The organism is Rhodococcus sp. 5A-K4, from assembly GCF_046097995.1.
GTDB classification, from domain to species: Bacteria; Actinomycetota; Actinomycetes; order Mycobacteriales; family Mycobacteriaceae; genus Rhodococcus_F; species Rhodococcus_F erythropolis.
Map to the genome: position 1 here is coordinate 1 of NZ_JBJURM010000016.1, position 57,120 is coordinate 57,120.

General features: G+C 63.1%; 56 protein-coding genes and 1 tRNA gene. 20 read left to right on the forward strand and 37 right to left on the reverse strand.

The window, feature by feature from the left end:
- Nucleotides 1-554 precede the first annotated feature (554 nt).
- The 8 genes from ACKAMS_RS20300 to ACKAMS_RS20335 form a co-directional block, all read right to left on the reverse strand.
- Nucleotides 555-752 (reverse strand): hypothetical protein, encoded by a 198-nt coding sequence (locus ACKAMS_RS20300; protein WP_003946112.1) that lies wholly within the window; start codon nt 750-752, stop codon nt 555-557.
- Nucleotides 753-904: 152 nt separating this feature from the next.
- Nucleotides 905-1,327: a DUF2752 domain-containing protein gene (locus ACKAMS_RS20305; protein ID WP_060939212.1), complete on the reverse strand. Its 423-nt coding sequence runs from the start codon at nt 1,325-1,327 to the stop codon at nt 905-907.
- A 30-nt stretch (nt 1,328-1,357) separates the two neighbouring features.
- Entirely contained in the window at nt 1,358-1,918 is a 561-nt protein-coding gene (locus ACKAMS_RS20310; protein ID WP_069147163.1) for an RDD family protein, read from the reverse strand.
- Nucleotides 1,919-2,039: 121 nt separating this feature from the next.
- Nucleotides 2,040-2,112: transfer RNA gene (locus ACKAMS_RS20315), tRNA-Thr, on the reverse strand.
- Between the two features lie 30 nt (nt 2,113-2,142).
- Nucleotides 2,143-3,372 (reverse strand): DNA polymerase III subunit delta', encoded by a 1,230-nt coding sequence (locus tag ACKAMS_RS20320; protein WP_019746652.1) that lies wholly within the window; start codon nt 3,370-3,372, stop codon nt 2,143-2,145.
- A 33-nt stretch (nt 3,373-3,405) separates the two neighbouring features.
- On the reverse strand, nt 3,406-6,342 hold the full coding sequence (gene topA, locus ACKAMS_RS20325; protein WP_019746651.1) for a type I DNA topoisomerase: 2,937 nt from the start codon (nt 6,340-6,342) through the stop codon (nt 3,406-3,408).
- Between the two features lie 192 nt (nt 6,343-6,534).
- Nucleotides 6,535-7,119, reverse strand: coding sequence for a hypothetical protein (locus tag ACKAMS_RS20330; RefSeq protein WP_003946106.1), 585 nt, complete (start codon nt 7,117-7,119; stop codon nt 6,535-6,537).
- 183 nt (nt 7,120-7,302) lie between these two features.
- Nucleotides 7,303-7,506 carry a cold-shock protein gene (locus ACKAMS_RS20335; protein ID WP_003946117.1) on the reverse strand — a complete coding sequence of 68 codons (204 nt, stop codon included), beginning with the start codon at nt 7,504-7,506 and terminating at the stop codon, nt 7,303-7,305.
- A gap of 456 nt (nt 7,507-7,962) precedes the next feature.
- Between ACKAMS_RS20335 and ACKAMS_RS20340 the strand changes: the two genes are divergently transcribed.
- Nucleotides 7,963-10,251: a DEAD/DEAH box helicase gene (locus ACKAMS_RS20340; protein ID WP_408989474.1), complete on the forward strand. Its 2,289-nt coding sequence runs from the start codon at nt 7,963-7,965 to the stop codon at nt 10,249-10,251.
- A gap of 7 nt (nt 10,252-10,258) precedes the next feature.
- Here the strand turns inward: ACKAMS_RS20340 and ACKAMS_RS20345 are convergent, their stop codons facing one another.
- The 7 genes from ACKAMS_RS20345 to ssd all read right to left on the reverse strand — a co-directional run bounded on the left by ACKAMS_RS20345 (nt 10,259) and on the right by ssd (nt 14,872).
- The gene (locus ACKAMS_RS20345; RefSeq protein ID WP_020968275.1) at nt 10,259-10,609 is read right to left on the reverse strand and encodes an Rv3654c family TadE-like protein; all 351 of its coding nucleotides are present in this window, start codon (nt 10,607-10,609) and stop codon (nt 10,259-10,261) included.
- Nucleotides 10,606-10,965: a TadE family type IV pilus minor pilin gene (locus ACKAMS_RS20350; RefSeq protein ID WP_020968274.1), complete on the reverse strand. Its 360-nt coding sequence runs from the start codon at nt 10,963-10,965 to the stop codon at nt 10,606-10,608. The genes ACKAMS_RS20345 and ACKAMS_RS20350 overlap by 4 nt, the downstream gene beginning before the upstream one ends.
- Entirely contained in the window at nt 10,965-11,168 is a 204-nt protein-coding gene (locus ACKAMS_RS20355) for a DUF4244 domain-containing protein (RefSeq protein WP_020905984.1), read from the reverse strand. The genes ACKAMS_RS20350 and ACKAMS_RS20355 overlap by 1 nt, the downstream gene beginning before the upstream one ends.
- Nucleotides 11,169-11,233: 65 nt before the next feature.
- Nucleotides 11,234-11,818 (reverse strand): type II secretion system F family protein, encoded by a 585-nt coding sequence (locus ACKAMS_RS20360; RefSeq protein WP_020905983.1) that lies wholly within the window; start codon nt 11,816-11,818, stop codon nt 11,234-11,236.
- Nucleotides 11,815-12,603, reverse strand: coding sequence for a type II secretion system F family protein (locus ACKAMS_RS20365; protein WP_020968273.1), 789 nt, complete (start codon nt 12,601-12,603; stop codon nt 11,815-11,817). Before ACKAMS_RS20365 ends, ACKAMS_RS20360 begins: the two co-directional genes overlap by 4 nt.
- Nucleotides 12,600-13,781 (reverse strand): TadA family conjugal transfer-associated ATPase, encoded by a 1,182-nt coding sequence (locus ACKAMS_RS20370; RefSeq protein WP_092765749.1) that lies wholly within the window; start codon nt 13,779-13,781, stop codon nt 12,600-12,602. Before ACKAMS_RS20370 ends, ACKAMS_RS20365 begins: the two co-directional genes overlap by 4 nt.
- The gene (ssd, locus tag ACKAMS_RS20375; RefSeq protein WP_019746642.1) at nt 13,778-14,872 is read right to left on the reverse strand and encodes a septum site-determining protein Ssd; all 1,095 of its coding nucleotides are present in this window, start codon (nt 14,870-14,872) and stop codon (nt 13,778-13,780) included. Before ssd ends, ACKAMS_RS20370 begins: the two co-directional genes overlap by 4 nt.
- Before the next feature lie 312 nt (nt 14,873-15,184).
- Here ssd and ACKAMS_RS20380 point away from each other — a divergent pair, with 312 nt between their 5' ends.
- Nucleotides 15,185-16,003: an HAD-IB family hydrolase gene (locus tag ACKAMS_RS20380; RefSeq protein ID WP_019746641.1), complete on the forward strand. Its 819-nt coding sequence runs from the start codon at nt 15,185-15,187 to the stop codon at nt 16,001-16,003.
- A 390-nt stretch (nt 16,004-16,393) separates the two neighbouring features.
- On the opposite strand, the gene ACKAMS_RS20385 is transcribed toward ACKAMS_RS20380, so the two are convergent.
- The 5 genes from ACKAMS_RS20385 to ACKAMS_RS20405 form a co-directional block, all read right to left on the reverse strand.
- The gene (locus ACKAMS_RS20385) at nt 16,394-17,143 is read right to left on the reverse strand and encodes a hypothetical protein (protein WP_020905979.1); all 750 of its coding nucleotides are present in this window, start codon (nt 17,141-17,143) and stop codon (nt 16,394-16,396) included.
- A 56-nt stretch (nt 17,144-17,199) separates the two neighbouring features.
- Nucleotides 17,200-18,924: an ABC transporter ATP-binding protein gene (locus tag ACKAMS_RS20390; protein ID WP_095973517.1), complete on the reverse strand. Its 1,725-nt coding sequence runs from the start codon at nt 18,922-18,924 to the stop codon at nt 17,200-17,202.
- Nucleotides 18,925-18,929: 5 nt separating this feature from the next.
- A complete protein-coding gene (locus tag ACKAMS_RS20395) occupies nt 18,930-19,886 on the reverse strand; it encodes an ABC transporter permease (protein WP_019746638.1) in 957 nt (318 codons plus the stop codon).
- A complete protein-coding gene (locus ACKAMS_RS20400; protein ID WP_019746637.1) occupies nt 19,879-20,805 on the reverse strand; it encodes an ABC transporter permease in 927 nt (308 codons plus the stop codon). The genes ACKAMS_RS20395 and ACKAMS_RS20400 overlap by 8 nt, the downstream gene beginning before the upstream one ends.
- A 125-nt stretch (nt 20,806-20,930) precedes the next feature.
- On the reverse strand, nt 20,931-22,547 hold the full coding sequence (locus ACKAMS_RS20405) for an ABC transporter substrate-binding protein (protein WP_020968269.1): 1,617 nt from the start codon (nt 22,545-22,547) through the stop codon (nt 20,931-20,933).
- 364 nt (nt 22,548-22,911) lie between these two features.
- On the opposite strand from ACKAMS_RS20405, the gene acs reads away from it, so the two are divergent.
- Entirely contained in the window at nt 22,912-24,843 is a 1,932-nt protein-coding gene (gene acs, locus ACKAMS_RS20410; protein WP_029254340.1) for an acetate--CoA ligase, read from the forward strand.
- A gap of 37 nt (nt 24,844-24,880) precedes the next feature.
- Here acs and ACKAMS_RS20415 read toward each other — a convergent pair whose 3' ends face one another.
- A complete protein-coding gene (locus ACKAMS_RS20415; RefSeq protein ID WP_046379750.1) occupies nt 24,881-25,306 on the reverse strand; it encodes a MarR family transcriptional regulator in 426 nt (141 codons plus the stop codon).
- Between the two features lie 107 nt (nt 25,307-25,413).
- Between ACKAMS_RS20415 and ACKAMS_RS20420 the strand changes: the two genes are divergently transcribed.
- From ACKAMS_RS20420 to ACKAMS_RS20440, 5 genes are all read left to right on the forward strand, one after another.
- On the forward strand, nt 25,414-26,493 hold the full coding sequence (locus ACKAMS_RS20420) for a substrate-binding domain-containing protein (RefSeq protein ID WP_030535677.1): 1,080 nt from the start codon (nt 25,414-25,416) through the stop codon (nt 26,491-26,493).
- A gap of 110 nt (nt 26,494-26,603) precedes the next feature.
- The gene (locus tag ACKAMS_RS20425) at nt 26,604-27,224 is read left to right on the forward strand and encodes an AmiS/UreI family transporter (protein ID WP_019746631.1); all 621 of its coding nucleotides are present in this window, start codon (nt 26,604-26,606) and stop codon (nt 27,222-27,224) included.
- A 26-nt stretch (nt 27,225-27,250) separates the two neighbouring features.
- Nucleotides 27,251-28,288, forward strand: a complete 1,038-nt coding sequence (locus ACKAMS_RS20430; RefSeq protein ID WP_019746630.1) for an aliphatic amidase — start codon at nt 27,251-27,253, stop codon at nt 28,286-28,288.
- A 10-nt stretch (nt 28,289-28,298) separates the two neighbouring features.
- The gene (locus ACKAMS_RS20435; RefSeq protein WP_408989445.1) at nt 28,299-29,354 is read left to right on the forward strand and encodes an AAA family ATPase; all 1,056 of its coding nucleotides are present in this window, start codon (nt 28,299-28,301) and stop codon (nt 29,352-29,354) included.
- A 135-nt stretch (nt 29,355-29,489) separates the two neighbouring features.
- Nucleotides 29,490-31,175, forward strand: coding sequence for a purine-cytosine permease family protein (locus ACKAMS_RS20440; protein WP_408989446.1), 1,686 nt, complete (start codon nt 29,490-29,492; stop codon nt 31,173-31,175).
- 55 nt (nt 31,176-31,230) lie between these two features.
- Here the strand turns inward: ACKAMS_RS20440 and ACKAMS_RS20445 are convergent, their stop codons facing one another.
- Entirely contained in the window at nt 31,231-32,622 is a 1,392-nt protein-coding gene (locus ACKAMS_RS20445) for an MFS transporter (protein WP_019746627.1), read from the reverse strand.
- 173 nt (nt 32,623-32,795) lie between these two features.
- Between ACKAMS_RS20445 and nhaA the strand changes: the two genes are divergently transcribed.
- Genes nhaA through ACKAMS_RS20460 form a run of 3 tightly spaced genes read left to right on the forward strand, consistent with a single transcriptional unit; the run spans nt 32,796 to nt 35,587 of the window.
- Complete coding sequence (gene nhaA / locus ACKAMS_RS20450; protein WP_019746626.1) at nt 32,796-34,130, forward strand: Na+/H+ antiporter NhaA; 1,335 nt, start codon at nt 32,796-32,798, stop codon at nt 34,128-34,130.
- Nucleotides 34,127-34,636, forward strand: a complete 510-nt coding sequence (locus ACKAMS_RS20455) for a phage holin family protein (protein ID WP_019746625.1) — start codon at nt 34,127-34,129, stop codon at nt 34,634-34,636. Before nhaA ends, ACKAMS_RS20455 begins: the two co-directional genes overlap by 4 nt.
- A gap of 15 nt (nt 34,637-34,651) precedes the next feature.
- Nucleotides 34,652-35,587, forward strand: coding sequence for an alpha/beta fold hydrolase (locus ACKAMS_RS20460; RefSeq protein ID WP_019746624.1), 936 nt, complete (start codon nt 34,652-34,654; stop codon nt 35,585-35,587).
- A 3-nt stretch (nt 35,588-35,590) separates the two neighbouring features.
- On the opposite strand, the gene ACKAMS_RS20465 is transcribed toward ACKAMS_RS20460, so the two are convergent.
- From ACKAMS_RS20465 to nth, 4 genes are read right to left on the reverse strand one after another with little or no spacing between them, the layout of a single operon-like run.
- A complete protein-coding gene (locus tag ACKAMS_RS20465) occupies nt 35,591-36,781 on the reverse strand; it encodes a MarP family serine protease (protein ID WP_019746623.1) in 1,191 nt (396 codons plus the stop codon).
- Nucleotides 36,778-37,497: a CoA pyrophosphatase gene (locus ACKAMS_RS20470; RefSeq protein ID WP_019746622.1), complete on the reverse strand. Its 720-nt coding sequence runs from the start codon at nt 37,495-37,497 to the stop codon at nt 36,778-36,780. The genes ACKAMS_RS20465 and ACKAMS_RS20470 overlap by 4 nt, the downstream gene beginning before the upstream one ends.
- Nucleotides 37,494-38,147: a TlpA disulfide reductase family protein gene (locus ACKAMS_RS20475; protein ID WP_020968261.1), complete on the reverse strand. Its 654-nt coding sequence runs from the start codon at nt 38,145-38,147 to the stop codon at nt 37,494-37,496. Before ACKAMS_RS20475 ends, ACKAMS_RS20470 begins: the two co-directional genes overlap by 4 nt.
- Before the next feature lie 6 nt (nt 38,148-38,153).
- A complete protein-coding gene (gene nth, locus ACKAMS_RS20480; protein WP_003943471.1) occupies nt 38,154-38,939 on the reverse strand; it encodes an endonuclease III in 786 nt (261 codons plus the stop codon).
- Between the two features lie 80 nt (nt 38,940-39,019).
- Here nth and ACKAMS_RS20485 point away from each other — a divergent pair, with 80 nt between their 5' ends.
- The 6 genes from ACKAMS_RS20485 to ACKAMS_RS20510 all read left to right on the forward strand — a co-directional run bounded on the left by ACKAMS_RS20485 (nt 39,020) and on the right by ACKAMS_RS20510 (nt 43,754).
- Nucleotides 39,020-39,292: a hypothetical protein gene (locus ACKAMS_RS20485; RefSeq protein WP_019746620.1), complete on the forward strand. Its 273-nt coding sequence runs from the start codon at nt 39,020-39,022 to the stop codon at nt 39,290-39,292.
- Nucleotides 39,293-39,547: 255 nt separating this feature from the next.
- A complete protein-coding gene (locus tag ACKAMS_RS20490; RefSeq protein ID WP_003943506.1) occupies nt 39,548-40,222 on the forward strand; it encodes a Crp/Fnr family transcriptional regulator in 675 nt (224 codons plus the stop codon).
- Nucleotides 40,223-40,352: 130 nt separating this feature from the next.
- The gene (locus ACKAMS_RS20495; RefSeq protein WP_019746619.1) at nt 40,353-40,823 is read left to right on the forward strand and encodes a nuclear transport factor 2 family protein; all 471 of its coding nucleotides are present in this window, start codon (nt 40,353-40,355) and stop codon (nt 40,821-40,823) included.
- Nucleotides 40,824-40,838: 15 nt separating this feature from the next.
- Nucleotides 40,839-41,399, forward strand: coding sequence for a TetR/AcrR family transcriptional regulator (locus ACKAMS_RS20500; RefSeq protein WP_021342679.1), 561 nt, complete (start codon nt 40,839-40,841; stop codon nt 41,397-41,399).
- Nucleotides 41,400-41,484: 85 nt separating this feature from the next.
- Nucleotides 41,485-42,777, forward strand: coding sequence for a carboxylesterase family protein (locus ACKAMS_RS20505; protein WP_408989447.1), 1,293 nt, complete (start codon nt 41,485-41,487; stop codon nt 42,775-42,777).
- A gap of 50 nt (nt 42,778-42,827) precedes the next feature.
- The gene (locus ACKAMS_RS20510) at nt 42,828-43,754 is read left to right on the forward strand and encodes a LysR substrate-binding domain-containing protein (protein ID WP_030535682.1); all 927 of its coding nucleotides are present in this window, start codon (nt 42,828-42,830) and stop codon (nt 43,752-43,754) included.
- A gap of 60 nt (nt 43,755-43,814) precedes the next feature.
- On the opposite strand, the gene ACKAMS_RS20515 is transcribed toward ACKAMS_RS20510, so the two are convergent.
- From ACKAMS_RS20515 to ACKAMS_RS20555, 9 genes are all read right to left on the reverse strand, one after another.
- Entirely contained in the window at nt 43,815-45,173 is a 1,359-nt protein-coding gene (locus tag ACKAMS_RS20515) for an MFS transporter (protein WP_019746615.1), read from the reverse strand.
- Between the two features lie 184 nt (nt 45,174-45,357).
- On the reverse strand, nt 45,358-46,353 hold the full coding sequence (locus ACKAMS_RS20520; RefSeq protein ID WP_172932521.1) for an amidohydrolase family protein: 996 nt from the start codon (nt 46,351-46,353) through the stop codon (nt 45,358-45,360).
- 3 nt (nt 46,354-46,356) lie between these two features.
- Complete coding sequence (locus ACKAMS_RS20525) at nt 46,357-46,878, reverse strand: 3-hydroxyanthranilate 3,4-dioxygenase (RefSeq protein WP_003943511.1); 522 nt, start codon at nt 46,876-46,878, stop codon at nt 46,357-46,359.
- A complete protein-coding gene (locus ACKAMS_RS20530) occupies nt 46,875-47,327 on the reverse strand; it encodes a RidA family protein (RefSeq protein WP_019746612.1) in 453 nt (150 codons plus the stop codon). The genes ACKAMS_RS20525 and ACKAMS_RS20530 overlap by 4 nt, the downstream gene beginning before the upstream one ends.
- The gene (locus tag ACKAMS_RS20535) at nt 47,324-48,097 is read right to left on the reverse strand and encodes a 2-keto-4-pentenoate hydratase (protein ID WP_019746611.1); all 774 of its coding nucleotides are present in this window, start codon (nt 48,095-48,097) and stop codon (nt 47,324-47,326) included. The genes ACKAMS_RS20530 and ACKAMS_RS20535 overlap by 4 nt, the downstream gene beginning before the upstream one ends.
- A 42-nt stretch (nt 48,098-48,139) precedes the next feature.
- The gene (locus ACKAMS_RS20540; protein ID WP_020905966.1) at nt 48,140-49,615 is read right to left on the reverse strand and encodes a 2-hydroxymuconic semialdehyde dehydrogenase; all 1,476 of its coding nucleotides are present in this window, start codon (nt 49,613-49,615) and stop codon (nt 48,140-48,142) included.
- 157 nt (nt 49,616-49,772) lie between these two features.
- The gene (locus ACKAMS_RS20545; protein WP_046377838.1) at nt 49,773-50,558 is read right to left on the reverse strand and encodes an MBL fold metallo-hydrolase; all 786 of its coding nucleotides are present in this window, start codon (nt 50,556-50,558) and stop codon (nt 49,773-49,775) included.
- On the reverse strand, nt 50,558-51,028 hold the full coding sequence (locus ACKAMS_RS20550) for a RidA family protein (RefSeq protein WP_003943508.1): 471 nt from the start codon (nt 51,026-51,028) through the stop codon (nt 50,558-50,560). Before ACKAMS_RS20550 ends, ACKAMS_RS20545 begins: the two co-directional genes overlap by 1 nt.
- 5 nt (nt 51,029-51,033) lie before the next feature.
- Complete coding sequence (locus ACKAMS_RS20555) at nt 51,034-51,198, reverse strand: hypothetical protein (RefSeq protein WP_003943454.1); 165 nt, start codon at nt 51,196-51,198, stop codon at nt 51,034-51,036.
- A 53-nt stretch (nt 51,199-51,251) separates the two neighbouring features.
- On the opposite strand from ACKAMS_RS20555, the gene ACKAMS_RS20560 reads away from it, so the two are divergent.
- Both ACKAMS_RS20560 and ACKAMS_RS20565 read left to right on the forward strand, forming a co-directional pair.
- The gene (locus ACKAMS_RS20560; protein ID WP_019746607.1) at nt 51,252-52,265 is read left to right on the forward strand and encodes an ArsA-related P-loop ATPase; all 1,014 of its coding nucleotides are present in this window, start codon (nt 51,252-51,254) and stop codon (nt 52,263-52,265) included.
- Nucleotides 52,265-53,443 (forward strand): ArsA family ATPase, encoded by a 1,179-nt coding sequence (locus ACKAMS_RS20565; protein ID WP_029254327.1) that lies wholly within the window; start codon nt 52,265-52,267, stop codon nt 53,441-53,443. The genes ACKAMS_RS20560 and ACKAMS_RS20565 overlap by 1 nt, the downstream gene beginning before the upstream one ends.
- Nucleotides 53,444-53,462: 19 nt before the next feature.
- On the opposite strand, the gene ACKAMS_RS20570 is transcribed toward ACKAMS_RS20565, so the two are convergent.
- Nucleotides 53,463-53,786, reverse strand: a complete 324-nt coding sequence (locus tag ACKAMS_RS20570) for a WhiB family transcriptional regulator (RefSeq protein ID WP_007732375.1) — start codon at nt 53,784-53,786, stop codon at nt 53,463-53,465.
- Nucleotides 53,787-54,079: 293 nt separating this feature from the next.
- Here ACKAMS_RS20570 and ACKAMS_RS20575 point away from each other — a divergent pair, with 293 nt between their 5' ends.
- Nucleotides 54,080-56,449, forward strand: a complete 2,370-nt coding sequence (locus ACKAMS_RS20575; RefSeq protein WP_003943525.1) for a transglycosylase domain-containing protein — start codon at nt 54,080-54,082, stop codon at nt 56,447-56,449.
- Between the two features lie 94 nt (nt 56,450-56,543).
- Here the strand turns inward: ACKAMS_RS20575 and ACKAMS_RS20580 are convergent, their stop codons facing one another.
- Nucleotides 56,544-57,020, reverse strand: coding sequence for a GatB/YqeY domain-containing protein (locus tag ACKAMS_RS20580; protein WP_003943491.1), 477 nt, complete (start codon nt 57,018-57,020; stop codon nt 56,544-56,546).
- Between the last annotated feature and the right edge of the window lie 100 nt (nt 57,021-57,120).

Below are 57,120 nucleotides of genomic sequence, written 5' to 3' on the forward strand. Positions count from 1 at the left end.
CCGCCAGCGTTCGTCCTGAGCCAGGATCAAACTCTCCGTTGAAGACTCTAGATTTCACAGCCGAAGACTGCTAATCAGTCATAGACAAAAAGAGTCAAATCACTAGCAAAAAACTCAACTAGCAAAAAATGTGTCGGCAACCATTCAGACGGAAGAATGAACAATCACCGACGAAAAATACTCACACCACACACAAACCAACCAAACCCCAAGAGGCGGTTGATCATTCGCGGATGTGAAGTACCAAAAAATATTTGGCACTGACATTCATCGACACACTGTTGAGTTCTCAAAGAACACGCACACACCATCACCACGACCCTATGGCCGCCGCTCCGGGGCAACTTTTCCAGCCTATCCCAACCAGGTCACCGGCGCAAACCGGAACCCCGTGAAGAAAAACTGGATTGTGTTCGCCAGGCACTTCGTACAACCTCGTGTCACTCACCCTCGCAGGTGGGAGTCGGTGTCCGTGTCGCTCTGACCTGGACAAAGTTACGCGAAGATCAACACAACACCAAATCGCCAGGTCAGAGCACTGCGGTCGGTAAACTTCACGGAACCCAGTACCTCTCGGCCAGTTCTTCGACGATCGGATCGCCTTCCTCGGCCTGTTCCAACGCTTCGAGATCGTCGTTGATCGACACCAGCCGGGGATCGTCACCCTCAGCTTCCTGAATCGGGTGCCGACCGTCCTCGGCGAGTTGCCTCAGTAGCTTTTCCTTGACGCGCGCTTTCAACGAATCAGCCATACCGCCAGCATGTGCCGCTCCGGCCCAGTTGTCGAGGCCTACTCGTCGTCCTTCTTGCCGAAGACACGTCGTGCCGTCGGAATCAGGATGATCAGCGCGCCGAGCAGAACGATGAGCGAAAAAACCTGCAGTGCCATGTCGACCTCTTACCGTCACGCCGGCGCGAGCCAGCTCCCCCACGGGGTGTTTCGAACAACCGTAAATGCAACGAGAACTCCGAGCACCACGATCGTCACAGTCGGCCGAAGCACGATCATGCGATCCCGCGTGCCCTTCCAACGGCGCACTGTCCAACCGATCCACGCGATCACCAACACCGCGACAAACGGCACGATCAAGACATTGCTGGACACTGCGGCGCCAACATCCAGATTAGTCAGGTCATTGACCGCACGAAGGCCACCACACGCCGGGCACCACAATCCCGTCAACGCATACATCGGACAAACGCCGTAACTACCCGCACTGTGGGGATCACGGAAGTGGAGTACCGCGGCGGCCGTCACCGCCACTGCAGCAACACCGACGGGTGCGGCCAGCGCGCGTCGTCGCCTTGCGACCACTTCCAACTCCATGACATCCACTGTAAGAGACCTCGGCAGCGACTAGCGCGCGCGAACGACTACCGACCGGACCACCATGTCGTGCCAGCACTGGTGCTTCGAGTCCCAGAGCGGCCAGAGATAGTTGAGGAAGCAGGCGCCACCCAGGATCGCCATCATGATCCAACGAAGCAGCGCCATCACCGGGCCGAGAGGCACACCGTCGGACTCCCGAATCACCGAAATTCCCAGCCACTTCTTGCCGAGCGTCTGTCCGGTGTTCCCTTGCCTGAAGACGAGATTCCACACCTCGATCAAGAAGATCGCCAGTATGCCGACGACCATGACGATCACCCCGACCGGATTACCGCCTTCAGCGCTCACGCTGCCGTCGTCGTATGTGGTCACTTCGGATCCGGAGAACGCGATCACTGCTCCGATGCCCGCGAGGATGACGCCGGGGAGCGGAACGACAAAGCCGTCGAGGATTGACGCAAACACCCGAGAGATCCAGCTTGCGTACGGATAGGCGGGCGTCGGCGGCTGATAACCCTGCGGCGGCATCTGCCCGTACGGCGGCTGATTCTGCGATGGTTGGCCTGGTCCCCAGTTCTGATCCGACATCGAGGTCTCTCCTGTTCAGGCACGTGTTCGCCGAACTCAGGATAAACCGCACATACGCAAGAATTGGGAACTAACGACAAGAGCCCCACATCCGGATTTCCGGGTGTGGGGCTCTTGGCTGAGCTGCCTGAGAGAATCGAACTCTCGACCTTTTCATTACGAGTGAAATGCTCTACCGACTGAGCTAAGGCAGCGTGCCTTTCGGCGGTGGCGAGTCTATCTGGTCAACCCCCGGATCGCGAAAACGGGGGTCGGAAAGCGGCTCCGATGGAGGCAACCATCGCATCGAGCGCCCACTGCAACTTGACGTTGAAGTCGACGGCCTCGCGGCATTCGAGCACCGCTTCGATGCACTTGAGCAACCCCTCCGGGGACGTGCGTGCAGCCAACTCGGCGGCCTGCCGAGCCATGTCGGGATGGGTCGCCGTCGACGTCGACCCCAGCGAATAGGAAAGCGCGTCCCGGTACATGCCGGCCAGGTCGATCAGCGTCCGGTCGAGAAGATCGCGGCGGGCCCGGGTGTCGCGCGATTTCTGACGCGCTTCTAGGTCCTTGATCAGACCAGCCGATCCGCGCAGAGTCCCGGCTGTTCCCTTGCCGGTTCCACCACCACCCAAGGAGACCTTGAGCTCCTCGAGTTCCTGTTCCTTGAGTTCGGCGTAGAACGCCTTGGTGTCAGCCTCGATCGACTTCACCAAGTTCTCTGCGGCCTTGTACGCCGTCGAAGCACCGATCGCGTCTGCGGCTAGCCGAAGCGAACGCTGACGCTCGTCCCGCGCGCTCTCGTCAGTGGCGAGGCGCCGCGCCCGACCGACATGTCCGCCGCTGATCGATGCGGCGATTCTCGCTCGCTCCGGATCCAGCCCGTCGCGGTCGATCAGTACCTGGGCGATCGATTCGACGGACGGCGTCACCAACGGCATGTGCCTACACCGCGAACGGAGGGTGACAGACATGTCTTCCGGATCGGTCGTCGGCGCGCAGAGCAGGATGACCGTGCGGTCCGGTGGCTCCTCGACAACCTTCAGCAGGGCGTTGGCTGCGCCTTCGGTCAAACGATCGGCATCCTCGACCACGATGACCTGCCACCGCCCCGTCGTCGGCCGACGCGAAGCGATGTTGACTATCTCGCGCATGCCTTTGACGCTGATGCTCAGGCCGTCGGGGATGATCCGTCGTACGTCACCGTGGGTTCCACCCATCGTCGTCGTACACGCATGACACTCACCGCACCCTGGTGCACCGTCGGAGGTGCATTGCAGGGCTGCGGCGAAGCAGAGAGCAGCAACCGAACGACCAGAGCCGGGTGGCCCGGTGAAGAGCCACGCGTGGGTCATCTCCGAGCCGCTGGAATCGCCACGAGCCGACAGCGCAGCATCACGCAGGCTCTGCTCGACGTCGTGCTGACCCACCAGCCGACCGAACACACCTCGTTCGGCCACTTCAGTACTCATGCAAAAACCCTAACCGTCGGCACCGACGAAGCCTTACGAGTCCTTCTTCGCCGGAGCCTTCTTGGCGGCAGCCTTCTTGGCCGGGGCCTTTTTTGCGGCTGTTTTCTTGGCAGCGGCCTTCTTTGCCGGAGCCTTCTTGGCTGCTGCCTTCTTCTTGACGGGACCGCGGGCCCGACGATCAGCCAGCAACTCCGACGCACGAGCATCAGAAATGGATTCGACGTCGTCGTCCTTGCGAAGGCTGGCGTTGGTCTCGCCGTCAGTGACGTACGGACCGAAACGGCCGTCCTTGATCACCATCGGCTTCTCGCTGACCGGATCGACGCCCAACTCACGCAACGGAGGCGTTGCCGATGCCTGACGCCCACGACGCTTCGGCTCGGCGTAGATCTTGAGCGCTTCGTCGAGCGTGACGGTGAACATCTGCTCTTCGTTGGCGAGCGAGCGTGAGTCCGTGCCCTTCTTCAGGTACGGACCGTAACGGCCGTTCTGCGCGGTGATCTCTTCCTTGGATTCGGGGTCGACACCCACCACGCGCGGAAGCGACAGCAGACGAAGTGCATCTTCCAAGGTGATCGTCGCCAAATCCATGGACTTGAGCAGCGATCCCGTCCGCGGCTTGGGGCCCGCGACCTTCTTGGCAGCCTTCTTCGCGGGTGCCTTCTTGGCTGCGGCCTTCTTCACCGCAGTCTTGGTACTGCCCGAACTGATTTCTTCCGGCTCGGGAGCGGAGACGGGAACGATGTCCGGTTCCGGCTCGGCCGGCGGTTCGGGCAGGATCTCGGTCACGTAGGGACCGAAGCGGCCTTCCTTCGCGACGATCTCGTGGCCCGTCAGTGGGTCGACGCCCAGCTTGCGGCCCTCTTGAGGCGTCGAGAACAGTTTCTCGGCGTACTCGGGAGTGAGCTCGTCCGGCGGCAGGTCGTCGGGAAGATTTGCCCGCTGCGAGATCAGATCGCCTTCGGGATCGTCCGGGTTCTGAACCATGCGCTCGAGATACGGGCCGAACCGGCCGACGCGCACGTGCACCTCGCGGCCCTCGGCGTCGTCGAAGAGACGGATGGAGTTGACCTCGCGAGCGTCGATCTCCTCGAGGTTGACTCCGACCATCTTCTTCAGCCCGCCCTCGCGGGCGACCGAACCTTCTGCGCCTGTCTCGCCGCCGAAGTAGAAGCTGCTCAGCCAGTTGCCGCGCTGCTCACGGCCACCGGCGATCGCGTCGAGATCGTCTTCCATTCCTGCCGTGAAGTCGAAGTCGACCAGCCGGCCGAAGTGCACCTCGAGCAGTCCGATGACGGCAAACGCCACCCAGGACGGAACCAGCGCGCTGCCACGTTTGTAGACGTATCCGCGATCGAGGATGGTCTTGATGATCGACGAGTAGGTCGAAGGACGGCCGATGCCGAGTTCTTCGAGCGTCTTGATCAGGCTGGCTTCTGTGTAGCGAGCGGGCGGGTTGGTGCTGTGCCCGTCCGGATCGAGCTTGGTGGCCGTGACTTCCTGGCCCTTGACCAGTACCGGAAGCCTGGATTCGGCGTCGTCGGACTGACCGCCGGCTTCTTCGTCGACACTTTCGACGTAAGCCTTGAGGAAGCCGGCGAACACGATGGTGCGACCCGAAGCGGAGAACGTGCAGTCCTCGCCGGTTCCTGCCGTGCCGGAGATGCGGAGCGTCAGCGTCGTACCGCGGGCGTCGGCCATCTGCGAAGCGACGGTCCGCTGCCAGATCAGTTCGTACAGCTTGAACTCGTCGGAATCGAGCTTGGAATGCAGCTGACCCGGGGTCTGGAACACGTCGCCGGCGGGGCGGATCGCCTCGTGAGCTTCCTGCGCGTTCTTGACCTTGCGGGTGTACTGACGCGGCGTCGGATGGACGTACTCCGGACCGTACAACTCGGTGGCCTGCGCACGAGCGGCTGCAATCGCCGACTCCGAGAGCGTCGTCGAGTCGGTACGCATGTAGGTGATGTAGCCGTTTTCGTACAGACGCTGCGCGATACGCATGGCGCGCTCGGACGTGAAACGAAGTTTGCGTCCGGCTTCCTGCTGGAGCGTCGACGTCATGAACGGCGGGTAAGGCTTGCGCGTGTACGGCTTGTCCTCGGCGGAGGAAACCGTGAGGTCGACGCCCTGCAACGCTTCCGCGAGACGACGCGCGTAGGCCTCGTCGAGCACGGTGACCGCGCTGCCCTTGAGCTTTCCGTCAGCTCCGAAATCGCGACCGGAGGCGACACGCGAACCGTCGACGGAGACGAGGCGAGCACCGAAACTACGCGGGCTGGCCTCTGCACCGGCGTCGAGCGTCGCGGAAATGTCCCAGTACGACGCCGACTTGAACGCCATGCGCTCGCGTTCACGCTGGACGATGACGCGAGTGGCCACCGACTGGACGCGGCCGGCCGAGAGCTTCGGCATGACCTTCTTCCAGAGAACCGGGCTGACCTCGTAACCGTAGAGACGGTCGAGGATGCGGCGGGTTTCCTGAGCATCGACGAGGTCGGTGTCGAGTTCGCGGGTGTCTTCGGCGGCAGCACGGATTGCCGGCTCGGTGATCTCGTGGAAGACCATTCGACGAACCGGAATCTTGGGCTTGAGAGTCTCGAGGAGATGCCAGGCGATTGCCTCGCCCTCACGGTCGGGGTCAGTTGCGAGGAAGAGCTCGTCGGCGTCCTTCAACAGAGACTTGAGTTCGGCGACCTTGCCCTTCTTTTCCGGGCTCACGACATAGAGCGGCTCGAAGTCGTGATCGACGTTGACGCCGAGACGGGCCCATGACTCGCCCTTGTACTTGGCCGGAACGTCTGCTGCGCCTCGCGGCAGGTCGCGAATGTGACCGACCGATGCCTCTACGACGTAGTCCTTACCGAGGTAGGGAGCGATTTTGCGCGCCTTGGTCGGTGACTCGACGATCACGAGGCGACGAGGGTTACCGGACGCTCCCTGACCGCTGCCGTTGTCCGCTTTAGCCACCTGCTGCCCGAGCCTTCCTTTGGACGTTCACTGCCGTCGGCAGATCTTCAGAACTAGACGTGTGGAGCAAGTTATACCCCGTGTCTCTCTTTACAGAGTGACATACCCGCAAGACATTCGTGCAGATCAGTACAGTATGGGCTCCGTCGGACACGCGGCATGAGCACCGTCGGACACGAGGCAAGAGCACTGTCAGACGTGCGGCCAGGCGACCGAAGTGTCGACGTGTTTCGGCGCCTCACCGAGGTATTCGACGAGCTTTGTCAGTCTCTTCTTTCCCGACACACGGAGCCCCGGGCCCGGTGTCCGGTTACCCAGTTGAGTCGGCGCGATACCAACCCGCATCAAGGCCTGAGCCAGCGGTGCGTGCGTCTCCTTGGCATGGGGGTCGAGGCCGAACACGAATCGCTCGCCGCCTTCTTCGAGCCTGCCGGCCGCGACGGCCCACACCCGGAGTTGGCGGGAGTTCGGTACCCAACCGACCGGCACCGCCTTCACAGCTCCCTTGGTCCACTGCACGGACAGCGGAAGGAGTGCGGGCGTCGACTGAGTGCGGACCAATGGGCTGCCTTCTTCACTACGCGTCACCTCGGCCCCGAGTCCGCACTGCGCGATCAACTCGGCAACGGCCTGCGCTCTCCAGTCCCGATCCACGACGATCGAGATCCGGGCACGGTCCTCCGAGGTCACGACCTGACCCGGTCCGGCCAGCATTCCGGCGAGGTCCGTCACGGCAGGTGGAATCGACTCGGCAGAGAAAAAGGACAGTTGGCTCACAGAGTGAAACGTAAGCCACGAAGGTACTGACGGCATAGACGACCGGCCGTGGTCGAACAGCTGCGTGCATTACCTCGGACAGAGAAAGACTGGCTCAGCCCGAAAAGATTTGTCCCCCACCGCACGGATGCGATGGGGGACAAATACTGTCCGAACTAATCGCTCAGCGAGTGAGCGGAAAAATCAGACCGCGCGAACGCCGGTAGCCTGGGGACCCTTGGTGCCCTGGCCGACCTCGAACTCCACACGCTGGTTCTCCTCGAGGGTACGGAAGCCGTTGCCCTGAATTTCGGAGTAGTGAACGAAGACGTCTGCGGAACCGTCTTCGGGAGCGATGAAGCCGAAGCCCTTTTCAGCGTTGAACCACTTCACAGTGCCCTGTGCCATGCTTTTCCTTCTCTTTCTAACACCGGATTCGGTGAACAGCCCTTACAGTCCACCGGGCCGGTTCCGACCGCTGTACGTCTTTATTTCCCCCTCAGGAAAGGCAGAGCACCGCGCCCGCAACAACGATCCTGCGAGCGTGCACTTTCTCAAGCCTACGAACACAGAAGCTGCGACCGATTGTCAGTCAACCATGTTCTCCGCGTGCACAACAGTCGAAAAGGGAACTAAAAACGTTAAAAGTTCGCTACGAGAAAAACGGCCCACGATCGTGGCTTCCCGCTTCCGCGCCGACCACCCGGTTCCACCAAGACCGCCGGCCGTTGCGTATCATCAAAACTGCAGGTAGCGACAGTTTCCGATTGCCGCCACACCCCAACGCCGAGCCCGGAGAGTCACGTGAACGCACCTTCCCCGATCCCCGCCCCGGGAGGGAAGCCTGGCGACACCTACGGGCAGATGCTGCTCGATCGCGTCGTCGCCGGGGTCAGTGGAAGCGAAAAACCACTGATGTTCACCGCGCAGTTGCCTGCTCGCGTAGCCGAGTTCACCGAATGGCCGGAGTGGGTGCACCCCAGCGTCGTACGCGCGCTCGCCGAGCACAGCGTGTGGTCCCCGTGGATCCACCAGAGTGAGGCCGCAGACCTCGCTCACGAGGGAAAACACGTGGTCGTGGCCACGGGTACGGCGTCGGGTAAGTCACTGGCATACCAACTCCCGGTGCTGACGGCCATGGCGACCGATCCGCTCGCAACTGCCCTGTACCTCTCCCCCACCAAAGCGCTGGGCTCGGATCAACTGCGAGCAGTGCTGTCCCTCACCGACTTCGACGTCGAACTTCGCAGTACGAACGCCAGTGCGTACGACGGCGACACCTCGCAGGAACTCCGCACCTGGGCACGCGAGAACTCACGCTGGCTCTTCACCAACCCCGACATGATCCACATTTCGCTGCTCCGCACCCATCAGCGATGGGCGCACTTCTTCCGCAACCTGAAATACGTGATCATCGACGAATGCCACTCCTACAGGGGAGTCTTCGGATCCAACGTCGCGCTCGTGATCCGGCGACTGCGCAGGATTGCAGCGCGTTACGGCGCCGAACCTACCTTCATCCTGGCCAGCGCGACCACGGCAGATCCCGGCGCGGCGGCCTCGCGGCTCATCGGCGCACACTGCACCGAGGTCACGGAAGACGGATCGCCGCACGGCCCACGCACCGTCGCACTGTGGGAGCCTCCGCTACTCGAGGCATTGACCGGCGAAAACGGTAGCCCGGTACGACGTCCCGCGGGCGCGGAAGCAGCGCGGATCATGGCCGACCTCATGATCGAGGGCGCCCGTACTCTCACCTTCGTCCGCTCCCGCCGCGGTGCCGAACTGACCGCGATGGCCACCAAACGTCTACTCGCCGAGGTGGACCCGGACCTCGCCGAGCGAGTCGCGTCGTATCGCGCCGGATATCTGGCCGAGGACCGTCGCGAACTGGAAGCTGCGCTCGCCGACGGCACGCTGCTGGGCGCAGCCACCACCAACGCGCTGGAGCTCGGCGTCGACATCGCAGGCCTCGACGCCGTTGTCGTGGCAGGCTTCCCGGGGACCGTTGCCTCGTTCTGGCAGCAGGCCGGTCGCTCCGGGCGACGCGGCGAGGGTTCACTCGTCGTGTTGATCGCCCGCGACGATCCACTCGACACCTACCTCGTTCACCATCCGTCGGCGGTACTCGACAAACCCGTCGAGGCGACGGTGACAGATCCCGGAAATCCGTACGTCCTGGGACCACAACTTCTCTGCGCTGCAATGGAACTCCCACTTTCCGATGTCGAGGTGGACTCTTTCGGGGCTCTCGAGGTTCTGACCAGGCTGTCGGAGGAAGGCAAGATCCGGCGCCGAAAGCACGGATGGTTCGTCACCGCCGATTCGAACCCCCACGGCTCTTTGGACATTCGCGGCGGTATCGGAACTCAGGTGGCCATTGTCGACGGTGAATCCGGCCGGATGCTGGGTACTGTCGACGCGGGCCGCGCTCCGGCCACAGTTCATCCCGGTGCCGTGCACATCCATCAAGGCGAGACCTATGTCGTCGACGAACTGGACCTCGACGTCGGACTCGCATTGGTACACACCGAGAATCCGGACTGGACCACCTCGGCTCGCGAGACCACCGAAATCACGATCACCGAACAACTCGAGCACAAGAACTACGGCGACATCGCCGTCGCTCTCGTCCAGGTCGAGGTGACACATCAAGTCGTCGGGTACCTACGACGGTTGACTTCGGGTGAAGTCCTCGACTCGATCGAACTCGACATGCCCGCACACACTTTGCCCACCAGGGCAGTGATGTACACGGTCACGCCGGAACTACTCGAATCCATCGGGGTGCCGCCCGAACGGTTCCCCGGATCACTGCATGCCGCCGAACATGCCGCGATCGGTCTGCTGCCACTGGTGGCGATCTGCGACCGCGGAGACATCGGCGGCGTATCGACGGCGATGCACGCGGACACCGGACTCCCGACTGTCTTCGTCTACGACGGTCATGCCGGTGGCGCCGGGTTCGCCGACCGGGGGCACAGCGAACTGTCACGGTGGCTCACCGCGACGCGCGACGCCATACTCTCCTGCGAGTGCGCTCACGGATGCCCGTCCTGCGTCTATTCACCCAAGTGCGGCAACGGAAACGACCCACTCGACAAAGACGGCGCGGTCAAGGTTCTGACCGCCGTCATCGATACGATCAGCTGAGACACGATCAGCTGACCGGACCCGCACGAGCGTAGGCCTGCGCATCGCCGATCCCGAAGCCCGACAACAACACCGGTGCACGTATCTCGACAACTACATCCCACCCCTGCACCTCACATTCCGCGAGCACCGTACGCATACGCTCCGCGATCGCCGCGGACTTCGCACACGCAGACGCCTCACCTCCGTCCAAGGCGCCCGCACCGCCGAGAGCCGAAAGATCAGCGGCCGACTGAGCAGTGTGCCGGGCCACCACCGCGGACCCGACATGCAGCATCCCACCAGTCACCATCACGATCGCTGCCAGAACGCAGCACGCCAGAACCGTCGCAACACCTTCGTCGTCACGTAGGTTCACCCCTCTTCCACCCCTGACTCCACAGCTGCCACAGCCTCGGAAGAAATGTCGACCAACGGCAGCAACGTACTCTCGGCGCTGACAACGGCAACGGCAAAGCCGTCAACGATCTCCACCGAGATCGACGCATCTTGGGGTGCGATCCGGCGGGCCGTGGCGACCGCAGACTCACGATCACCACGTGCCACCAACCGCGCGGCCTCACGAGCTGCGTCGACACACCGCACCTGCATCGACACCGCGAGGACGCCACCGATACACAGCACGACCACCGTGACGATCGAAGCCAGAGCAATCGCGGCCTCCACCGTCACGGCGCCGTCGTCGGCTTGCCGAATACCTCTCGTGGACAACATCACACAGCTGTCTTGAGCGCCTTGTCGATGATACCTGTCAGCGCCGAGACAATGGAGTCGCCGGTGACAACCGTGTACAGGACGGCACCGAATGCGGCAGCCGCAATCGTGCCGATCGCATACTCCGCGGTAGACATACCGTCGTCCTCCGTTACCAACAGCGCAAATCTGGCCGACATCGTCCTGAACGTCTTCGAAATCATTTTTCCCCCTTCAATCAAAACCTGTGGCAGCAGTTCTGCCGCAGGAGCTTTCACACGGATCCGGCTCACAACAGGCCATTCCCGAGCACAGTCGTGGCAAGCCCGATCACCACCGGGACGATGCCCAAGGCGATGAACGCCGGCAGGAAACACAGTCCGAGTGGACCGCTGATCAGCACTCCCGCACGTTCGGCCGCGGCAGCAGCCAGATCCTCGGCGTCACCTCGACTGCGCTCGGCGAGTTCGGCCATGGACGAGGACAGCGACGAACCCGAACGGGCGGAACGCCGAGCCATTCTGGCCAGCGCCTCGGTATCGGGATCGAGAGCGGCTTCGCTCCACGCGGCGTCGGGATCAGCACCGAGCGTGAGAAGGTCGGCGACGCGACTGAGCGTGTCAGCCATCGGTTTCGGCGCGGTCGACGCCATCGCTGTGATCGCGGCGGAGACGGGAAGCCCCGCTCGCAGGCAGGCCCCGAGCAGGTCGAGACTTGCGGCAACTGCGAGTGGATCCGGCTTGTCCGGGGCTGCAACCGAATTTTCTGTTGTTGTGTCCGCGAACAGAATTTCTGCCGCCCTGGCCGAAGCGCCGCGGCGAGCGGGAATGATCGCGAGCGCCAACGCGATCATCGCCACGGATGCCCAACTCACGACGTGACCTTCGCAGTTATCCGGTCGGTCCAGAGCAAACCAGCTGAGACACAGGCAGTTCCGATCACGAGCAGCACGCCGCCGAGCCCACCGCCGAACAGCACGCGCAGAGGCGACGCCCCCATCAACTGGCCGAGGCCGATCCCCAGCAGCGGTAGAAAAGCCAGCACCGCAGCCGTCGCCCGAGCGCCCGCCAACCCGGCCTCGGTGCGCTGACGAAAGCGTCTACGCCCCAACATGTCCGTCCGGACCGCGCCGAGTAGTTCAGCCAGAGCCAGACCGTGTTGGTCTGCGACCCGCCAGACGGATCCGATGCGGGAGAACTCACGCTCGATGCACGAATCCGGTACCGCGAAGGCCGCCGCGGCAGAACCACCGAGACGCGCCCTGGCCCCAGCGGACCGGAACACCGCACTTACTTCGCCGCTACATTCCTCGCCTGCAACAGAACTGGCAACTGCAGGATGCGCGCCGACGCTCAGCTCGGCGATCAGCACCTCCAGACCGGAGAGCAGCATCTTCTGTGAGAGGTCCCGGTTTTCGGCCGCCTTCGCGCGGCGCCCACGAAAGATCAAGGTTCCGGCGAGGACGACCGCCGCGCATCCTGCCGACAAGCCTCCGAGAACCCATGCAGCCGACACCGCGAAAAATGCGGCGACCAATTGCCACGGAATCTGCCGGGAGGGCTTGCGGATGCTCGGGGCGTACGTAGCGAGCCGAGCACGTGAATCCCGCACCGGCGCAATCGAGACCGCCAACGCGAGGACCAGGAAGGAAACTGTCACGTCCCGACCTCTCGATTGCGAAGCCGGAACATCCGCTCGAGCCGCTCACGACCCGAACCGCCGTCCGGCCATGCCTGCATGATTTGTACGTATCCGTCCGCACCGCGGTCGATGACGCCGATCTGTTCGAGACGCCTCGATCCGTCGGCCAACCGGTGCACGTGCAGGATCACTTGAACTGCCGCGGCAAGTTGACTGTGCAACGCGTGGCGATCCATACCGCCGAGCGCAGCCAACGCCTCGAGTCTGGCCGGCACCTCTTCGGGCGAATTGGCGTGAACGGTGCCGGCGCCGCCGTCGTGGCCGGTGTTCATCGCCGTGAGCAGATCCGTCACCTCTGCACCGCGGACCTCACCGACGACGATGCGATCGGGACGCATCCGCAGTGCCTGCCGAACCAGATCGCGCACCGTCACCTCTCCGACGCCCTCGACGTTGGGAGCCCTGGCGACGAGGCGGACGACGTGCGGATGCGGCGGCGCTAGTTCGGCCGCGTCCTCGACGCAGACGATTCGCTCGCGCGGGTCGACGGCGCCGAGCATGGCGGACAACAACGTGGTCTTTCCCGCGCCGGTCCCGCCGATCACCAGGAAGGCCAAGCGGCACGAGATGATGCGATCGAGGAGTTCGCGCGCGTCCGGTTCCACGGCGCCGTGAGCACACAGCGCGTCGAGACCCTGTGTTGCGGGCCGCAGCACTCGCAGTGACACGCAGGTTCCGCCCTGGGCCACCGGTGCGAGTACGGCATGAAGTCGTACCCCGAAGTGCCCGTCGCCGACGCCCCGCAGACGGCCGTCGACCCACGGTTGGGCGTCGTCGAGGCGTCGACCTGCCGACAGTGCCAACCGCTGCGCCAGTCGACGCACGGCTGCCTCGTCGGTGAACCGGACCCCGGACCTTTCGAGGCCGACCCCGCGGTCCACCCAGACCTGATCCGGCGCGGTCACCAGTACATCGGCGACACCGGGTTCGTGCAGCAGTGGTTCGAGCGGCCCTGCGCCTGTCAGTTCCGTCTGGAGCACCCTGACGACCTCCAACAGATCCGTGTCCGCCAGAACGCCGGAGGACTCGGCTCGCACGGCGTCGGCAACGGTGGCCGCCGTCGGCTCGGCGACCGACGACGCCGTCAGCCGCTCGCGAACTCGGTCGAGCAGTTCTGTCGTGACCAACGCGCTCATGCCGCAGCCCTGCGCGGGCGTGCGCCGGATTCGACGGCGTCGAGTACCGCTGTTGCCACCGCACTCAGCGGACAACCTCGGGTCAATTCGAGGCCACCGCGCTCGAGCATCGGCGCCAGCGAGCGGTGGCCGCGCATCACGGCCGTCAGCGGCAGGCCGAGCATGTCTGCCACATCGGCGCCGCGTAGGCCTCCCGGCGCCGGCCCACGCACGACGAGCCCGACATTGGAGTTGTGTCGCACCACCCAGGCTCCGACCTTCTCTGCAGCGACGCACGCAGCCACGGTGGCCGGAACCACCACGAGAACCAAATCCGACATCTCCAACGCGGCCTGACCTACCTCGCTGGGATGACGTGGCACGTCGCAGACCACGAGTCCGCCGGAACTGCGACCTGCGTCCAGCACGGCGCGAACGGCGGTCACTGTCGGACCGTCGATCTCGCGGCGACTGCTCGCCAGAACCCTCAAGAACTTTCCCTTTGCCGGCAGGGCATCGCGCAGCGCATCCGGGGCCAACCGCCCGCCCTCGACGGTCAGTGCACCCCAACGCAATCCGGGGGTCGTCTCGATGCCCAACAGCACATCAGCGCCGGAGCCGAGGGCGTCGACGTCCACCAGTAGCGTCGGGACGTGACGTGCCGCCGACGTCAACGCGACAGCCGCAGCTGTTGCCGAGGCTCCGCCGCCACCACAACCACCCACCACGCTCACGACGGTGCCGTCACCACTCACGTCTACGTGGTCGGCCAGAACTGCAACCAGCGCGTTCTCCTCTTCCGGCAAGGACAGAACGCTGTCGGCTCCAATCGCGGTGGCACTCTTCCAGTCGTCGACGGTCGGTGTGCCGTCGCACACGAGGAACACTCGCGTTCGTTTAGGGGAACGAGCCAGAGCATCCCGCGCGGCCGACGCGTCCAACACGACCGCCGAGGCCCGGTTCCACTGTTGCCGGGAAACGGGATGCTCGGCCTCGTCCAGACGGCGGTCCACCGCGGCAGCGACGCGTCGCACGCTCGCGAGGACCTTCGCGTCGTCGACGAGAACCAGAATGGGAGCCCCGGTTTCCCGAGAGTTGATCGTCGTGTTCATGACTGCAGAGCCTGAACGAGCACCGGCACCGAAAACAGTGGGTCGAGAGAGCCTGTGGACAACTGGGAAGTTGTGGAGAAACAGGCCTGAGACAGAGGACGACCCCCGCCAATGGGGGGAGGAGGCGGGGGCCGTCTGAGTTCAGCCCCGGGGGGTCGGGCTGAACTAGTTCGAACGAATCGAACAGCAACGATCTTACACCCGCCATTGGCGAGAAATGCAAGCCTGAGCTGCACTGAACTGCTGTTTTTCGCCGAAAGAGGACGCTTGCCGAGGAGCACACGAACCGCCTGTCGGACTATCCTCATTCCTGTGACCGACAAGCCTGCGAACGGACTGAATACCGGGCGGACAGCCGCTTTCTTCGATTTGGACAAAACGATCATCGCGAAGTCGAGCACCCTGGCGTTCAGCAAGCCATTCTTCGCCCAGGGTCTGATCAATCGACGCTCGGTTCTCAAGAGCAGCTATGCGCAATTCCTGTTTCTTCTGTCCGGCGCCGATCACGATCAGATGGAGCGCATGCGCGAGCACCTGACTGCGATGTGCGCGGGCTGGGACGTGGAACAGGTGAAGGCCATCGTCGCGGAGACTCTGCACGACATCGTCGACCCACTCGTCTTTGCCGAGGCGGCCGATCTGATCGCAGATCACAAGCTGCGTGGACACGACGTCATCGTGGTGTCGGCGTCGGGCGAGGAAATCGTCGCGCCGATCGCCCGCGCCCTCGGCGCCACCCATTCCGTGGCGACGTCGATGAGGGAAGAAGACGGCCACTACACCGGCGAGGTCGACTTCTACTGCTACGGCCCGGGCAAGGTCGAGGCGATGGAAAAACTCGCCGCGGAATACGGCTACGACCTCGCCGCCAGTTACGCCTACTCCGACTCGGTGACCGATTTGCCCATGCTCGAGGCGGTCGGACATCCCACCGCAGTCAACCCCGATCGTGCATTACGCAAGGAAGCGGCCGTAAACGGTTGGCCCATACTGACTTTCTCGAACCCGGTCTCGCTTCGCGCGCGATTGTCGGCCCAGTCCACGACGACGGTCGCCACAACTGCAGCGGTGGGAATCGCAGCTCTGGTGGCCGGCGCCATGACCTTCGGGCTACTGCGTCGGAAACGCTGAAATCCAATGCCCACAAACAAAAATTGGTACTTGCTGTGAGCCCGGACACAGGGTACAAAGGAGTTACGGAAGAACGGAAGGCCAGGAACGGCTCGGAAGAGAAGGACCGTTTCCCCAACCGAAATTCCTAGCACGGGCACTAGGGCACCCACGCGGAGCACAAGCCACTATAAGGGCAGAAGCGTTGTGGGCCTGCGAGATTCGTTCAATTTGAGCGAGGACCCCGCACCGGTTGCGGGGACGACCTCAGAAAGTGCGATCCCTCGCCGAGGCCACCCACACAACCCACCGAGCACGCTTGGTAACGAGTAGTCCGTGCTGACGGGCGGCGAAGTCGATTTATCGGCAGCGCCGCCCGTTCGTTATGTGCCGGCCCCGCCCTGTTGCAGACTATCCAGTCGCCGCGTCGGCGATCGAAGTCGCTTCTCGCGCACCGGCTTCGAGAGCTCCGCAGCACAAGATCACCCAACTGCCGACACCCGCTGGATTTCCCGAAGCGAATCCAGCCGCGCCGTCCGTGTACGCCTGCGGCCGCCGAAGCCAACTGACCTCGGGGACTCCCAGATTGTGCGGATCCAACCCGGACGAGACCGCAACCAGACGCGAAGCCGCACGTGCAACAATGCCGTCAGCGGTGCCGAACGGGCTCAGCGCCAAGAGTTCTCCGTGCACGACGGCCGCCAGAACCGGCGCCGGTGCACTGGTTCCGCCGGTAACGAGTTGCGCGAGAGCGTCCAACCGCTCCCCCACTCCGCGATCCGACCGTGGCCGCCCCAGTTGATCCGCGTCCTCGACGAGGTCTGCCGCGGCCAGCAGGTGCAGCCGGGCCAAAGCCTGCAGCGGGGCGCGCTTCCACGTCGACTCCATGAGGGGAAGACTGTCGCCGTCCAGAGCCTGAGCCACGCGCAGAGCACCCGCGAGAATCGGATCACCGGCCATGCCCTCGGCCGGCAATTCGGTGGTGCCACCGGCCAGCGATGCGGAAGCTCGCGCAGCGCGAACCGCGGCTTCGGCGGCAGTGGTGGGCCAACCGCGACGGTTGGTCTTGTGCCGATGAACCTCACCCAGAGCGTCGCGCGCATGATCGGCGGCGGCGCGTACGCCTGGAAGATCGACGAGGGGCTGCAAGGGGTCCGTCACGATCAACGACGGTACCCTTGCAGCCCCTCTGCGGACTTGCCTACCTACCTGTTGCGTCAGCTTCCCAGCGTGATGGACCCGCCGGGAATCGCGTCGAGCAACTTGCGGGTGTAGTCCTGTTGCGGATTGCCGAACACGTCGTCGATCGGTGCCGATTCGACGATCGAGCCACGCGACATCACCAACACGTTGTCCGCGATCTGGCGAACCACGGCCAGGTCGTGCGTGATGAAGAGGTACGTCAACCCGAACTCTGCCTGCAGGTCGTTGAGCAGGGTCAAGATCTGATCCTGCACGAGCACGTCAAGAGCGGAGACCGCCTCGTCGCAGATCACGACCTCCGGCTGAAGTGCCAACGCTCGCGCAATTGCGACGCGCTGACGCTGTCCGCCGGAGAGCTCGTTCGGGAACCGTCGCATGACCGACTGGGGCAGACCGACCTTGTCGAGAAGTTCGCGGACGCGAGCCTCCCGTTCTGCTTTGGTCCCGACCTTGTGGGTACGCAGCGGCTCTTCGATCGTGCGGTAGATCGAGTACATCGGGTCGAGCGTGCCGTAAGGGTTCTGGAAGATCGGCTGCACTCGGCGACGGAACGCAAAGGTTTCCTTGGCGCCGAGTTTCGCCACGTCCTGACCGTCGAAGACCACGTTGCCTGCGGTGGGCTCGAGCAAGCCGAGGACCATCTGCGCGACCGTCGACTTACCGGAACCCGATTCACCGACGATCGCCGTCGTGGTTCCGCGGCGGACCTTGAAGGACACGTCGTTCACGGCTGTGAAGTCGGTGGTCTTGCGGAAACCCTTGCGCAGCTTGAACACCTTGGTCAGATGATCGACGACAAGAACGTCGTCGGTCGCCTTACCGAAGGACTCTGCCGCACTTTCCTCGGCCTTGACCGCTTCGGCGACCTCTTCCGCCTGTTCGCGAATCTCGGCGCGCGCCACCGACGAGCTGAGCCGCTTCGACGCCAACGACGGCGCAGCAGCGACCAGCTTCTGCGTGTACGGATGCTGCGGGCGCTTCAGAATCTCCAGCGCCGGACCGGATTCGACGATACGACCCTTGCTCATCACGATCAGATGCTCGGCGCGCTCGGCGGCCAAGCCCAGATCGTGAGTGATGAGCAGAACGGCGGTGCCGAGTTCCGTTGTCAGACCGTCTAGGTGATCGAGGATCTGACGCTGGACCGTGACGTCGAGCGCCGACGTCGGCTCGTCCGCGATCAGGAGCTTCGGACGAGCGGACAACCCGATCGCGATGAGTGCGCGCTGACGCATACCGCCCGAGAACTCGTGCGGGTACTGCCCCAACCGGCTCTCGGCCTCCGCGAGTCCTGCCTCCTCGAGCAGTTCCGCAGCCCGAACCTTGGCTGCCTTGCCCTTGGCGATCCCGTTGGCGGCCAGTGCTTCCTCGATCTGGAAGCCCACTTTCCACACGGGATTCAGATTCGACATCGGGTCCTGCGGAACCAAACCGATCTGGCTTCCCCGGATGTGGACGAAGTCCTTCTCCGAGACCTTCGAGATGTCCTTGCCGTCGAAGATGATCTCGCCTGCCGTCACCTTGCCGGTGCCGGGAAGCAGATTGATGATCGAGTGGGCGGTAGTGGACTTACCCGAACCCGATTCGCCGACGATCGCGACAGTCTGACCCGGGTAGACGGTCAGGCTGACGCCTCGAACTGCCGGAACCGGACCGGAATTGGACTGGAAAGACACCTCGAGATCACGAATCTCGAGCAACGGAGTTTCCTCCGAGGTGAGAGTTTCCTTGGTGGTCATCGTGCTCACCGCTTCCGCGACTTGGGATCGAGGGCGTCGCGCAGAGCGTCACCCATCATGATGAATCCGAGAACGGTGATCGCCAAAGCCGTTGCCGGGTAGAACAGAATGGTCGAACCCTGACGCAGCGTCACCTGAGCGTTGCTGATGTCGCCGCCCCACGAAACCTCGGTGGACGGAAGACCGATACCGAGGAAGGACAGCGTCGCCTCGGCAACGATGTACGTACCGAGCGAGATGGTGGCGACCACGATGATGGGCGCCAACGAGTTCGGGATGACGTGGCGGATCAGTGTCTTGAGCTTCGAGACACCCAACGCTTCCGAGGCCATGACGTAATCGTTGTTCTTCGCCGAGATCACCGCGCCTCGAGCGATTCTTGCCATCTGCGGCCAGCCGAAGAGCGCCAGCACGCCGACGACGGTCCAGATGGTGCGATCGGTGAACAGCTGCATCAGGACGATGGCAGCCAGGATCAGCGGGATGCCGAAGAATATGTCGGCGACACGGGAGAGGATCGAATCGGTCCATCCGCCGTAGAAACCGGACAGCGCACCGAAGATCACGCCGATCACCAGCACCGACGCCGTGACACCGACGCCCACGAGTACGGATGCGCGAGCACCGTAGATGGTGCGCGAGTACACGTCACAGCCCTGGCGGTCGAAACCGAACCAGTGCCCTGAGGTCGGCCCCTGCATGCTGTAGGTCAGGTCGCAGAACCGCGGATCGGTGCTCGTGAACAAGCTCGGAAACGCTGCGATGACGATGACCGCGAGGATGATGATCGTCGAGATGATGAACAGGGGGCGCTTGCGTAGGTCGCGCCACGCATCGGTCCACATGCTCGTCGGCGCCTGATCGAGTTTGACGGCGTCCGTCTCCCCCGGTGCCGCAACTTCGGGCGGTGCCACGAAATGACTTTGCCGGACTGCGCGTCCGGTCTTCACGGTCTCAGACATAGCGGATCCTCGGATCGAGCGCGGCGTACAAGAGGTCGACGAGCAGATTCGCGATCAGGTAGATCACGATCAGGATGGTGACGAACGAAACCACCGTCGGCGCTTCACCTCTGGTCACGGCCTGGTAGATCGTGCCACCGACGCCGTTGATGTTGAAGATGCCCTCGGTGACGATGGCGCCGCCCATCAACGTCGCGAGGTCGGCACCCAGGAACGTGACCACGGGGATCAGCGAGTTGCGCAACACGTGCACGCGAACCACTCGTCCACGGGAAAGTCCCTTGGCGGTAGCGGTGCGGACGTAATCGGCAGTCAGATTCTCCGCCACGGACGTTCGGGTCAGTCGCAGTACGTACGCAAACGAGACCGAACCGAGAACCAGGGCAGGGAGCAGGAGATTGGTGAAGCTGGTGTTGCCACCGACCGTCGGCGGGACGATGCCCCATTTGACGCCGATGAAGAACTGAGCCAGGAAGCCGATCACGAAGATCGGGATGGCGATGAGAACGAGGCTGAACAGCAGGACGGTGCTGTCGAAGAATCCGCCCTTACGCAGGCCCGCGATGAGGCCGAAGCCGACACCGAAGACCGTCTCGACGATCAGTGCCATGAAGGCAAGTTTCATCGTGATCGGAAATGCCTGTGCCAGAACTTCACTGACAGGTCGTCCGGAGAACGACGTGCCGAAGTCCAGCGTGAAGATGCCCTTCAGGTACAGCAGGTACTGCTGATAGAAGGGGAGATCGAGGTGGTAGCGCTCCCGAAGCTGTGCTGCCACAGCCGGACTGAGCGCCTTGTCGCCCGCCAACGCGGCAATCGGATCACCGGGAAGCAGGAAGACCATGGCGTAGATCAGAAGAGTGGCCCCGAGAAAAACCGGGATCATTTGAAGCACTCGGCGACCGATGTACCAGAGCATCGGATCACCTCCTTGTCGATGATCGTGTACGTCAGCGGACAGTCCGGTGTGAACACGAGTTCGGGACGGCAGGCAGGGCGCCTGCCGCCCCGAACTCACGTTTCAGATGCGGATCGTTCTACGCGTCAGTTCTTTTCGATGTCTTCGTAGACCGGAACACCGTTCCAGCTGATGGTCACGTTGGAAACGTTCTCCGACCATCCACTGGCAGCGTTGCGGTACCACGTCGGAACTGCGGGCAGGTCCTTGAGCAGGACTTCCTGGGCCTGATCGAGCAGTTCCTGAGCCTTCGCCTGATCGGTCTGGCCGGCCGATTCGCGCAGGAGGCGGTCGAACTCGGGGTTGGAGTAGTCACCGTCGTTGGAGCTGCCGCCGGTCTGGTAGTTCTGCGCCAGGAAGCCGTACTGCTGCGGGTAGTCGCCCTGCCAACCGGAGCGGAAAGAGCTCTGGATGGTGCGGTCGGTGGCTTCGGTGCGGATCTGAGCGAAGGTGGCGTACTGCTTGCCCTTCGCGTCGATACCGAGGGTGTTGCGGATGCTGTTCGCCGTGGCATCGACCCATTCCTGGTGTCCGCCGTCGGAGTTGTAGGCGATCTCGAAGCTGCCGGACCACGGTGCGATGGCGTCAGCCTTGGCCCAAGCAGCCTTGGCCGCCTCGGGATCGAACTTCACGTTACTGTTACCGGTCAGCGAGTCGTTCCAGCCCTTGATTGCGGGGCTGGTGAAGTCGAGTGCAGGCGTCCTGGTCTTGTTGAAGATCTGCTGGGTGATCTGATCGCGGTTGATCGCCATCGAGATCGCCTGACGGCGGAGCATGCCCTCTTCGCCGCTGAAGTGCGGCAGGCGACCCGGGATCGTGAACGTCTCGATGGTTGCCGACGGCTGGTTGACGGTGCGTCCGGGCAGGTCCGACTCGAAGGTCGTGACGGCGCTCGGCGGAACCTGGTCGAGAACGTCGACGTTGTTGGCCAGGAGATCGGTGTACGCCGTGTCGAGGCTGTTGTACATGATGAAGTCGACGCCGGCGTTCTTCGGCTTACGGTTGCCGTTGTAGTCCGGGTTCACGACGGTGTCGATGCGGACGTTGTGCTGCCACGCGCCGGTTCCGTCGAGCTTGTACGGGCCGTTGCCGATCGGGTTCTCACCGAAGGCGGTCATGTCCTTGAACGCGACCTCGGGCAGCGGGTAGTAAGCCGTGAAGCCGAGGCGATCGGGGAACGCCGACTCGGGCTGCTTGAGTTCGATGGTGAAGGTGGAGTCGTCCACAACCTTCAGACCCGACATGGTCTGTGCCGTCGGAACCTCGGCGGCAACTTCGTCGTAGCCCTTGATCGGATCGAAGAACGATGCCTGAAGCTGAGCGTTGGTGGAGAGGGCTCCGTAGTTCCACGCGTCGACGAACGACTTCGCGGTGACGGGGGTGCCGTCCGTGAAGGTCCAACCGTCCTTGAGCTTGACGGTGAAGTTCTGACCGTCGGTGCTCTCGATGGACTCGGCAACCTCGTTCTCCGTACCGCCGTCTGCGGTGTACGAAACGAGACCGGAGAACAGCGAGTCGAGGACGCGGCCGCCCATGTTCTCACTCGTGTTCGTGGGGATCAACGGGTTCTGAGGCTCGCCCGCCCAGGCGTTGACGACGCCACTGGACGATCCGCCCGACGAATCGCCGGACGAACATGCCGTGATCAGCACTGCCGTCATTCCGAGCGCGACCGCGCCGGTCGCTATGCGTGAGATACGCAAAGGAATTCCTTCCACATCTAAGTGACCCCGAGCATGCTCGCGGCCTGCCGACAGCCGTAACTGCCGGCGTCGTGTCGCCTACAACTGAAAGTGAACGTGACTTCGAGTTGCGGTCGAATAATGGTTTGACAATAGACACATCGAACCCGAAGCGCGCACCGCACCCATTGTTGGAAAATTGGGGGTAATTGAATTCGGGCACATTCATTCGTCGGCGGAAGTGACCACCCGTCGCATCGATTCGACCGATCGTCGCAGGACAACGGGTTGCAACGTGATGCAACGGTGCGTTTGAGCGAGCTTGTGACTACCCTCACACGGAGTCAGAAAAGTGTCGATCAATGTGGAAAGAAGGCCGTCAGCCATGACAAGCGCAGCCGAAACAGACGTCCCCCAGGCATATCCGCCGAGCGCAGAGTTCGCTGCGGCCGCCAACGCGGGACCGGAGTTGCAGGCTGCCGCAGATACCGACCGCCTCGCTTTCTGGGCGAATCAGGCTGAGCGCCTTCACTGGCACGAGAAATGGACCGACGTCCTCGACTGGACCGACGCCCCCGTCGCCAAGTGGTTCGTCGGCGGCAAGCTCAACGTCGCCTACAACTGCGTCGACCGCCACGTCCTCGCCGGCAACGGCGACCGCGTCGCCATCCACTTCGAAGGCGAACCCGGCGACTCCCGGGATCTGACCTACAACGACCTCCTCGCCGAAGTCAGCCGCGCCGCAAACACTTTCACCGACCTCGGACTCGTCGCCGGTGACCGCGTCGCGATCTACATGCCGATGATCCCCGAAGCGATCGTCACCATGCTCGCCTGCGCCCGCCTCGGCCTGACCCACTCGGTCGTCTTCGCCGGATTCTCCGCCACCGCCCTGCGCTCACGCATCGACGACGCCCAAGCCAAGCTCGTCGTCACCGTCGACGGCCAGTGGCGACGCGGCGCCGCAGCACCCATCAAAACAGCGGTCGACGAATCCGTCGCCGGCGCCGACTCCGTCCAGAACGTGTTGGTGGTCAACCGGACCGGCATCGACGTCGAGTGGACCGACGGCCGCGACCTGTGGTGGCACGAGACCGTCGCGCAGGCCTCGCCCGAGCACGAAGCGCAGGCCTTCGACGCCGAACATCCCCTGTTCATCCTCTACACCTCCGGCACCACCGGTAAGCCCAAGGGCATCATCCACACCTCCGGCGGCTACCTCACCCAGGCGTCGTACACCCACCACAACGTCTTCGATCACAAAGCGGGACAAGACGTCTACTGGTGCACCGCCGATATCGGCTGGGTCACCGGACACTCCTACATCGTCTACGGGCCCCTCTCCAACGGTGTCACCCAGGTCGTCTACGAAGGCACCCCCAACTCCCCGAACGAGCACCGCCACTTCGACATCATCGAGAAGTACGGCGTCTCCATCTACTACACCGCCCCCACCCTCGTGCGGACGTTCATGAAGTGGGGCCGGGAAATCCCCGACGCCCACGACTTGTCTTCGATCCGTTTGCTCGGATCTGTGGGCGAGCCCATCAACCCCGAAGCGTGGCGCTGGTTCCGCGACGTCATCGGCGGCAACAAGGCCCCCATCGTCGACACCTGGTGGCAGACCGAGACCGGCGCGATCATGATCTCCCCGCTGCCCGGTATCACCGCCACCAAGCCCGGATCCGCGATGGCACCGCTGCCCGGTATCTCCGCGAAGATCGTCGACGACGACGCCAAGCCCCTCGGCCCCGGCGGCAACGGTTACCTCGTCCTCGACGAGCCGTGGCCGGCGATGCTCCGCGGCATCTGGGGCGACATGGACCGCTACCGCGACACCTACTGGTCCCGTTACGCCGAAGAAGGCTGGTACTTCGCCGGTGACGGCGCCAAGTACGACGACGACGGCGCCCTCTGGGTCCTCGGCCGCGTCGACGACGTCATGAACGTCTCCGGTCACCGCATCTCCACCTCCGAGGTGGAATCAGCACTGGTGAACCATCACGGAGTCGCCGAAGCCGCCGTCGTCGGTGCCGCGGACGAGACCACCGGACAGGGCATCGTCGCGTTCGTCATCCTGCGCGAAGGCGTCGAAAACACGGGCGAGGTCCTCATCGCAGAGCTCAAGGCTCAGGTCTCCACCGACATCAGCCCCATCGCAAAGCCCCGTCAGATCACGATCGTGCCGGAACTGCCGAAAACCCGATCCGGCAAGATCATGCGCCGCCTCCTGCGCGACGTCGCCGAAGGCCGCGACCTCGGAGACACCTCAACCCTGGTCGACCCCAAGGTATTCGACGCAATCCGCGGTAAGTAGGGCCTTCGGTCCCTGTGCGCCTTTTTGGTAGTCCCCACTACCAGGAAGGCGCACAGGGGCGGAGCCCCTCTCGCAACTTCACTTCCTCTTTCGACGTCAGCCAGGACTCCTCGGCCACGCGAATGTCTGCGGCAACCCGCTTGTGCAGAGATTTTCCGCGCAAGGAGAGAAACACGCGCACCTTCCGGCGATCGTCCTCACCGACCTCGCGATAGATCAGCGCAAGCGAGACCAACTTGTCCGCAACTCGCGTCAGCGTCGGAGCCGGCGTTCCCGTTCGATCGCGCAACTCAGCCATCGTCAGCCCCTCGGTCGACGCCAGGGCTTCGAGCGTCATCCAGTGATCGAGAGTGAGATTCTCAGCCGCCAGCGTCTTCTCCGCCGCTGCCGCGGCCATTCGAGCCGCTCGGACCAGCGCGGTCGTCAGCGAAGCATCAAGAATTCCGGAGTCACTTTTTCCCACTGATCGCTCCCCCGCTGTTGCGTACTTCACACTTCTCGGGCAATACTTTCAAATGAAATGATAGTAACCCAGGCCAGGCCGCTGACTTCCGATTCCGGCGGCGACGCATGAGCGCTACCGGCGCGCTCGAACGCGCGCGCAGCGCCGTGTGGCGCCTGGGCATGGTGGTTCCCCTCCAAGGACCGGCCGGACTGTTCGGTCCGTCGTGTGAGGCGATCAGCGAATTGGCCGCCCGCGATCTCAACAACTCCGGCGGCGTACTGGGACGCGAAGTCCAGATCGAAGTGATCGACGGCGGCGCTTCGCCGGGCGTCGTCGCAGCCCGCGTGCAACAGCTACTCGACGCAGGCGACATCGACGCCGTCAGCGGTTGGCACATCTCCTCGGTCCGGCACGCACTCGCGCCGGTGGTCGCAGGCCGTATTCCGTACTCGTACACCTCGCTCTACGAGGGCGGCGAGGTCAGACCAGGAATCTACTGTTCGGGCGAAACACCACGACAGCAGATCGCGCCGGCACTGAAGTGGCTGCGCGACAACGTCGGAGCGCGCAAGTGGTTCGTCGTCGGCGACGACTACATCTGGCCTCACAGCTCGCTCGGGGCCGTGAGGCAATTCGCCACCGAACTCGATCTCACCCTGGTCGGCGGTTCGTTTGTCGATCTGGGGCGCGGCAACATGAAGCAGTTGGTCGAGACCGTCTCGAGCTCCGGTTGCGACGGCGTGATCATGCTCCTCGTCGGGCAGGACGCCGTCGACTTCAACCGAGCCTTCGCCCGCCGAGGCCTCGACGAGTCGATGATCCGGTTCAGCCCGTTGATGGAAGAAAACATGCTGCTCGCAAGCGGCCCCCGCGCAACCCGGAACCTGTTTGCGTCGGCAGCGTACTTCCGCTCGATGGTCGACGGTAACTCCATGGACCTGCTCGGGCGCTACATCGCACTGCACGGCGCGCACGCTCCGGCACTGAACAACGCTGCCGAGTCGTGTTACGAAGGGATACATACCCTTTCGGCCCTGGTTCGACGCGCCGACAGCACCCACCCGCACGCCCTGGACGCCGTCGTCGAAGGCGCCGCGTACGACGGACCTCGCGGAACCGTCGAGTTTCGCGATCGCGTTGCACGACAGAAGATTCAGCTGGCCGTCGCCGACGGACTCGACTTCTCGATCATCGCCACCCTCTGAAACCTTCCCCGGAGATCCACCTCTTGACTTCTGTGGCGCGCATCACTTAGTTTCATTTGGAATCATTTCATTTGAAAGTAACCCGTCCCGAAAGTAACCGGAGGTGCCCGATGGGCAGTGTTGGTTTGCTTTACGTGGGAGCCGTCCTCTTCGTCAACGGACTGATGCTGCTCGGCACAGTTCCCGTTCGATCCGCCTCGGTCCTCAACCTCTTCGTCGGCGCACTTCAATGCGTCGTCCCCACCGTTTTGTTGATTCAGGCACAGGGAGATTCGAGCGCCGTCCTGGCGGCCTCAGGCCTCTACCTGTTCGGATTCACCTACCTCTACGTGGGAATCAGCAATCTCGCCGGCTTCGAACCGGAAGGAATCGGGTGGTTCTCACTGTTCGTCGCGTGCGCCGCGCTCGTGTACTCCTTCCTCTCGTTCACGGTGAGCAACGACCCCGTCTTCGGGGTCATCTGGCTCGCATGGGCAGCACTGTGGACGCTGTTCTTCCTGGTGCTCGGCCTCGGCCGCGAGAACCTCAGCCGCTTCACCGGCTGGGCAGCAGTCCTGCTGAGCCAGCCCACCTGCACTGTTCCTGCCTTTCTGATCCTGACCGACAACTTCCACACCACACCCGCGGTAGCCGCCGGTTGGGCCGGAGCGCTTCTGGTTCTCCTCGGCCTGGCCAAGATCCTCGCCGCACCCAAAGCCGCAGTACCCCAGACTCATCCAGTCTTCAACTGATCCACACAACCAAGGAGTGAAAGACAATGCGACACGGTGACATCTCCTCGAGCAACGACACGGTCGGCGTAGCAGTAGTCAACTACAAGATGCCCCGCCTGCACGATCGCGCCGGAGTTCTCGAGAACGCGCGCAAGATCGCCGACATGATGATCGGCATGAAGACCGGACTCCCCGGAATGGATCTGGTGGTATTCCCCGAATACTCCACGCAGGGAATCATGTACAACGAAGAGGAGATGTATGCGACAGCGGCAACCATCCCCGGTGACGAGACCGCAATCTTTTCCGCCGCTTGCCGCGAGGCCGATACCTGGGGAATCTTCTCCATCACCGGTGAACAGCACGAAGACCACCCGAACAAGCCGCCGTACAACACGTTGATTCTCATCGACAACAAGGGCGAAATCGTTCAGAAGTACCGAAAGATCCTGCCCTGGTGCCCCATCGAAGGTTGGTACCCCGGCGACACCACGTACGTATCCGAGGGTCCCAAGGGCCTGAAGATCTCGCTCATCATCTGCGACGACGGCAACTACCCGGAGATCTGGCGTGACTGCGCGATGAAGGGTGCAGAACTCATCGTCCGCTGCCAGGGCTACATGTACCCCGCCAAGGACCAGCAGGTGATGATGTCCAAGGCAATGGCCTGGGCCAACAATTGTTATGTGGCAGTTGCCAATGCGGCCGGATTCGACGGCGTCTACTCCTACTTCGGACACTCCGCGATCATCGGATTCGACGGTCGGACGCTGGGTGAGACCGGCGAGGAGGAATACGGAATCCAGTACGCGCAGCTGTCCGTGTCCGCCATTCGCGACGCACGCGAGAACGATCAGTCCCAGAACCACATCTTCAAGCTCCTTCACCGCGGATACTCCGGCGTGCACGCAGCAGGTGACGGAGACAAGGGCGTCGCGGACTGCCCGTTCGAGTTCTACAAGCTGTGGGTCACCGATGCCCAGAAGGCTCAGGAACGCGTCGAGGCCATCACCCGAGACACAGTGGGCGTAGCGGACTGCCGCGTCGGAAACCTGCCGGTCGAGAAGACAATCGAAGTTTAAGGATCTCGCTGTGCCGTATATCACCGACATGCTCCATGACCGGAACAGTGCAGCACCACCACTGGCCGAGGAACAATCCGAACCCGTACCGGTCGGAGCCTTCGGCGCTCGCAATCTCTCGAAAGCCCTCAGTTCCAAGATCGTCGGACAACAGGCCGCCGTCGACGCAGTGGTTCGGGCGATTTCGATCGCGCATGTCGGTGCCACGGATCCGACGCGTCCGCTCGCCAACATCCTTCTGGTCGGCCCCACCGGCGTCGGCAAGACGGAGTTGGTGCGGCGCGTGGCCGCGGAACTACGGTCCGGGCCCGACGATCTGTGCCGCATCGACATGAATGCTCTTGCTCAAGAGCATTATGCGGCGTCGTTCTCCGGGGCTCCGCCTGGGTACGCCGGCAGCAAGGAGTCCTTCACACTGTTCGACAAGAACACCGTCGAGGGCGATCCGTACACCCCCGGAATCGTCCTGTTCGACGAAGTGGAGAAGGCCGACCCCACCGTTCTACGTGCGCTCCTGCAGGTCCTCGACAACGGCGAACTCCGGTTGGCGAACGGTCAGCAGAAGATCTCGTTCCGCAACAGCTACGTGTTCCTGACCTCGAATCTCGGTTCTGCTGCGGTGGCGGAACGTCGACGGTCCCGGGTGCGGCAGCTCGCCGATCGCGTCCGGATCGATCGACCACACCATGGTCACCACTTGGTGCAGCGCGCTCTCGAGAAGTTCTTCGATCCCGAGTTCTTCAACCGCATCGACGAAACCGTGATCCTCGACGAGTTCGACGAACAGACCGCGGAACAAGTGACCCGGCTCGAGATCGAACTGATCACGACTCGGTTGGCCAGGAGAGGCGTCGACGTCGACGTGGACGACAGCGCCGTCGCTCTGTTGCAACGGCGCGGATTCGATCCGGTGTACGGAGCACGTGGCCTGCGCCGGACCATCCGAAACGTCTTGGCCGACCCGGTGGCCGCCGCCGTTCTCAACCTACGACCAGTCGGGACGCAGCCACTCGCCTTGCAGGCGCGGGCAGTTGGTGATCAGATACAGGTAAAGAAAGTCCCATGAGTGCTCGCTCACGTTGCGGATCGAATCCGCAACGTGGGCGACACATTTCAAACATGTCCGCGTAACGCCACCTCCCTAGGTTGGGTGCCTGCACCACAAAGTGCACATGCACAGGCACCCAGGGGAAGTGACGTCATGACAGCAGTGAACGAGCAGGTGTCCGCCGGCGCACCGGACAGGGCAGATCTCGGTGAGAACGCCGCACTGAAGGAGACTCTGGAGGACTACACCCTCCGATTTGCGCCACGCACCTACCGCAAATGGGGAACCGGCGTCGTCGCGACCTCCGCGCTCGGCGGAATCGCGTATCTCGCAGACTTCTCGATCGGCGCCAACATCGGCATCTCGTACGGCACCGGTAACGCATTGCTGGGCATCGCCGTGTTTGCCGTCGTCATCATGGCCACCGGCTTCCCACTCGCCTACTACGCCGCACGATACAACATCGACCTCGATTTGATCACGCGCGGAAGCGGTTTCGGCTACTACGGCTCGGTGGTCACCAACGTCATCTTCGCGACGTTCACCTTCATCTTCTTCGCGCTCGAAGGTTCCATCATGGCCCAGGGTTTGAAACTGGGGCTCGGGATCCCACTCTCGATCGGATACGCGGTCTCGACCCTGATGGTCATTCCACTGGTCATCTACGGAATGAAGGCTCTGGCAAAGCTCCAAGTGTGGACGACGCCTCTGTGGCTCGTCATGATGGTGCTGCCGTTCCTGTATCTGCTGTTCAAGCACCCAGATTCGGTGAGCGCGTTCTTCGCCTTCGGCGGTGAGGACGGCGCAAACGGCAAGGGCGTCAACTTCGGATCGGTGATGCTGGCCGCGGGTGTCTGCCTGTCGCTGATCGCACAGATCGCCGAGCAGATCGACTACCTACGCTTCATGCCGCCCAAGACGCCGGAGAACACCCGTCGTTGGTGGGCTGCAGTAATTCTCGCGGGGCCCGGCTGGGTCATCTTCGGCGCGTTCAAGCAGATCGTCGGACTGTTCCTCGCCGTGTACATCATCGCGAACGTCGTCGACGGATCTTCGATCGCCAACCAGCCCGTGCACCAGTTTCTCGAGATCTACCAGGACATGATGCCGCACTGGCTGGCCATGACCCTTGCCGTGATCCTCGTGGTCATCAGCCAGATCAAGATCAACGTCACCAACGCGTACTCCGGCTCACTGGCGTGGACCAACTCGTACACCCGCGTCACCAAGACCTACCCGGGACGCATGATCTTCGTTCTGGTCAACCTGGCGATCGCACTGATCTTGATGGAAGCCAACATGTTCGACTTCCTCAACACGATCCTGGGCTTCTACGCCAACTGCGGTATCGCCTGGGTCGTGGTCGTCGCCTCGGACATCGCGATCAACAAGTACTGGTTGAAGCTCTCCCCGAAGGTCCCCGAGTTCCGACGCGGAATGCTCTACGACGTCAACCCCGTCGGCTTCGTGTCGATGCTGCTGGCCGCGGGTATTTCGATCCTGGTGTTCTTCGGTGCTTTCGGTTCGGCGATCAAGCCGTTCTCCCCGATCGTCGCGATCGTCATCGCACTGGTGATGCCGCCGGTCCTCGCCGTCGCCACCAAGGGCAAGTACTACCTGCGGCGCACCGACGACGGCATCGACCTGCCGATGTTCGACGAGTACGGGAACCCCTCCGGCGAAACGCTTCTGTGCTGCGTCAGCGGCATCGAGTTCGAGCGACCCGACATGCTCGCGTCGAATGTTCCCGGCCCCAACGGCGAGAAGCAGTACATCAGTTCCTTGGCCTTGAGCACCGACAAGACCGGTGAGCACGTCCTGCCTGCTCAGCTTCCCTGACAACTGCTGTGCGCCTTTATTAACCGCCGGGGGTTAATAAAGGCGCACAGCAGGGTTATGCCCCTACATCGTCTAGCGACTCACCCTTTGTCTCGCGCATGACCAGCAGCGCAACAAAAGTCAGCGTCGCAGCTACGAGGAGATAGATGCCGACCCAGCCGACGCCGTAGTTCTTCGCGAGGTAGACGGCGATGAACGGCGCCACCGCAGCGCCCAGAATGCTGGCGGTGTTGTACGCGATTCCCGAGCCCGTGTAGCGGACGTTGGTCGGGAAGAGTTCCGGGAGAACGGCACTCATCGGTCCGAAGGTCAGGCCCATGAGCAGCATGCCCACGATGAGGAACGCCAACATGCGGCCGTCGTTCATTCCGTCCGGTTCGAGGAACACGCCGAAGGTCAAGCCGAACACCATGATCAGGCCGGTGATGATCAGCAGTGTGATACGACGCCCGTAACGGTCGGCGAGCCAACCCGAGACCGGCACGGCAGCAGCGAAGAACACGACTGCGATGAGCTGCAGGACAAGGAAATCGGTGTACTTGAAGCCTGCGCCGGTTCCGCCGTCGGCCGCCGTCTTGCCGGTTCCGTGGCTGAGTACCCAGGTGGTCATGATGTAGAAGAGCGTGTACGTCGCGAGCATCACGAACGTACCGATGATCAGCTGACGCCAGCTGGTCTTGAATACCTCGGCGACCGGGGTCTTGACCTTCTCGCCGCGCTCGACTGCACGCGCGAACACCGGGGTCTCTTCGAGCTTGAGCCTGACATACAGGCCGATCATCACCATGATTGCGCTGAGCAGGAACGGAATTCGCCATCCCCAGCTCAGGAAGGCACCTTCGAGGTCCGGGCTGGAATTGTCGTGGTTCATGAACAGCGTGATGATCAGGAACAGTCCGTTGGCCATGAAGAAGCCGATGGGTGCACCGAGCTGCGGCCACATGGCTGCCCAGGCCCGCTTGCCTTCCTTGGCCGTCTCGGTCGCGAGCAGAGCCGCGCCCGACCATTCGCCGCCGAGTCCGAGGCCCTGACAGAAACGCATGAGCGCCAACAACGCCGGGGCCAGCAGACCGATCTGGTGATAAGTGGGCAGCAGTCCGATGAGGAAGGTCGCGATACCCATCGTCAGCAGCGAGCCGACCAGAGTTGCCTTGCGTCCGACGCGGTCACCGAAATGCCCGAAGAGAATCGAGCCGAGGGGACGGGCGACAAACGCGAGTCCGAACGTCGCCAACGACGCGAGAAGCGCGGTGGTGTCGTTGCCCTTCGGGAAGAACAGGTGCGGGAACACCGATACTGCCGCTGTTGCATAGATGTAGAAGTCGTAGAACTCGATGGACGTACCCACCATGCTGGCAACCACGATTCGGCTGCGCGGCACTCCGGCGACGGTATCTGCGTCGCTGCCCTCCGGCTTGGGTGGGTTCTCACTGACTGACGTGCTCAAAACATGCTCCTGCGCCGTTATACGAAAATTGTCCAATTGGTGGGATGGTGTCCCAATCAGTAGGAATTGAACACCCGCGGGGTTTTCCGGCGCAAATTCGGTTCGCTAATTCGGCTCAGCGAGCAATCCGCGATAAAATCCCGTAAAGGTGAGCCGGGAAGTCTGGTCGGCACGTGCATTCGATGCTTTACAACGTCGATCACGTTCATGTCTGTTGCATCCGAACTCGGGTGCACGAACAAAGGTCGTCCCCACGCGTGATCTCCACTTTGCGTTCCGAACTGTCCCGCTATCTGCGCACCGAAACGGTGGGCGGATCGATACTGCTCATCGCCGCTGCCGTCGCTCTGATCTGGGTGAACTCACCTTTCGGTGAAAGCTACATCGCACTGCGCGACTTCCAGATCGGCCCGTCTGCACTCCATCTGGACCTCAGCCTTGGCACCTGGGCGCAAGACGGACTGCTTGCCGTCTTCTTCTTCGTCGCCGGCCTCGAACTCAAACGCGAACTGGTGGTCGGCGAGCTCGCGGACCGCAAAGCCGCGATGCTCCCGATCATCGCGGCGTGCGGCGGCGTCCTGGTCCCCGCGATCATCGCGGCGTCCATCGGCTTCGGCACTCCAGGTATGGACAAGGGCTGGGCCATTCCCGTCGCGACGGACATCGCTTTTGCCCTCGGCGTGCTCGCTCTCACCGGATCGAAGATCCCCGCAAGCGCCCGAGTCTTCCTGCTCAGCCTGGCCGTCGTCGACGATCTGCTCGCCATCATCCTCATCGCCGTACTGTTCACCGGCTCCCTCGCGATGTTGTGGCTGCTGACCGCGGCCGCAGCCCTCGCTGTCTACGCCTACGCCCAGCACAAGCGCATCACGACGCCGTTCCTCTACGTCCCGCTGGCACTACTGACCTGGTACGCGATGCACGAAGCGGGGATACACGCCACACTCGCGGGCGTCGCGCTCGGCCTACTCACCCGTGTCAGGCGCGATCCGGACGAGGAATACGCGCCGGGCAGCCGCCTCGAGCACCGCATTCAGCCGTACTCCGCAGGCTTCTGCGTCCCCGTCTTCGCACTGTTCGCCTCCGGTGTTCCGATCAACGCCGCGGTACTCGGCGACATTTTCACCGACCCCGTCGGGCAATCGGTTGTCGTCGGCCTTCTGGTCGGAAAGACCGTCGGAATCTTCGGAATTTCCCTGCTCGCGATCAAATTGGGCATAGCCACCAAGCCCAAGACACTGGAATTGAGAGACATGTTTGCCCTCTCAGTTCTCGGTGGCATCGGGTTCACCGTTAGCCTGCTTGTAGCAGACCTCGCATTGGACGGGGTCGGCGATGGCAGCGAGGCCGAGATAGCGAAGGCCGCAGTTCTCGTGACATCGTTGGTGGCATCGCTGATCGGATCAGCGCTGCTGTGGCGACGTGGACGAGTTCATGCGGCTCGAGACGACGCTTCCACCGCCATTGCCACGGACGCGAGAGAACTACCTGGAGAGGTCGACAAGTGAGCTTGACCAACGGAGAGAGCCAGCGCTTCACCGGAGATGGAGTACCGAACACGGTCTCGTCCATCCCTCTCACCGATGTGGACGCCCGCACGCCGGGTGAGGCCACCATCGGGGCCCTCGTCAAGGACGCGACCGCACAGGTCTCCACCCTCGTGCGCGCCGAGGTTGAACTTGCCAAGGCCGAGGTCACGGGCGAGGTCAAGAAGGGTCTGCAGGGCAGTGTCTTCTTCATCCTGGCCTTCACGGTTCTGCTGTTCAGCTCGTTCTTCTTCTTTTTCTTCCTGGCCGAGATGCTCGATACCTGGGTGCCGCGCTGGCTGGCGTTCCTCATCGTCTTCCTGATCATGGTGGTGACCACCGCGATTCTGGCGCTGCTCGGTTATCTGCGTGTGCGCAAGCTGAGGGCTCCGGAGAAGACGATCGAATCGCTCAAGCAGGCCAAGAACGTCCTTCCCGGCAGCCATGACGACGCAAAGCCGTCTGTCGATTTCAACGCGCGCCGGTAGCGAGTCTGATCGAAAGTGGCAGCCCCAGATCCATCCACCGTCAGGTTCGACGGCCCCTGGATTCACCGGGACATTCACGCCAACGGCATCCGGTTTCACGTCGTCGAGGTAGGCGACGCGGAGCCGGATGCTCCGTTGGTGGTCCTGTTGCACGGATTCGCCGATTTCTGGTGGTCCTGGCGCCATCAGTTGACGGCACTGTCGGAACAGGGATTCCGCGTCGTCGCCATGGATCTTCGTGGGTACGGCGATTCCGACAAACCCCCTCGCGGCTACGACGGTTGGACGCTCGCCGGTGACGTAGCCGGTCTCATTCGTGCGATGGGTTACGGCAAGGCCACGCTGATCGGTCATGCCGACGGCGGGTTGGTGTGCTGGGCGACCGCGCTCCTGCATCCACGTCTGGTGCGGTCGATCGCGTTGATCTCGTCGCCACACCCGATGGCACTCAAGAAAGCAGTCGTGCGCGACCCATATCAGCGCCGCGCGCTTTTGCCCTCTTTCCTGGCCTATCAGGTACCGCTACGCCCGGAACGTCGGTTGACGGCCGACAACGGCGCCGAGGTGGAGCGTCTGGTTCGCTCGCGGTCCGGCCCCACCTGGCCGCAGCAACCCGAGTTCGCGGACGTGATGACCAAGATGCGGGCCGCGATCCGGATCCCGGGCGTCGCGCATTCCACGCTGGAGTACCAGCGCTGGGCCTTCCGCAGCCAGCTCCGGCCCGAGGGTCGTCGTTTCATGCGTTTGATGGATCAGGTTCTTCGCATTCCGATCGTCCAGATTCACGGCGAACTCGACCCGTACGTGCTCACCCGTACCGTGCGGCGCGACAAGCATTGGGCTCCCGGCGAGAAACTGCGCACCATTGCCGGAGTTGGTCACTACGCGCATCAGGAAGCCCCCGAGCGCGTCAACCGCGAACTCGAGGACTTCCTCCTTACAGAGAAGTGACCGCTACAGAATGCAGGCGCCTGTCGGCACCGGCGTCGACGCCGAGGCAGCCGCGTTCAACTGGCGCGATACTTCCTGGGCGGTGAGGACGAATCCGGTGTCGCTGTCGTCGACGGCAGCACCGAACACTACGCCGAGGACGCGCCCCTGATCGTCGACCATCGGCCCACCAGAGTTGCCCTGCCTGATGGATCCGCGGACGGTGTAGACCTCACGTTGAGTGGTTCCGGCCTTGTAGATGTCCGGTCCGTTCAGGTTCAGGACCTCACGAACGCGGGCTGCGCTGGCCGTGTACGGACCGCCGCCGGGGTAACCGAGCACCAACGCGTTGTCGCCGGTCTGAGCCTGCTCCGGAGCAAACGGCAGCACCGGTGCGTCCAGTCCGGGAACCGCCAGAATCGCGATGTCGACGGCGGAGTCGAAGAGAACCACCTGCGCGGGCAGCGCGCCCTCCATGGTGTCCACCGTGATGCTCTCGGTTCCGGCAACCACGTGTGCGTTGGTCATGACGCGTTCGGGAGCGACGATGAATCCGGATCCCTCGAGCGCGCGCTGGCAACTCGGTGCGACGCCGTTGATGCGTAGAACACTCGGACGCAACTGCGCCGCCAACGGACTGGCCAGAACGCTCGCGTCGGGTGCTTCGACCTCGGTGATGGGCGTACGCCCGAACGGGCCGATGACGTCCGGCAGGCCGGAGGTGTCGAGCAACGCCGAAAACTCCGTCGGGATGCGGCGCAGCCACTGCGGCGCCAGTTCGTCCACGCTGGCGAGAACATCCGAACCACGAACAGCGGCGGCAATATTCGGCTGCGACGAAGAAGTGAGCGGAATCGCGAGCAACCACGCCGCGACCACGACGGCCACCGCCTGTAGACCCGCACCGATGACGCTGTCGACGGATCGCGCCGTCGGACTGTGCATTCCGCTGCGCGCCGCGCGTCCGAGCACCATGCCGGCGACTTCGCCGATGATGACCAACACCACGATCAGCGAGATGCCCGCGAGGATGCGCAGCTTGCCTTCGGTGACGTGCACGAGCAGGTGGGGCGCCAACAGAATTCCGGCGACGGCACCGAGGATCACGCCGACAAACGCCAACGCCGACGCCACCGCACCCTGACGCCATCCGGACGTGGCCGCGATGAGGGCGACCAGAACGATGGCGATGTCCACCCAGCGAGAACCTGTCATCGCGGCACCGCCGAATCCTCGACACCTTCACCGAACTCGGACAGCGCTGTGTCCAGGTCTCTCACGTCCTCGTAGTTCCACGGAATCTCCCAGCCCGACACCGTGAACAGCGCCGCGAGGATTCCTGCTGTGAACCCCCAGACCAGCATGCCGTCGGCGCGGAACGCCGGGCCCTGGTATCCGAGGGGATGGCGAACCTGAAACCGGTTGTCGGGGTCGAGCAACGTGCGCAGCGGCACCCTGGCCACCCGTCCGACCTCGCCCTCGTCCTGAATCCCCACCGTCGTCGGCTGCTCCCAGTAGCCGAGCACCGGCGTCACGTCGAAACCCGACGGCGGGATGAAGATCTCCGGCAGCACGGTGAGCGGCTGAACTCCGCTCGGATCAAGCCCGGTTTCCTCCTGCGCTTCACGCAGCGCGGTGCCGATGGGGCCGTCGTCGCCCGGATCGGCGGCGCCGCCCGGGAATGCGACCTGTCCGCTGTGCTGACGCATCGTCGACGCCCGTTGGGTCAGCAACACGTCTGCGCCCTCCGGCAAGCCGCCGACGGCGAGAGGGTCTGCCTCACGCGGTCCGCCGAAGAGCACGAGCACCGCGGCCGGACGCGTCACGGTCCCGCGCGGCGCGCGACGCTCGAGGACGGGGTTGATCCGGTGTGGATCGGTGGGCTCGGTGCTGGCGACAGCTCGCAACCACTCGGGAACCGGTGTGCTCATACGACGACTCCCAGATATTGCGCCGCAGCGGCGGCGATTTCGTCCGCACTGCGGAAAGGTTGAGGCAAGACCTTGGCGACTGTTCCATCCGCGCGCACGAGCACCGACACCGGCAGCACCGGCGGTGCGCCCACTGCGATCCGTACCTTGCCGTCACCGTCCTGGACGCCAGGCAAACGCACCGAGTAGTCGATGAGTCGCGTCAAAGCGTTCTCCTGATTCGGATCCGAATGCACCGTCAGAACGTTGATGCTGCCCTCGGCGCGCTCCGCGAATTCCTGAAGGTACGGAAGCTCTTCGGCGCATGGCGCGCACCAGTACGCCCACAAGTTGAGCAGAGTCGGTTTTCCGCCGATCGCTGCGGCAAGGTCGACGGGCCGACCGTCTGACACGCAGTCGAGGGTGATTCCGGCCAGCGCCGAGCCGGCCGGAGCTTCGCCCGTCGGAGTCGGACAGGGAGCCAGTGAGGCCTGGCTACGGAGTTGATCGAGCGATTCCGACGACGGAGTGAACGTCGGCGGCTGATACGCGGACGACGACGGACCCGTGGACGTGGGCGTCGTGTCGTCTCCCCCGCGCGGCCAGATCGCCACGACGAGAGCCGCGACGACCACGAGCGCAGCGAGAGACCATCTTCCAGCACTTGTCATCGGCGATCACAACCCTGCCAGGGCGAGCAGATGGTCGGTCTCGGGGCCTTTCACCAGGGCCGCGGCCTCGGTTTTGTCGGTCGGGCCGAGTCCGTACGACGGGCAGTCCTTGGCGAGAACGCACACCCCGCACGCGGGCTTGCGCGCGTGGCAGACCCGTCGGCCGTGAAAGATCACGCGGTGCGAGAGCAGTGTCCATTCCTTACGTTCGATCAGTGCCCCGACGGCGTGTTCCACCTTGACGGCATCTTCTTCCTCGGTCCACTTCCACCGACGCACGAGCCGACCGAAGTGGGTGTCGACGGTGATTCCCGGAATGTCGAAGGCATTGCCCAGCACGACGTTCGCGGTCTTGCGTCCGATGCCTGGGAGTTTCACCAGATCTTCGAGCTTGTTCGGGACCTGACCGTCGTGGCGTTCGAGTAGCGCCTGACCGAGTCCGATCAACGACGTCGTCTTGTTCCGGTAGAAGCCGGTGGAGCGGATGTACTCCTCGAGTTCGGTCCGATCGGCTTCCGCGTATGCCTTCGCGTCGGGATAGCGGGCGAAGAGCGCCGGCGTGACCATGTTGACGCGGACGTCAGTGCATTGCGCCGACAGGATTGTCGCCACTGCCAGTTCCAACGGAGTCGTGAAGTCGAGTTCGCAATACACGTGCGGGAAAGCCACAGCGAGCTCGCGATTCATCCGACGCGCCCGGCGTACCAATCCGAGGTGTGATTCTTCCTTCCGCGCACCCCCCGAACGCGGTTTCTTCCGCTGCTCTGAACTGCCTGTCGGGGTGGTCTGCACTCAGACAACTGTACGGATACGACATGAGTGGAGACTCCGTCGTGTCGATTCTGAGACCTTCGACGTGTTTACTTCCCCCTATGCAAGGACTCGCAGTAATTCTCTTTCCGCTACTGCTGATGCTCTTTGCCCTGGCGATGGAACGAGTCGAAGGGCGATTGCGTCGGCTCTCGGTTCAAGAGCACGAAGTAGAAGACTTCCTCGATCAGGCAAGTCACGACGACGTCGCCCGCCTGGCAAGCGATGGGTTTCCCCATGCGTTCGCTCGCTTCCACCGGAAGCGGAAGGGCCGTCAGTCGGAGGCTCCCGAGAGCGCCAGCCTGGGCGAAATTCGGACACAACGGGCAAGTTGACGGCCATACAAAGTAGTCACCGCAGCGGATTCCGGAAGAATTTTCGGCTCTTACGTGGCATCAATCACTCGTCGCGAGCTATCGGGACGTAGACTTCGATGCCGTACCTGTTGCATTGAACACAGATTGCATTGGACACAGTGTCTCACTCATGAGGGCTGAGCCTGTGTACGACGGTTTGTGCGCAGCGCGGGTACAAAGATAGTTAGCGCAAAAATGACACCACAAACGAACAAATCCCAACAAGGAGCGCACGTGGACGACGTCCTGGCAAGAGCCGGCATCTTCCAAGGAGTCGAGCCCTCAGCGGTAGCGGCGCTGACAAAGCAGCTGCAGCCCGTCGACTTCCCCCGTGGACATGTCATCTTCAACGAAGGTGAACCCGGTGACCGCCTGTACATCATCGTGTCCGGCAAGGTGAAGATCGGTCGACGCTCACCCGACGGTCGCGAGAACCTACTGACGATCATGGGCCCGTCCGACATGTTCGGCGAACTGTCCATCTTCGACCCCGGCCCCCGCACCTCGACGGCTACGACCGTCACCGAGGTTCGCGCCGTGAGCATGGACCGCGACGCTCTCAAGGCATGGATCCAGCAGCGCCCCGAGATCGCCGAGCAGCTGCTGCGCGTTCTCGCCCGCCGACTGCGTCGTACCAACAACACCCTGGCCGACCTGATCTTCACGGACGTTCCCGGCCGTGTGGCCAAGGCGCTCCTGCAGCTCGCGCAGCGCTTCGGCACTCAGGAAGGTGGCGCCCTGCGCGTCACTCACGACCTCACGCAGGAAGAGATCGCCCAGCTCGTCGGCGCTTCCCGCGAGACCGTCAACAAGGCGCTCGCCGATTTCGCACACCGCGGATGGCTGCGCCTCGAAGGCAAGAGCGTTCTGATCTCGGATTCCGAGCGTCTGGCTCGTCGCGCCCGCTAGTTTCTTCCTTCTCGACTCTTTCGGCCGCTCCCACTTCGGTTGGGGCGGCCGAAGTCATTCCCTGGACTCTTGTTGTACCTATCGGTAAAGTATGTACCGATAGGTACACATCCGATCGAGAGGCCACGCAATGACCGTCCGAGCACCGATTCCGCCCTTCACCCACGAAACCGCCGTCCAGAAGGTCCGCCTCGCCGAGGACGGATGGAACTCACGCGATCCGCACAAGGTGTCGCTGGCCTACACGCCGGACAGTTGGTGGCGCAATCGGTCGACGTTCGTCACCGGCCGATCCGAAATCGTCGAACTTCTGACCGAGAAGTGGACCCGCGAGCTGGACTACCGGTTGATCAAAGAGTTGTGGGCACACGGCGACGACCGCATCGCCGTGCGATTCGCGTACGAGTGGCACGATCACGACGGGCAGTGGTTCCGCTCCTACGGCAACGAGAACTGGGAATTCGACGCGGACGGCCTCATGCACCACCGTCATGCCAGCATCAACGACGTCCCCATCGCGGAGTCCGAGCGAAAGTTCTTCTGGGATTCGACCGGACCACGCCCGCACGATCATCCGGGCCTGAGCGAGTTGGGTCTGTGATGAAAGGATGAATCCATGGCCAGACAGGTAGCTGAACGCTCGGACACGATCCCCGCTCTCGCGAACGTGTTTCGAACCTACGGGTTCGACGGAGCAAGCCTGGCCGTCATCACCGAACACACCGGTTTGGGCAAAGGCAGTCTCTACAACTTCTTTCCGCGAGGGAAGGAAGAGATGGCCGAGGCCGTACTCGACGAGGTCGACGGATGGTTTCGCACCGAAGTCTTCGAACCGCTTCGAGCAGAGTCGGTTCCACCGCGGCAGCGCATCGAGAGCATGTTCGCTACCGTCGCCGACTACTTTCGGTCAGGGCAACGCATTTGCCTGTTCGGCGCATTTGCACTCGGTGAAGAGCGAAACCGCTTCGGCGCCAAGGTGCGAACCTACTTCGACGAATGGACCGCAGCTCTCGAGGCGGCACTCGTCGGCGCCGAAGATTCCACCGGACTCGCCGAAGAAGCCGTGGCCGGAATCCAAGGCGCAATAGTGATGTCCCGAGCCCTGGACGACGGTGCCGTATACAGCCGAGTGACGACGCGACTCGAAGATCGACTGGTACAGGCACTCACGCCGTAACGCATACCGCACGACCACAAAGGCATTTGTGCCGCGGCATGCACCTGGCATGCTCGAAAAGGTATGCACAAGAGGAAAGGAACCCATGCCCTCGTCCGAGACGGTGATCGCATCCACAGCTTCGGGGAAGATCCGCGGCCTAAAGCGTGACGGTTCCTACTACTTCGGTGCGATCCCCTACGCCCGCGCACCGCGCTTCGAGAAGCCGCGGCCGGCGGGACCGTTCTCCGACGTCTTCGACGCCACAGCGCTTGGAACGGTCTTCCCCCAACCACCTTCACGGCTCGCGCGCATCATGGGGCCACCGCTCCCCGAACCGGAGCAGAGCGAGGACAGCTTCACCGTCACCGTCACAACCCCGTCGCTGACCGGTCATCGCCCGGTGATGGTCTGGCTTCACGGTGGCGGCTACTCCAGTGGCGGCGGCTCCCTCCCCTGGTACGACGGCGGCGCTTTGTCAGCCGAGGGCGACGTCGTCGTGGTGTCGGTCAACTACCGCGTCGGCGTGCTCGGATATCTCCTCCTCGACGGCGTGAGCGAAGGCAATCTCGGGGTCCACGATCAGATCGCAGCGCTCGAGTGGGTGCGCGAGAACATCGAGGCATTCGGCGGCGACCCAGACTCGGTCACCGTGTTCGGGCAGTCGGCCGGCGCTCATTCGATTGTGAATCTGTTGAGCAGTAACAACTCTCGAACTCTGTTCCATCGAGCAATTCTGCAGAGCACCCCACGGCCGGACCTCAACTTCACGCAGGCTGCCGCGATCGAGAACGGTGAAACATTTGCCCGACTGCTCGACGGAGATCCTCGGACCGCGCCACTCTCCCGCATTCTCGACGCATTCCGCAGCACCGCAATCGAGTTCAGCCGGCGGTCCCCTAACGTCGTGCAACCGCCCTTCGCACCGATTTCCGAACTGGATCCGGTGATCCGAACTTTCGAAACAGCGCCGGACGTCATCGTGGGATACACCCGCGACGAGGGATCCGCTTTCGTGCGCGACGTGGCGGGAGTACCCGATCCCGAACGCGTCGCCGAAAAGGCACTGACACAGAACATGTTTGCCGAACCTGCGATGGAGCTGGCCGACGCCTTCACAGCGGCCGGCGCGTCGGTGTACACGTATCGCTTCGACTGGGCACCGACGGACGACGTCTTCGGAGCCACTCACTGCATCGAACTACCCTTCATGTTGGGAACCGAGCAGTCCTGGAAGAGCTCACCGATGCTGGGCAGCAGCGACTGGCAGAGCATCGACGCACTGGGCCGTCGGATACGCCGGCACTGGACGTCGTTTGCGCACACGGGAAGTCCGGACAGCAGCGAAACCTGGGAGAAGTACACCTCGGCCCAACCGATCGGAATCACCTTCTTCTGAGCAACTTCGGGCGCCTACCCACTCGCGGTAATCCCGTCTAGGATTGCTCCATGGACATGCCCAAGCTCCTCGACGGGCGACTCAAACTCCGCCATCTCCTGCTCGTCGACGCATTGAGCCGTCAGGGCAGCGTGGTCGGCGCCGCTGCCGCACTTCACATCACACAACCCGTCGCGACCCGCAGTCTGCACGACATCGAGTCCATTCTCGGTGTCTCGCTCTTCGACCGCGGCCCACGCGGAATCACCCCGACCATTTTCGGAGAGGCCTTCACAACTCATGCGCGGGCCGTGATCGCGCAGCTGACCGAAGCCGGGCGGCACGTCGTCGAACTTGCCGACGCCAATCGCGGAACCGTCATCGTGGGAACACATCTCGCCGGATCCAACGTGCTGCTTCCCGGCGCTATCGCGCGCCTGAAGGTTCACCACCCGCTGCTCACCGTCATCGTGCGCGAAGGCACGCCCGAACAGTTGCTCACCGATCTGGAAGCGGGCCGAATCGATCTGATCGTCGGCCGGCTCACCTCACCTACCGATGACACCGCGACAAGACGGAACCTCTACGCGGAGTCCGTCGAACTCGTCACCCGCGTGGATCACCCGCTCGCTCACCGCGAGGACGTCCAACTCGAAGAACTACGCGGCTTCCCCTGGATCCTTCCCGGGGTCGAGACAGTGCTCCGCCGCGAGCTCGAGGAGTTCTTCGCCCGCAACAGCCTGCCGTTGCCCGAAAACCGCGTCGAGGCAACCTCTTTCCTCACCGTGCGCCAGCTGCTGGTCGAGACCGACATGATCGCGGTCCTACCGAGCCTCATCCCCCGCGACGACGCGCGCTTGACCACCCTGTCCATCACACTCGATCCGATCGGGCACAGCGTCGGCATCACTTCCTCGGCGACTCGCACGTCGAGCCCGTCCGCACAGGCCCTGATCGCGACGCTGGAGTCCTTTGCAGCTGAGCTCATGCGACCGTGAAACGCCGATCGGCCCGTTCCCCGCGAGGGGGAACGGGCCGATGTCGGATCAATCCAGTACTCAGGCGTTTTCGGAGACGCGAATCTCCTCGTGCTCCAAGCCCCGCGACGAATCGGGGACAATCTTGAACAGTGCGATGGCGCCGACCAGGCTGATTGTGCATATCGAGGCGAGGTACCAGGTGACGCCTACCGAAGACCCGGTGGCGTCCAGCAGTGCGGTGGCGATCATCGGCGCCAGTCCACCGCCGAGAATCGCACCACTCTGAAGGATCAGAGACGAACCGGAGTAGCGGACCTTGGCCGGGAAGGTATCGGCGATGATGCTGCCCTGAACGCAGTGGGTGACCGGCACGATCAGACCCATACCCAGGAACGCGATGACAGCGACCACTTTGTTCTCGGTGTTCAGTAGCGGGAAGAACACGATGCACCACAACAGGATTGCGGCAGATCCGCCGATGAACATGTGTCGACGCCCGTACTTGTCAGCGATCTTGGTCCAGAACGGGATGGAAAGGAACCACAGGACTGCGGCCGCGGTCACGCTGAGCACCAGGAATTGCTTGTCGTAGCCCAGATGTTGAGTTCCGTACGACAGGGTGAACACCATGAAGGCGTACGCCACGGCGGAGTTCGCCAAGCACGCGGCAAGCGTGAGAGACAAGCGGGGGAAGCCGACCTTGAGCGACTCACGCAGCGGGAAGCGGACTATTTCGCCCTTCTCCATGATCCCGGCGAATGACGGCGACTCGGTGACGCGCAGGCGAATCACCAGACCGATCGCCACCAGAACGAAGCTGAGCAGGAACGGGATTCGCCAACCCCACGAAGCGAATGCCGAGTCCGACATCACGGCGTTGGTCGTCAGGAAGATGCCGTTGGCGAGAACCAGTCCGGCGGGTGTGCCCATCTGCGGGAAACCTGCATAACGATTCTTCTGCCCTGCCGGCGCGTGCTCCATCGACATGAGTGTCGCACCGGCGCCTTCACCGCCCAGACCGATGCCCTGAACGACGCGCATGGCCACCAGGAGGACGGGCGCCCAGAATCCGATGGAATCGTAGTTCGGGATGAGGCCGATGAGTGTGGACCCGACGCCCATCATCACCAGGGAGACCACGAGTGTGGCCTTGCGCCCGATCCGGTCACCGAAGTGCCCGAACACGAGCCCACCTACCGGCCGTGCGATGAATCCGACGGCGAAGGTGCTGAAGGCAGCCAGCGTGCCGGCCGTGGGGCTCAGGCTCGGAAAGAATTGTTTGTTGAAGATCAGCGCGGCGGCTGTGCCGTAGAGGAAGAAGTCGTACCATTCGAGAGTTGTGCCGGCCAGAGTTGCCATGGCAACTCGGCTACGGGCAGCTTTCTCCGGCAACGGCTTTCCGTCACTCGTTGTGCTGTTGGATATCTTGTCTGACATCGCGGAACCTATCGATTGGATGGGGCAGGCGGACGATGAAATCTGTAGTCACCGACCCCGTCTTCGGGATTGTCGGCATCACGAGCGTCGTCGATCGTTGTGTTTGGAATTGTGCTCGCTCGAGACATGACTCACAAATGCCGAATTCACCGTCCGCCATACCGGAAAGGGTATAGCCGGGGTCTCAGACGAGACCCAGGAAGCGTTCGGCATTCCCCCGCGAAATCAGTTGGCGCGCAGTATCGTCCAAGAACTCACTCTTGCGAACCACCTCACCGACCGGACGCTCCCCCAAGGGGTACGGGTAATCACTACCCACCATCACACGGTCCACCCCCACCGTGTCCACCAGCAGTCGCAGTGCGCGCTCGTCGAAGACGACGGAATCCACGTAGAACCTACCCAGGTAATGCGAAGGCGGGAACTCCGACGTACCGATGATGTCGTTGCGGCCGTGCCAGGCGTTTTCCATCCGGCCCAACCAGAACGCGAAAGATCCGCCACCGTGCGCAAATCCGATCTTGAGACGATCGTCGATCTTGTCGAACACCCCACCGAGAATCAGCGCGAGTATCGACAGATGCGTTTCGGCCGGCATCGCGGTGAGCCACTGCGCCATCCAGCGATCGAGGCGCGGAGAGTTGGCCATGTCCCACGGGTGCACGAATACCGGCACGTCAAGCGACGCACAGTGCTGGAGAAACGTCACCACGCCCTCGCTGTCGAGGTCCAGATCGCCCACATGATTGCCGATCTCGACACCGCGGTGCCCGTTCGCGATGCACCGCTCGAGCTCACGGCACGCTGCGTCGGTGTCTTGCAGAGGCACCTGGCAGAACGGAATCAACCGATCCTTCGCCGGCTCCACGATCTCGAGCGCGAGGTCGTTGAAGATCCGTGCGATGCGACTTGCCTGCTCGCCGCTTCGGCCGTAATTGAAGAATGCCGGCGTCGGCGAGACGACCTGCGTGTGCACGCCGTCGGCATCCATGTCCCGAAGCCGCACCTCGGCGTCCCAGGCATCGGACTGGATGCGGCGGAACTCCGTGGTGCCCATCATGATCATGGCTTCGGTCTCCGACTCGACCTTCAGCCACGGCGCTTGCGGCCCCGCGTCTTCGGTCAGATCCGGCCACCCGTTGGGCACGTAGTGGGTGTGGATGTCGATCAGGTTGCTCATCACTCAGCCCTTGCCGGGATGGAGCGTGCCGCACTTGTCACACGTGCGGGCTTCTTCGCTCTCGTAGAACTTGACGAACACCGGCGGAAGGTCGGCCACGATGTCGCGCACCTGAAGTTCGACCTCGTGAATCTTGTGATCGCATTCGAGGCAGTACCACTGGAACTTCTCGAGCGTGCCTTCCTTGCGGACGCGTTCGATGACCAGGCCGATGGAGCCCGCGGTGGGACGCTGCGGCGAATGCGGAATGTCTCCCGGCAGCAACCAGGTTTCGCCCTCACGAATGTCGACACGCTGAGGACCGTCCTCGGTCATGACGTTGACGTGGATGTCGCCTTCGAGCTGGTAGAACCACTCCTCGTACGGATCGAGGTGGTAGTCGGTCCGCTGGTTCGGTCCGCCGACGACCTGCACGATGAAGTCGTCTCCGAGCGCCATCGTCTGATTGTTGACAGGCGGCTGCAGCAGGTGGCGGTTGTCGTCGATCCACTTCTTGAAGTCGATGACGGGAGGAATCGTGGTCATGATGCATTCTCCGTATCTTCGGACGCTGAGCGCTTGGAGGCGGGCACGTACGCCACGCCGGAAATTTCGATGAGCAGATGCGGGTGGGGCAGTTGGTGAACAGCCACAGTCGTTCTCGTCGGACCGTTTTCGTCGAACAGTTCGGCGTACACCTCGTTGTATCCTCCGAAGTCGTTCATCGACACCAGGTAGGAGGTGACCTGAACCAGATCACTGAGTTCTCCACCCACTTCGGCGAGGATTGCCGCGATGTTTTCGATGACGGCACGCGTCTGCGCCCGAATGTCGAGCGCCGTCGTCCCCATCTCGTCGACCTCGACGCCGACAAACGTGTTGTCGGGTCGACGCGAACTGGTCCCGGAGACATAGACGAAATCGCCGACCACCTTGACGTGGGGGAACTTTCCGCGCGGCTTCGCCAGCTTCTCGATGACCTGCGCCCCACTCATCGCTTCACACCTTTCACCGTGACGGTTCCGAGTCCGTCGATCGTGCACTGTGCGACGCCCTCGTCGAGTCGCACAGCTGCTGTGGCGGCACCGGCCAGAATTACCTGACCGGCGCGCAACGGAATTCGGCGTCGGCGGGCGATGTCGAGCAGTGCATGCAAAGCGCGCGCCGGATCGCCGAGAATGGCCGACGTGGAACCGACTACCGTCTCGCCGCCGACCTCCATACGTACGGAACGGTCTTCGACGTTCTGTAGCGGCAGCCACCGCCCGATCACATACCCGGCAGCGCTGGTGTTGTCAGCGACGACGTCGGTGTAGGTGAAGCGGAAGTCGCGATAGCGCGAGTCGATGATCTCCATTGCGGGAGCCAGTGCATCGACGCAGGTTTCGATGTCGACGTTCGGATCGTCGAGATCGACGTCCTTCGACAGACGGTATGCCACTTCGGGTTCGATCTTGGGATGAATGAACTTCCTCAGGTCGACTTCGCCGCCGTTGCTCACGCACATCGCGTCGGTCAACTGACCGACGATCACTTCGGAGACACCCATCTGCGCCATCTTCGCCTGGCTTGTGAAGCCGAGCTTGATACCCACAATCGATTCGCCACGGCTGGTTCGTCGTTCGAGGAGTTCGTTCTGGATCCGGTAGGCCTCGTCGATGTCGATGGTGTATTCGTCGGCGAGGCTCGGGGTGTCGGTGCGAGTCTGCGCAGCGTCGTCGAGGCGACGCGCGAGCGCGGATACGGTGTCTTCGGGGGCTGTCATCACGCCTCGCTCATTTCTGGAAAACTTTTGCGGTTTCGATGTTCACAGTTGCACACATACATTCGTCGGTTCGGTGTAGAAGTGCAGCGAGGACTCGCCACCCTCACGTCCGATGCCGGACAGGCCCATGCCGCCGAAGGGAGATCGCAGTTCGCGGGTGAACCACGTGTTGACCCAGGAGATTCCGACGTTCATCTTCTGCGCGACGCGGTGTCCACGGCGCAGATCGTTGGTCCACACAGAGGCAGCGAGGCCGTACTCGGTGTCGTTTGCCAAGGCGATCGCCTCGGCTTCGGTCTCGAACGGAATGAGTGCTGCAACGGGTCCGAAGATCTCCTCGCGCACGACGCGATCCTTGTTGGTCAAGCCTGTCCACAGGGTGGGTTCGATCCACGATCCGCCCGACAGTTCCTGTCCGAGGTCCGGAATACCGCCGCCGGTCAGCACTTTCGCGCCTTCCTGCTCGGCGATCTCGAAGTAGTCGAGAACCTTCTTCCGGTGCGCCTGCGAAATGAGCGGTCCGGTCGTCGTTGCATCGAGCGTCGGGTCGCCCAGACGCAATCCTGCTGCCCGCTCGACAAGTCCACCGGCGATGTCGTCGAAAATGCTGCGGTGCACGTACACCCGTTCGGTGCACAGGCAGACCTGGCCGGTGTTGGTGAACACCGACTTGGTCAGACCCGTCAACGCTTCGTCGATGTCGACGTCGTCGAAGACGATCGCGGCGTTCTTGCCACCGAGTTCGAACGAGACCGGACGGACTCGCGGCGCAACGGTTTTCATGACATGCGAACCGGTTGCCGAAGATCCGGTGAAGGTGACACCGTCGATGCCGGGGTGCGTGGTGAGGAACTCGCCGGCGGAGTTCGCACCGAACCCGTGGACGACGTTGTAGACACCGGCAGGCAGGCCGACTTCTTCGAGTACCTCGGCAAGCAACGACGCCGTCGCTGGGGTTTCCTCGGAGGGCTTGACCACCACGGAGTTTCCGCACGCGAGTGCGGGCGCAACCTTCCAGGTCAGGAGAAGCAACGGCAGGTTCCAGGGAACGATCACGGCGACCACGCCGAGCGGCTTGCGGATCGCGTAGTTCAGCGCCTGCTTGCCACCCGCGAGATCCGTGACAAACGATTCCTGTCCGGCCGCGGCGACGATGTCGGCGAAAGTGCGGAAGTTCGTCAGGGCGCGCGCGACGTCGAGTTCGCGTGCCTGTGTGATCGGCTTGCCGGTGTCCGCCATTTCTGCGGCGACGAACTCTTCGAATCGCTCCTCGATCCGGTCGGCGGCGCGTCGCAGCAGGGCCGTCCGCTCGCGGACCGGCGTATCGGCCCAACCGTTGTCCAGAGCGCGTCTGGCAGAGGTCACGGCCCGATCGACCAGGGCCTTGTCGGCCTCGTGGACCCGGGCGAGAACACGGCCCGTTGCTGGGTCGACCTGATCGAAGCTCGACGACTCGTCGGGTTCGACATAGGAGCCGTCCACGTAATTGCGGATCCATCCGTCGCATTGTGAGGTCATGGACTAACTATTGGCCCGTGACCCATATCAAACAAATGCAAAAACTGCCGCCAGCTATACCTCGATCGGCATAGATGGCGGCAGTTCGGCTAGACAACTCAACTCTTTATGTCGGCGCCGAGCGCCTCAGCGGCGCAGAATGTCGGCGCCGAGCGCCTCAGCGGCGCAGATACGCCAACTGCACGTTGACGGATTTCTCCGCCACCGGCCACAGCTTCGGGTCCACGTCGGAGTAGACGTGCTCGACAACCTCGCGCACCGATGCCGACTCCCCCAACGTCGTCAGAGCGTCCCGCACCTGGGCTAGACGCTCCTCGCGGTGAGCAAGGTACTGCTGCGAAATCGCCTGCAGATCGGGCAGGTCCGGACCGTGCCCGGGAAGAACCGTCAGTCCTTCGCCGAGTGCGGCCAACGACCGCAGTGATGTGAGGTAATCCCCCAGATCGCCGTCGGAGTCGTCCAGAACTGCGGTGCCGCGGCCGAGAATGGTGTCGCCCGTCAGCACGCTCGCATCGTTCTCGATGACTATCGACACCGAGTCAGCGGTGTGTCCTGGAGTCGCGAGGATCCGCAGCTTCAGACCCGCCACCTCGATCACTTCACCGTCGACAAGCGCCGAAGCACCCCCGCGCAGAAAAGTGGGGTCTACGGAACGCACCGGAGCCGAGGTCAATTCATGGAAACGGTCCACCCCGCCGGTGTGGTCGTAGTGCCGGTGCGTGATCAAGGTCAGCGCAACCGGACCGATACCAGCGACACGTTGCAGGTGTTCCTCGTCGTTGTCGCCCGGATCGACGACTACACACTCGACGCTGCCGGGAGCATGCAGAATCCAGGTGTTCGTACCGTCCAGCGTCATCATGCCCGGATTGTTCTCGAGCAAGACCGAAGCGATGTCGGTGACGCGGCGAAGCTGCGCGTAGGCGGGATGGACCGTCGACATCAGCGAACTTCGACGATCAGTTCCACCTCGACCGGAGAGCCGAGGGGAAGCTCTGCCACGCCGACTGCCGAACGAGCGTGGATACCGGCGTCGCCGAGCACCTCACCGAGGAATTCGGAAGCGCCGTTGATCACGCCGGGCTGACCGGTGAATCCTTCGGCGGATGCCACGAAGCCGACAACCTTGACAACACGAACGACGTTGTCGATGCCGACCAGGGCGTCGATGGCAGCAAGAGCGTTGAGCGCGCAGGTACGCGCCGCGGCCTTGGCGTCCTCATCCGACACGCCCGCACCGAGCTTGCCGGTCAGCGCCAGTTTTCCGTCGACGAACGGGAGCTGACCCGACGTGTACACGTGGTTGCCGCTGCGAACCGCGGGAACGTACGCAGCAACGGGTGCCGCGACGGCGGGAAGTGCAATGCCCAGTTCGGCGAGACGCTCCGACCAGGTCTGTGTTGCCTCTGCCATGTGATTCAGCCCTTCGGACGCTTCATGTACGCGACGTGCTGCTCGCCCGACGCGCTCGGCAGGACTGCCACGAGTTCCCAGCCGTCGACACCCCAGTTGTCGAGAATTGCCTTCGGATTGTGGACCAGCAACGGAGTCACGGTGTATTCCCAGGAAGTTATTTCGCTCATGCGGTGAGCCTATCCCGCGTACATCTTCGGCCCCAGACTTATAGGCTCGCGGTGTGGTTGCATCCCAAGATGAGCTGAGCAGGACCTGGCCCGAGTCTGCGACGAAGGCCCGCCTGCACTTTGTGTCGGGTAAAGGCGGAACCGGTAAGTCCACGGTTGCCGCCGCGTTGGCGCTCGCGTTGGCCGAAGGCGGCAAGCGCGTTCTCCTCGTGGAAGTCGAGGGCCGCCAGGGAATCGCGCAACTCTTCGACGTACCGCCGCTTCCGCCGCAGGAGACCAAGGTCGCGGCCGCCGAAGGTGGCGGTGAAGTGATGGCTCTGGCCGTCGACATCGAGACCGCGTTCCTCGAATACCTCGAAATGTTCTACAACCTCGGCTTCGCCGGCCGGGCGATGCGCAAGTTCGGCGCCATCGAATTCGCCACCACCATCGCTCCCGGCCTTCGCGACGTTCTGCTCACCGGCAAGATCAAGGAGTGCGTCATCCGCACCGATCGAACCGGCAAACGCGTGTACGACGCCGTTGTCGTCGACGCTCCCCCGACCGGACGAATCGGCAGCTTCCTCGACGTCACCAAGGCGATGGCCGATCTCGCCAAGGGCGGCCCGGTGCACTCCCAGAGTGAAGGCGTCGTTCGGCTGCTGCACTCGCCGGAGACCGTCGTACATCTTGTTGCACTTCTCGAAGCGCTGCCCGTTCAGGAAACTGCCGACGCCGCCGCAGAACTGGCGCGCGACGACCTCAACCTCGGTGCCATCATCGTCAACCGCGCCAGCCCGAGGTTCTTGCCCGAAGACCAACTCTCCGGTGCCGCTGCCGGCGATATCGACGCGGCTTCGATCCGGTCGACACTCTCGGACGTCGGCATCGATCTGTCCGACGACGACTTCGCAGGCCTGCTCACCGAGACGATCGAGCATGCCTCGGTGCTCGAAGCTCAAGAATCCAGCGCCGAGAAGCTCCGCGAGATCGACGGGGCTCGGGTGCAACTTCCCGCACTCGCCGACGGCGTCGATCTCGGTGGGCTGTACGAGCTTGCCGAATACCTCACGGAACAGGGCGTGTGATGACCGAGACCACCGAGAACGTGACGGTCGGCAGTTCCAGGACCGGCCGACGCGCAGCTCCTGCCCTCGATATTTCGGCGATCATCAAGGACCCGACGGCCCGGATCGTGGTGTGTTGCGGCGCAGGTGGCGTCGGCAAGACCACGACGGCCGCGTCCCTGGCGTTGCGTGCAGCCGAAGAGGGCCGACGCGTAGTCGTCCTCACCATCGATCCGGCCCGCCGCCTCGCACAGGCCCTGGGTGTGGCCGAACTCGACAACACTCCGCAGCCGGTGAAGCTGGGTCCCGAGGCCACGGGCGAACTGCACGCAATGATGCTGAACATGCGTCGGACTTTCGACGAGATGGTCATCGAGCATTCGAGCCCTGAGAAGGCCGAGCAGATCCTGGCGAATCCCTTCTATCAAACCGTTGCCACATCGTTCTCCGGAACGCAGGAGTACATGGCGATGGAGAAGTTGGGGCAGCTGGCGTCGAACGACGCGTGGGATCTGGTGATCGTCGATACCCCGCCGTCGCGCAATGCGCTCGACTTCCTCGACGCCCCGCAGAGGCTCGGCACATTCCTCGACGGACGGATGATCCGGCTGCTCTCCGCACCCGGCCGTGGCCTGACCAGGCTCGTCGCCGGCGCGATGGGATTGGCACTGAAGGGTGTCTCCACCATCGTGGGAAGCCAAATGCTTTCGGATGCATCGGCATTCGTGCAGTCGCTCGACTCGATGTTCGGCGGTTTCCGTGAACGCGCAACGAAGACCTACGAGTTGCTACGTCAGCCGGGGACTCATTTCCTGGTGATCGCAGCGGCCGAACCCGACGCTCTGCGAGAGGCGGCGTTCTTCGTCGATCGCCTTGCGGGCGACTCGATGCCGTTGGCCGGTCTGGTTCTCAACCGCACGCACCCGACATTGACGGCTCTGCCTGCCGATCATGCGGTGACCGCCGCCGACAAACTGGAAGCGAAGGAAAGTGCGACCGAGGCCGAAGCCCTCACCGCAGCCGTTCTCCGCATCCATGCCCATCGGGCAGTGATCGCGAAGCGGGAGATCGCCTTGCTGAGTCGATTCACCGCAGCTCACCCGAGGGTGCCGCTGATCGGTGTTCCGTCGCTACCGTTCGAGGTCTCGGACCTCGAGGCGCTGCGCGCGGTGGGAGATCAGCTCACTCGTAAGGGCTGATCCCCCCGATCGGCCTGGATCAGACTGCTGAGTGATGCTGGCGCTGGTCTTCGAAGAACTCGGACCAGGAGTCGACGTCGGGGTGCTGCTTGAGCAGTGCACGGCGCTGACGCTCGGTCATTCCGCCCCACACACCGAACTCGACACGATTGTCGAGAGCATCTGCTCCGCACTGCATGAGGACCGGGCAGTGACGGCAGATGGTGGCCGCCTTGCGCTGCGCGGCGCCACGAACAAAAAGTTGGTCGGGGTCGACCTCGCGGCATCGTGCCTGAGTTACCCAGGCAATTCGTGCCTCGGCCTGCTCGATGTCCAAACGGCTACTCGGGGTGGCTGTGTACATTCTGGGTCCCCTCTACAAAGTCTGACCGTCGCCATAGGGCGAGCAGCGCACCATCTCAGCCGTCCCCGCGGTAGCACGGTGAAAGCTGAGACACATTCGTGATCGAGTGTTACGTCGATCACACTGATCACAATTTAGGTAAAGAACGGCCCTAACGCAAGACGCTCGGGAGCATTTTTTGGTACGGCAGTACAAAGCGCGTGTTCAGAAGGTTTTGAACACCCCCAAAACACTGAAACCGGTTCCAATGGGTGGGCACACGTACTCTGTAGATCGTGTCGATTGCAAAAACAGTGGCGAAGCTCGCCGGAAGCTCCGCATTGGCGGGTGTCCTGGTCGCAGGGGTGATGTTCCCAGTGGCGGGCGGATTCGGATTCGCGTCCAACCGCGCCGCCGATACCGTCGACAACGTCTCGGCCGAACTGGTCGAAGGCACGGTCCCCGCGGTGTCCACCATGGTCGATGCGGCAGGCAATCCCATTGCCTGGCTCTACGACCAACGACGCTTCGAAGTCCCGAGCGAGAAGATCTCCAACAACATGAAGTTGGCGATCGTCTCCATCGAGGACCGCCGGTTCCCCGACCACAAGGGCGTCGACTGGCAGGGAACGCTGCGTGCCTTCCTCACCAACACGACGACCGGTGAAGTGCAGCAGGGCGCGTCGACACTCGATCAGCAGTATGTGAAGAACTACCAACTGTTGGTCGTGGCCAAGACGGATGCCGAGCGCCGCGCTGCCATCGAGACCACCCCGGCCCGAAAGATCCGCGAGATCCGGATGGCCCTGACGCTGGACAAGGAACTCACGAAAGACGAGATCCTCACCCGGTACCTCAACCTCGTACCGTTCGGCAACGGATCCTTCGGCATCCAGGACGCCGCTCAGACCTACTTCGGCGTCGATGCCGCAGATCTGACCGTTCCCCAGTCGGCGATGCTTGCCGGCATGGTTCAGTCCAGCTCCGCACTGAACCCGTACACGAACGTCGAGGGCGTGACCGAGCGTCGTAACACCGTGCTCGACACCATGATCACGAACATTCCGGATCGTGCCGACGAGTTCCGCGCCGCCAAGGAAGAGCCCCTCGGCGTCCTGGAAACCCCCAACAACTTGCCGCGCGGCTGCATCGCTGCAGGCGATCGCGGATTCTTCTGTGACTACGCACTGAAGTACCTCTCGGACGCCGGAATCACGCGCGACCAGATCAACGAGGGTGGTTATCTCATCAAGACCACTCTCGATCCGCAGGTCCAGGCGTCCACCAAGGCCGGACTGAACGCGAACGCGAGCGCCAACCTCGACGGCATCGCGAACGTGATGAACGTGATCAGGCCGGGCCAGGATTCACACAAGGTCATCGCGATGGCCAGCAGTCGCACGTACGGTCTCAATGCCGACGCCGACGAAACCGTCCAGGCACAGCCGTACTCCCTTGCCGGTGACGGTGCGGGTTCCGTCTTCAAGATCTTCACGACGGCTGCGGCGATGGAGAAGGGCCTCGGTATCAACGCGACGCTCGACGTGCCCAAGCGATTCGAAGCCAAGGGCATGGGTAGCGGTGGTGCGGCCGGTTGCCCGGTGTCGACTTACTGCGTGGAGAACGCCGGCAACTACCCGCCGACGCTGTCCGTGACCGACGCGCTGGCACAGTCCCCCAACACCGCTTTCGTCAAGCTCATCGAGGCAACCGGCGTCACGCCGACCGTCGACATGGCCGTCCGTCTCGGCATGCGCTCGTACGCTGATCCCAACACCTCGGGCTTCGACGAGCGCAGCATGGCCGACTTCCAGAAGGAACAGAACCTCGGTTCGTTCACCCTCGGTCCCACCTGGATCAACCCACTCGAACTCTCCAACGTCGCGGCCACTCTCGCCTCGCACGGCAAGTGGTGCCCGCCGAGTCCCATCGATTCGGTCTTCGACCGCTACGGCAAGCCTGTGGCCGTCACCGAGCAGGGCTGTGAGCAGGTTGTCGAGCCCGGCTTGGCAGACACACTCGCCAACGCCATGAGCCGTGACGACGTCGGCGCCGGTACGTCTGCCGGAGCTGCAAGCAGCGCCGGATGGAGCCTGCCGATGTCGGGCAAGACGGGTACCACCGAGACCCACAAGTCCTCGGCGTTCCTCGGCTTCACCAACAACCTCGCTGCCGCTGTCTACATCTTCGGCGACTCCCCGACGCCGGGAGAGATCTGCTCGAGCCCGCTGCGCCCCTGCTACAGCGGCAACCTGTACGGCGGTACCGAACCGGCGAGATCCTGGTTCGCGGCAATGAACCCGGTCGCCAACAACTTCGGGCCCACCTCACTGCCTCCGATCGACGAGAAGTACGCACGGGGATCGCAGAACGGCCAGGTTCCCGAGGTTGTCGGCCTGAGCCAGTCGGCGGCGACGTCGAGGTTGCAGGCGTCCGGCTTCACGGTCAATTCCGTGACCACGGCGTCCGGAGCACGCGCGGGAACGGTCACCGGAGTTTCGCCGTCCGGGTCCGCGATCCCGGGTTCGACCGTCACGATCTACATCAGTGACGGTTCCGTGAGGGCTCCGGCCGCACCCGCATCCCCGGCAGCTCCCGCAGCTCCGGCACCGGGCGCGACTCCCCCGGATGCGACTCCGCCCGGAGGCGAACCCGCACCGCCTGCGGGGACCCCGCCGAACTGACGGCCCTGAAAACTGACGGCTCTGAAAACAAGAACGGCCGCGATCTCCGAGTGACTCGGAGATCGCGGCCGTTTTCGGTTCTGGTGGCGCGCGACTACAGGCGGGACTTCACTGCTGCAGAGATACGTGCGCCATCGGCCTTGCCCTTGGCCAGCGCGCTGGCGGCCTTGATGACCTGGCCCATCTGACGCATCCCCGGACGCTCACCGAGCTCCTCGGACACCTGAGCGAGGGCGGTGTCGACGACGTCGACAAGCTCGGCGTCGGTCAACGGCGTCGGCAGGTACTCGTCGATGATCTGAGCTTCGGCGCGCTCTTTCGCGGCAAGCTCACCGCGGCCGTTCTCGGTGTAGATCTCGGCCGATTCGCCGCGCTTCTTCGATTCCTTTGCAAGGACTTTGATGATTTCTTCGTCGGTGAGGACTCGTGCTTCCTTACCGGCCACCTCTTCGGTCTGGATGGCTGCCATGAGCATCCGAAGGGTGGCTGTACGTAGCGGATCCTTCGCCTTCATGGATGCAACCATGTCGGTTCGGAGGGTGGCTTTGAGCGATGGTGTCGTGTCGGACATGGTGGAAACGTTACGCGCTCGGCGTTTCGAGCGTGCCGATAGTTACCTCCGCCCGGACACAATTCTCTGTGGAATAGCTGTAAAAGACGGCGAGAGCGAC

Excerpts from the sequence above, each read along its gene's own strand:
- ACKAMS_RS20300 (WP_003946112.1), bottom strand. The coding sequence starts at position 752 with ATGGCTGATTCGTTGAAAGCGCGCGTCAAGGAAAAGCTACTGAGGCAA.
- ACKAMS_RS20305 (WP_060939212.1), bottom strand. The coding sequence starts at position 1,327 with ATGGAGTTGGAAGTGGTCGCAAGGCGACGACGCGCGCTGGCCGCACCC.
- ACKAMS_RS20310 (WP_069147163.1), bottom strand. The coding sequence starts at position 1,918 with ATGTCGGATCAGAACTGGGGACCAGGCCAACCATCGCAGAATCAGCCG.
- ACKAMS_RS20320 (WP_019746652.1), bottom strand. The coding sequence starts at position 3,372 with ATGAGTACTGAAGTGGCCGAACGAGGTGTGTTCGGTCGGCTGGTGGGT.
- ACKAMS_RS20335 (WP_003946117.1), bottom strand. The coding sequence starts at position 7,506 with ATGGCACAGGGCACTGTGAAGTGGTTCAACGCTGAAAAGGGCTTCGGC.
- ACKAMS_RS20340 (WP_408989474.1), top strand. The coding sequence starts at position 7,963 with ATGCTGCTCGATCGCGTCGTCGCCGGGGTCAGTGGAAGCGAAAAACCA.
- ACKAMS_RS20350 (WP_020968274.1), bottom strand. The coding sequence starts at position 10,965 with ATGTTGTCCACGAGAGGTATTCGGCAAGCCGACGACGGCGCCGTGACG.
- ACKAMS_RS20355 (WP_020905984.1), bottom strand. The coding sequence starts at position 11,168 with ATGATTTCGAAGACGTTCAGGACGATGTCGGCCAGATTTGCGCTGTTG.
- ACKAMS_RS20370 (WP_092765749.1), bottom strand. The coding sequence starts at position 13,781 with ATGAGCGCGTTGGTCACGACAGAACTGCTCGACCGAGTTCGCGAGCGG.
- ssd (WP_019746642.1), bottom strand. The coding sequence starts at position 14,872 with ATGAACACGACGATCAACTCTCGGGAAACCGGGGCTCCCATTCTGGTT.
- ACKAMS_RS20390 (WP_095973517.1), bottom strand. The coding sequence starts at position 18,924 with ATGACCACCAAGGAAACTCTCACCTCGGAGGAAACTCCGTTGCTCGAG.
- ACKAMS_RS20395 (WP_019746638.1), bottom strand. The coding sequence starts at position 19,886 with ATGTCTGAGACCGTGAAGACCGGACGCGCAGTCCGGCAAAGTCATTTC.
- ACKAMS_RS20400 (WP_019746637.1), bottom strand. The coding sequence starts at position 20,805 with ATGCTCTGGTACATCGGTCGCCGAGTGCTTCAAATGATCCCGGTTTTT.
- acs (WP_029254340.1), top strand. The coding sequence starts at position 22,912 with ATGACAAGCGCAGCCGAAACAGACGTCCCCCAGGCATATCCGCCGAGC.
- ACKAMS_RS20420 (WP_030535677.1), top strand. The coding sequence starts at position 25,414 with ATGAGCGCTACCGGCGCGCTCGAACGCGCGCGCAGCGCCGTGTGGCGC.
- ACKAMS_RS20425 (WP_019746631.1), top strand. The coding sequence starts at position 26,604 with ATGGGCAGTGTTGGTTTGCTTTACGTGGGAGCCGTCCTCTTCGTCAAC.
- ACKAMS_RS20430 (WP_019746630.1), top strand. The coding sequence starts at position 27,251 with ATGCGACACGGTGACATCTCCTCGAGCAACGACACGGTCGGCGTAGCA.
- ACKAMS_RS20440 (WP_408989446.1), top strand. The coding sequence starts at position 29,490 with ATGACAGCAGTGAACGAGCAGGTGTCCGCCGGCGCACCGGACAGGGCA.
- ACKAMS_RS20465 (WP_019746623.1), bottom strand. The coding sequence starts at position 36,781 with ATGACAGGTTCTCGCTGGGTGGACATCGCCATCGTTCTGGTCGCCCTC.
- ACKAMS_RS20470 (WP_019746622.1), bottom strand. The coding sequence starts at position 37,497 with ATGAGCACACCGGTTCCCGAGTGGTTGCGAGCTGTCGCCAGCACCGAG.
- ACKAMS_RS20475 (WP_020968261.1), bottom strand. The coding sequence starts at position 38,147 with ATGACAAGTGCTGGAAGATGGTCTCTCGCTGCGCTCGTGGTCGTCGCG.
- ACKAMS_RS20485 (WP_019746620.1), top strand. The coding sequence starts at position 39,020 with ATGCAAGGACTCGCAGTAATTCTCTTTCCGCTACTGCTGATGCTCTTT.
- ACKAMS_RS20495 (WP_019746619.1), top strand. The coding sequence starts at position 40,353 with ATGACCGTCCGAGCACCGATTCCGCCCTTCACCCACGAAACCGCCGTC.
- ACKAMS_RS20500 (WP_021342679.1), top strand. The coding sequence starts at position 40,839 with ATGGCCAGACAGGTAGCTGAACGCTCGGACACGATCCCCGCTCTCGCG.
- ACKAMS_RS20505 (WP_408989447.1), top strand. The coding sequence starts at position 41,485 with ATGCCCTCGTCCGAGACGGTGATCGCATCCACAGCTTCGGGGAAGATC.
- ACKAMS_RS20510 (WP_030535682.1), top strand. The coding sequence starts at position 42,828 with ATGGACATGCCCAAGCTCCTCGACGGGCGACTCAAACTCCGCCATCTC.
- ACKAMS_RS20515 (WP_019746615.1), bottom strand. The coding sequence starts at position 45,173 with ATGTCAGACAAGATATCCAACAGCACAACGAGTGACGGAAAGCCGTTG.
- ACKAMS_RS20520 (WP_172932521.1), bottom strand. The coding sequence starts at position 46,353 with ATGAGCAACCTGATCGACATCCACACCCACTACGTGCCCAACGGGTGG.
- ACKAMS_RS20525 (WP_003943511.1), bottom strand. The coding sequence starts at position 46,878 with ATGACCACGATTCCTCCCGTCATCGACTTCAAGAAGTGGATCGACGAC.
- ACKAMS_RS20530 (WP_019746612.1), bottom strand. The coding sequence starts at position 47,327 with ATGAGTGGGGCGCAGGTCATCGAGAAGCTGGCGAAGCCGCGCGGAAAG.
- ACKAMS_RS20535 (WP_019746611.1), bottom strand. The coding sequence starts at position 48,097 with ATGACAGCCCCCGAAGACACCGTATCCGCGCTCGCGCGTCGCCTCGAC.
- ACKAMS_RS20540 (WP_020905966.1), bottom strand. The coding sequence starts at position 49,615 with ATGACCTCACAATGCGACGGATGGATCCGCAATTACGTGGACGGCTCC.
- ACKAMS_RS20545 (WP_046377838.1), bottom strand. The coding sequence starts at position 50,558 with ATGTCGACGGTCCATCCCGCCTACGCGCAGCTTCGCCGCGTCACCGAC.
- ACKAMS_RS20550 (WP_003943508.1), bottom strand. The coding sequence starts at position 51,028 with ATGGCAGAGGCAACACAGACCTGGTCGGAGCGTCTCGCCGAACTGGGC.
- ACKAMS_RS20555 (WP_003943454.1), bottom strand. The coding sequence starts at position 51,198 with ATGAGCGAAATAACTTCCTGGGAATACACCGTGACTCCGTTGCTGGTC.
- ACKAMS_RS20565 (WP_029254327.1), top strand. The coding sequence starts at position 52,265 with ATGACCGAGACCACCGAGAACGTGACGGTCGGCAGTTCCAGGACCGGC.
- ACKAMS_RS20570 (WP_007732375.1), bottom strand. The coding sequence starts at position 53,786 with ATGTACACAGCCACCCCGAGTAGCCGTTTGGACATCGAGCAGGCCGAG.
- ACKAMS_RS20580 (WP_003943491.1), bottom strand. The coding sequence starts at position 57,020 with ATGTCCGACACGACACCATCGCTCAAAGCCACCCTCCGAACCGACATG.